This window comes from Nitrincola sp. A-D6 (assembly GCF_000764495.1).
In the GTDB taxonomy this organism is placed as follows: Bacteria; Pseudomonadota; Gammaproteobacteria; order Pseudomonadales; family Balneatricaceae; genus Nitrincola.
The window spans coordinates 1-55143 of record NZ_JRLB01000094.1 but is presented as its reverse complement, the minus strand read 5'-3'; the positions used below and the strand labels follow the sequence as shown (position 1 = coordinate 55143).

At 50.0% G+C, this 55143-nt stretch carries 51 protein-coding genes and 6 pseudogenes; 31 read left to right on the top strand and 26 right to left on the bottom strand.

The window, feature by feature from the left end:
• Positions 1–136 precede the first annotated feature (136 nt).
• From LH51_RS15090 to LH51_RS15080, 3 genes are all read right to left on the bottom strand, one after another.
• Positions 137–709: a Bax inhibitor-1 family protein gene (locus LH51_RS15090; protein WP_200882019.1), complete on the bottom strand. Its 573-nt coding sequence runs from the start codon at positions 707–709 to the stop codon at positions 137–139.
• Between the two features lie 173 nt (positions 710–882).
• Positions 883–1443: an NYN domain-containing protein gene (locus LH51_RS15085; protein WP_036523610.1), complete on the bottom strand. Its 561-nt coding sequence runs from the start codon at positions 1441–1443 to the stop codon at positions 883–885.
• Positions 1444–1478: 35 nt separating this feature from the next.
• Positions 1479–2696 carry an RNA-guided endonuclease InsQ/TnpB family protein gene (locus LH51_RS15080; RefSeq protein ID WP_036523608.1) on the bottom strand — a complete coding sequence of 406 codons (1218 nt, stop codon included), beginning with the start codon at positions 2694–2696 and terminating at the stop codon, positions 1479–1481.
• Positions 2697–2717: 21 nt separating this feature from the next.
• Between LH51_RS15080 and tnpA the strand changes: the two genes are divergently transcribed.
• Positions 2718–3134 (top strand): IS200/IS605 family transposase, encoded by a 417-nt coding sequence (tnpA, locus tag LH51_RS15075; protein WP_036523630.1) that lies wholly within the window; start codon positions 2718–2720, stop codon positions 3132–3134.
• A gap of 47 nt (positions 3135–3181) precedes the next feature.
• Here tnpA and LH51_RS15070 read toward each other — a convergent pair whose 3' ends face one another.
• From LH51_RS15070 to LH51_RS15055, 4 genes are all read right to left on the bottom strand, one after another.
• Entirely contained in the window at positions 3182–3379 is a 198-nt protein-coding gene (locus tag LH51_RS15070; RefSeq protein ID WP_036523606.1) for an NYN domain-containing protein, read from the bottom strand.
• Between the two features lie 23 nt (positions 3380–3402).
• A complete protein-coding gene (locus LH51_RS15065; protein ID WP_036523604.1) occupies positions 3403–4191 on the bottom strand; it encodes a nuclease-related domain-containing protein in 789 nt (262 codons plus the stop codon).
• Positions 4192–4450: 259 nt separating this feature from the next.
• Complete coding sequence (locus LH51_RS15060; protein ID WP_036523602.1) at positions 4451–5866, bottom strand: UvrD-helicase domain-containing protein; 1416 nt, start codon at positions 5864–5866, stop codon at positions 4451–4453.
• Positions 5866–7599 carry an ATP-dependent nuclease gene (locus LH51_RS15055; protein ID WP_036523600.1) on the bottom strand — a complete coding sequence of 578 codons (1734 nt, stop codon included), beginning with the start codon at positions 7597–7599 and terminating at the stop codon, positions 5866–5868. Before LH51_RS15055 ends, LH51_RS15060 begins: the two co-directional genes overlap by 1 nt.
• A gap of 477 nt (positions 7600–8076) precedes the next feature.
• On the opposite strand from LH51_RS15055, the gene LH51_RS23005 reads away from it, so the two are divergent.
• The gene (locus tag LH51_RS23005; RefSeq protein WP_235263770.1) at positions 8077–8226 is read left to right on the top strand and encodes a group II intron maturase-specific domain-containing protein; all 150 of its coding nucleotides are present in this window, start codon (positions 8077–8079) and stop codon (positions 8224–8226) included.
• Positions 8227–8503: 277 nt separating this feature from the next.
• Here the strand turns inward: LH51_RS23005 and LH51_RS15040 are convergent, their stop codons facing one another.
• From LH51_RS15040 to hrpB, 3 genes are all read right to left on the bottom strand, one after another.
• Positions 8504–9448, bottom strand: a complete 945-nt coding sequence (locus LH51_RS15040) for a DUF4238 domain-containing protein (RefSeq protein WP_036523594.1) — start codon at positions 9446–9448, stop codon at positions 8504–8506.
• Positions 9449–9728: 280 nt separating this feature from the next.
• Positions 9729–10811: an ATP-dependent helicase C-terminal domain-containing protein gene (locus LH51_RS23000; protein ID WP_036523590.1), complete on the bottom strand. Its 1083-nt coding sequence runs from the start codon at positions 10809–10811 to the stop codon at positions 9729–9731.
• Entirely contained in the window at positions 10790–12262 is a 1473-nt protein-coding gene (gene hrpB, locus LH51_RS22995) for an ATP-dependent helicase HrpB (RefSeq protein ID WP_052063833.1), read from the bottom strand. The genes LH51_RS23000 and hrpB overlap by 22 nt, the downstream gene beginning before the upstream one ends.
• A gap of 189 nt (positions 12263–12451) precedes the next feature.
• Between hrpB and LH51_RS15020 the strand changes: the two genes are divergently transcribed.
• The 5 genes and pseudogenes from LH51_RS15020 (at position 12452) to LH51_RS15000 (ending at position 18635) form a co-directional block, all read left to right on the top strand.
• A complete protein-coding gene (locus LH51_RS15020; RefSeq protein WP_144244293.1) occupies positions 12452–13831 on the top strand; it encodes a toxin VasX in 1380 nt (459 codons plus the stop codon).
• Positions 13832–14044: 213 nt separating this feature from the next.
• Positions 14045–14461 (top strand): hypothetical protein, encoded by a 417-nt coding sequence (locus LH51_RS15015; RefSeq protein ID WP_036523584.1) that lies wholly within the window; start codon positions 14045–14047, stop codon positions 14459–14461.
• Positions 14428–15276, top strand: a complete 849-nt coding sequence (locus LH51_RS15010) for a hypothetical protein (RefSeq protein WP_036523581.1) — start codon at positions 14428–14430, stop codon at positions 15274–15276. Before LH51_RS15015 ends, LH51_RS15010 begins: the two co-directional genes overlap by 34 nt.
• Positions 15277–15347: 71 nt before the next feature.
• Positions 15348–16250, top strand: coding sequence for a hypothetical protein (locus LH51_RS15005; RefSeq protein ID WP_144244292.1), 903 nt, complete (start codon positions 15348–15350; stop codon positions 16248–16250).
• Positions 16251–16446: 196 nt separating this feature from the next.
• Positions 16447–18635, top strand: a pseudogene (locus LH51_RS15000) (OsmC domain/YcaO domain-containing protein).
• Between the two features lie 41 nt (positions 18636–18676).
• Here LH51_RS15000 and LH51_RS20155 read toward each other — a convergent pair.
• Entirely contained in the window at positions 18677–18835 is a 159-nt protein-coding gene (locus tag LH51_RS20155) for a DUF2256 domain-containing protein (RefSeq protein ID WP_081960844.1), read from the bottom strand.
• Positions 18836–18957: 122 nt separating this feature from the next.
• A complete protein-coding gene (locus LH51_RS14995) occupies positions 18958–19365 on the bottom strand; it encodes a DUF3429 domain-containing protein (protein ID WP_036523576.1) in 408 nt (135 codons plus the stop codon).
• Positions 19366–19507: 142 nt separating this feature from the next.
• Here LH51_RS14995 and LH51_RS14990 point away from each other — a divergent pair, with 142 nt between their 5' ends.
• The 5 genes from LH51_RS14990 (at position 19508) to LH51_RS19475 (ending at position 25917) form a co-directional block, all read left to right on the top strand.
• The gene (locus LH51_RS14990) at positions 19508–20659 is read left to right on the top strand and encodes an ABC transporter ATP-binding protein (RefSeq protein WP_081960843.1); all 1152 of its coding nucleotides are present in this window, start codon (positions 19508–19510) and stop codon (positions 20657–20659) included.
• A gap of 15 nt (positions 20660–20674) precedes the next feature.
• A complete protein-coding gene (locus LH51_RS14985) occupies positions 20675–21643 on the top strand; it encodes an ABC transporter substrate-binding protein (protein WP_036523572.1) in 969 nt (322 codons plus the stop codon).
• A gap of 44 nt (positions 21644–21687) precedes the next feature.
• Positions 21688–22284, top strand: a complete 597-nt coding sequence (locus tag LH51_RS22990; protein WP_235263769.1) for an ABC transporter permease — start codon at positions 21688–21690, stop codon at positions 22282–22284.
• Positions 22209–23321, top strand: a complete 1113-nt coding sequence (locus LH51_RS14980) for an ABC transporter permease (RefSeq protein WP_235263768.1) — start codon at positions 22209–22211, stop codon at positions 23319–23321. Before LH51_RS22990 ends, LH51_RS14980 begins: the two co-directional genes overlap by 76 nt.
• A gap of 187 nt (positions 23322–23508) precedes the next feature.
• Positions 23509–25917: an EAL domain-containing protein gene (locus tag LH51_RS19475; protein ID WP_052063831.1), complete on the top strand. Its 2409-nt coding sequence runs from the start codon at positions 23509–23511 to the stop codon at positions 25915–25917.
• 27 nt (positions 25918–25944) lie between these two features.
• Here the strand turns inward: LH51_RS19475 and LH51_RS20150 are convergent, their stop codons facing one another.
• From LH51_RS20150 to LH51_RS14935, 10 genes and pseudogenes are all read right to left on the bottom strand, one after another.
• Complete coding sequence (locus tag LH51_RS20150) at positions 25945–26130, bottom strand: hypothetical protein (RefSeq protein ID WP_081960842.1); 186 nt, start codon at positions 26128–26130, stop codon at positions 25945–25947.
• Positions 26127–26747: an HAD hydrolase family protein gene (locus tag LH51_RS14970; RefSeq protein WP_081960841.1), complete on the bottom strand. Its 621-nt coding sequence runs from the start codon at positions 26745–26747 to the stop codon at positions 26127–26129. Before LH51_RS14970 ends, LH51_RS20150 begins: the two co-directional genes overlap by 4 nt.
• On the bottom strand, positions 26734–27597 hold the full coding sequence (locus LH51_RS14965) for an endonuclease/exonuclease/phosphatase family protein (protein WP_036523569.1): 864 nt from the start codon (positions 27595–27597) through the stop codon (positions 26734–26736). The genes LH51_RS14970 and LH51_RS14965 overlap by 14 nt, the downstream gene beginning before the upstream one ends.
• Positions 27597–28406 (bottom strand): carbohydrate ABC transporter permease, encoded by an 810-nt coding sequence (locus tag LH51_RS14960; RefSeq protein WP_036523566.1) that lies wholly within the window; start codon positions 28404–28406, stop codon positions 27597–27599. Before LH51_RS14960 ends, LH51_RS14965 begins: the two co-directional genes overlap by 1 nt.
• A 9-nt stretch (positions 28407–28415) precedes the next feature.
• Entirely contained in the window at positions 28416–29288 is an 873-nt protein-coding gene (locus LH51_RS14955) for a carbohydrate ABC transporter permease (protein WP_036523563.1), read from the bottom strand.
• A 74-nt stretch (positions 29289–29362) separates the two neighbouring features.
• Positions 29363–30643 (bottom strand): ABC transporter substrate-binding protein, encoded by a 1281-nt coding sequence (locus tag LH51_RS14950; protein WP_036523560.1) that lies wholly within the window; start codon positions 30641–30643, stop codon positions 29363–29365.
• Positions 30627–30848, bottom strand: a complete 222-nt coding sequence (locus LH51_RS19470; protein WP_160173742.1) for a hypothetical protein — start codon at positions 30846–30848, stop codon at positions 30627–30629. The genes LH51_RS14950 and LH51_RS19470 overlap by 17 nt, the downstream gene beginning before the upstream one ends.
• Complete coding sequence (locus tag LH51_RS14945; protein WP_052063829.1) at positions 30833–31702, bottom strand: ABC transporter ATP-binding protein; 870 nt, start codon at positions 31700–31702, stop codon at positions 30833–30835. The genes LH51_RS19470 and LH51_RS14945 overlap by 16 nt, the downstream gene beginning before the upstream one ends.
• 10 nt (positions 31703–31712) lie before the next feature.
• Positions 31713–32468 (bottom strand): DeoR/GlpR family DNA-binding transcription regulator, encoded by a 756-nt coding sequence (locus LH51_RS14940; RefSeq protein WP_036523558.1) that lies wholly within the window; start codon positions 32466–32468, stop codon positions 31713–31715.
• A 175-nt stretch (positions 32469–32643) separates the two neighbouring features.
• Positions 32644–33728 (bottom strand): annotated as a pseudogene (locus LH51_RS14935) (PA0069 family radical SAM protein).
• Positions 33729–34109: 381 nt separating this feature from the next.
• Between LH51_RS14935 and LH51_RS14930 the strand changes: the two are divergent.
• From LH51_RS14930 to LH51_RS14860, 16 genes and pseudogenes are all read left to right on the top strand, one after another.
• On the top strand, positions 34110–34415 hold the full coding sequence (locus LH51_RS14930) for a phenol hydroxylase subunit (protein ID WP_036523555.1): 306 nt from the start codon (positions 34110–34112) through the stop codon (positions 34413–34415).
• A 33-nt stretch (positions 34416–34448) separates the two neighbouring features.
• On the top strand, positions 34449–35435 hold the full coding sequence (locus LH51_RS14925; RefSeq protein WP_036523551.1) for an aromatic/alkene monooxygenase hydroxylase subunit beta: 987 nt from the start codon (positions 34449–34451) through the stop codon (positions 35433–35435).
• 9 nt (positions 35436–35444) lie between these two features.
• Complete coding sequence (locus tag LH51_RS14920) at positions 35445–35714, top strand: MmoB/DmpM family protein (RefSeq protein ID WP_036523548.1); 270 nt, start codon at positions 35445–35447, stop codon at positions 35712–35714.
• 57 nt (positions 35715–35771) lie between these two features.
• A complete protein-coding gene (locus LH51_RS14915; protein ID WP_036523546.1) occupies positions 35772–37274 on the top strand; it encodes an aromatic/alkene/methane monooxygenase hydroxylase/oxygenase subunit alpha in 1503 nt (500 codons plus the stop codon).
• Positions 37275–37334: 60 nt separating this feature from the next.
• Positions 37335–37697, top strand: coding sequence for a phenol hydroxylase subunit P4 (locus LH51_RS14910; RefSeq protein WP_036523543.1), 363 nt, complete (start codon positions 37335–37337; stop codon positions 37695–37697).
• A 10-nt stretch (positions 37698–37707) separates the two neighbouring features.
• Complete coding sequence (locus LH51_RS14905; protein WP_036523540.1) at positions 37708–38769, top strand: NADH:ubiquinone reductase (Na(+)-transporting) subunit F; 1062 nt, start codon at positions 37708–37710, stop codon at positions 38767–38769.
• Between the two features lie 12 nt (positions 38770–38781).
• The gene (locus LH51_RS14900) at positions 38782–39108 is read left to right on the top strand and encodes a 2Fe-2S iron-sulfur cluster-binding protein (protein WP_052063828.1); all 327 of its coding nucleotides are present in this window, start codon (positions 38782–38784) and stop codon (positions 39106–39108) included.
• A 21-nt stretch (positions 39109–39129) separates the two neighbouring features.
• Positions 39130–39399: a hypothetical protein gene (locus LH51_RS24865; protein ID WP_442934847.1), complete on the top strand. Its 270-nt coding sequence runs from the start codon at positions 39130–39132 to the stop codon at positions 39397–39399.
• The gene (locus LH51_RS14895) at positions 39345–40052 is read left to right on the top strand and encodes a catechol 2,3-dioxygenase (protein WP_442934849.1); all 708 of its coding nucleotides are present in this window, start codon (positions 39345–39347) and stop codon (positions 40050–40052) included. Before LH51_RS24865 ends, LH51_RS14895 begins: the two co-directional genes overlap by 55 nt.
• Positions 40053–40117: 65 nt before the next feature.
• Positions 40118–41575: pseudogene (locus LH51_RS24860) on the top strand (2-hydroxymuconic semialdehyde dehydrogenase).
• A 7-nt stretch (positions 41576–41582) separates the two neighbouring features.
• On the top strand, positions 41583–42368 hold the full coding sequence (gene dmpE, locus LH51_RS14885; RefSeq protein WP_036523536.1) for a 2-oxopent-4-enoate hydratase: 786 nt from the start codon (positions 41583–41585) through the stop codon (positions 42366–42368).
• Positions 42369–42418: 50 nt separating this feature from the next.
• Positions 42419–43328: pseudogene (locus tag LH51_RS14880) on the top strand (acetaldehyde dehydrogenase (acetylating)).
• Positions 43329–43341: 13 nt separating this feature from the next.
• Positions 43342–44369: pseudogene (gene dmpG, locus LH51_RS14875) on the top strand (4-hydroxy-2-oxovalerate aldolase).
• Entirely contained in the window at positions 44369–45160 is a 792-nt protein-coding gene (gene dmpH / locus LH51_RS14870) for a 2-oxo-3-hexenedioate decarboxylase (protein WP_036523534.1), read from the top strand. Before dmpG ends, dmpH begins: the two are co-directional and overlap by 1 nt.
• 85 nt (positions 45161–45245) lie before the next feature.
• Positions 45246–46061, top strand: coding sequence for a SphA family protein (locus LH51_RS14865; protein WP_052063827.1), 816 nt, complete (start codon positions 45246–45248; stop codon positions 46059–46061).
• A gap of 27 nt (positions 46062–46088) precedes the next feature.
• Positions 46089–46280: a 2-hydroxymuconate tautomerase gene (locus LH51_RS14860; protein WP_036523531.1), complete on the top strand. Its 192-nt coding sequence runs from the start codon at positions 46089–46091 to the stop codon at positions 46278–46280.
• Between the two features lie 78 nt (positions 46281–46358).
• On the opposite strand, the gene LH51_RS24855 is transcribed toward LH51_RS14860, so the two are convergent.
• On the bottom strand, positions 46359–46496 hold the full coding sequence (locus LH51_RS24855; RefSeq protein ID WP_442934848.1) for a helix-turn-helix domain-containing protein: 138 nt from the start codon (positions 46494–46496) through the stop codon (positions 46359–46361).
• 201 nt (positions 46497–46697) lie between these two features.
• Positions 46698–47980: pseudogene (locus tag LH51_RS22960) on the bottom strand (sigma 54-interacting transcriptional regulator); the annotation flags it as partial.
• A gap of 240 nt (positions 47981–48220) precedes the next feature.
• On the opposite strand from LH51_RS22960, the gene LH51_RS20640 reads away from it, so the two are divergent.
• Positions 48221–48397: a DUF6435 family protein gene (locus LH51_RS20640; RefSeq protein WP_144244290.1), complete on the top strand. Its 177-nt coding sequence runs from the start codon at positions 48221–48223 to the stop codon at positions 48395–48397.
• 2 nt (positions 48398–48399) lie between these two features.
• Here LH51_RS20640 and LH51_RS14850 read toward each other — a convergent pair whose 3' ends face one another.
• Together LH51_RS14850 and LH51_RS14845 are read right to left on the bottom strand one after the other, a co-directional pair.
• Positions 48400–49716 carry a DASH family cryptochrome gene (locus LH51_RS14850; RefSeq protein ID WP_036523528.1) on the bottom strand — a complete coding sequence of 439 codons (1317 nt, stop codon included), beginning with the start codon at positions 49714–49716 and terminating at the stop codon, positions 48400–48402.
• Between the two features lie 54 nt (positions 49717–49770).
• A complete protein-coding gene (locus LH51_RS14845) occupies positions 49771–50202 on the bottom strand; it encodes a DUF3617 domain-containing protein (protein WP_036523525.1) in 432 nt (143 codons plus the stop codon).
• Positions 50203–50270: 68 nt separating this feature from the next.
• Between LH51_RS14845 and LH51_RS14840 the strand changes: the two genes are divergently transcribed.
• On the top strand, positions 50271–53666 hold the full coding sequence (locus LH51_RS14840; protein ID WP_052063826.1) for a mechanosensitive ion channel domain-containing protein: 3396 nt from the start codon (positions 50271–50273) through the stop codon (positions 53664–53666).
• Entirely contained in the window at positions 53666–55006 is a 1341-nt protein-coding gene (locus LH51_RS14835) for a DNA recombination protein RmuC (protein WP_052063825.1), read from the top strand. Before LH51_RS14840 ends, LH51_RS14835 begins: the two co-directional genes overlap by 1 nt.
• Positions 55007–55143: the final 137 nt, after the last annotated feature.

The window sequence follows — 55143 nt, the reverse complement described above, 5'->3', positions numbered from 1 at the left end:
ATGAGAAAACGACAATCAAAGTTGACGCCGTCCCTTACTTAAGAGTATCAATAAAACACCCGTGTCGCTGCGCTCCGATGGGTGGCAGCTTTGCCTGGTCCGGGTGGCAGGCTTCACGTGGAATGGGTGGCAATCTTCAGCGGTTTACGCATATTTGATTGGCACGCCCCCAGTCATAACCGATATAGCCACAGAAAATTAACACCACGATCCAATCAATAACGCCATGATGAACACCAAAAACAAACCACTCGATAAGCTCAACGACTATGACAAGCAGCAAGGCAATAGTGAGCGCCCCTGATATCGATTGAAAAAAGGCGGGATACAGTGAGCCTAAACACATCATTCCTATCGTCACCAGCCCGGTGATTCGAATGGCTTCGGAGACGAGCGTTGGATCAAACTGGCTCACCACTAAATTTATAATCAAGCCAAAGGGTACAACAACAAAGTTGTAGCCAATAAAGCTCACCAGTGGATTAGTCGATCCATTAAAGAGATAAATGCCAAAAAAGCATGAAGCAAAGAAGCCAATGATAAATATCCACGGCTCTATACTGGCAATAGCCTGAGGGTCAATATTCACAACCATCAGCCAGTTTATAGCGAACCCCCAGCACAGGGTTAAACCTATGGCTAAATTGTAGGCGGTAGGGCTAATGACAGGATCGGTGGTACTCGTTCTGTCGAATACATCTACTTCCATGTTGATTCCTCGCTGTTGTACCTGAAAGGCTGAGCCTGACGGCACCACCGTCGTGTCCTGCTGCAACCTGAACCTGTTTGCTGCCGCACCTATTTGATGCGCTCAGCAGGGCTAACTATAGCCTAGGTACATAGCAAAAATTGTTGATTTAAATCAGTAAGAGAAGGGTTTCGCTAAGCCGTTTTACTCTTACGCGCATCCCTGACCAGGTAAGAATTCCCAGGTCCGCGCTTGAGTTCAAACAGATCGCTAGCCTTGAATAGACTGCTTAGATTCTTAAAGCCATAGTTGCGGGTATCAAATGAGGTTTTATTGGAGATATGTGAACCCACCGGGCCCAGAGCGGCCCAACCGTTATCTTCCTCGGTGGCCTGGATAGCCTGACGCAGTAAGCTGATAAGCTTGGTGTTGGAATTAATGTTTTTCGATTTGGACTGTGATGTACCGTTCTGCTTTTGCTCCTGCTCCTGATCTAAAAACAGAAACTTTGAACAGGCATTCACAAAGGGGGCAGGGGTCTTGCGTTCGCCAAACCCCAGCACAACTTTTCCCTCAGCCAGGGCACGCATCACCATTGGGGTGAAATCACAATCTGATGACACAAAGCACATCACATCAATAATTTTGGTGTACATCACATCCATGGCATCAATCACCAGCGCAATATCTGAGGCGTTTTTACCCTTGGTCAGGTCATACTGCTGCACGGGTTGAATGGCATACTCGTTTGACATCCTCCCCTCCCTAAAGGAAGGCGATTCCTACGGCGCTAAACAAGAGCGAACTCCTGCATAGTCGCTTCGGCGGGTTCCTGCTTCGCAGGACGGCCCGACTGCACCGTTCCTCCACAGGCCAACACGGCATGCCCTGCCGCTAAGATATTGATCGCGCCGACCAGATCGGCGTTTTCCTCGAACCCACATTCGACACAGGCAAAGCGGGCTTGCGTCTGGCGATTCTCTGCTGACACATGACCGCAGCACGGACACGTTCGGCTGGTGTTGCGGGGATTGACCGCCACCACCTGACCGCCGCGCCATACCTGCTTGTACTCCAGTTGTCGACGGAACTCGAACCAGCCTTGATCGAGAATCGACTTGTTGAGTCCCGACTTGGCTTTGACGTTCCGCCCTGGGGTTTCGACGCTTCCCTCTGCTGACTTGGACATGTTCCGCACCTGCAAGTCCTCGATACACACCATCGCGTGGTTTTGGCTGATCGTGGTCGTGGTCTTGTGCAGGTAGTCGCGGCGGATGTTGGCGATGCGGGTATGAAGCTTCTGGACTTTGGCCTTCGCCTTTTTCCAGTTGTTGCTGAACTTCTTCTTGCGCGACATGGCACGCTGACAGCGTGCTAGTCGTTGCTCATACTTCCGAAAGGTATTGAGCGGCTCGATAAAGCTGCCATCGCTCAAGCTGGCGAAGCGGGTGATGCCCACGTCGATACCGATGATCGATGTCGACGGATGCACCGGCTCTGCAATTTCGCGTTCGGTTTGGATCGACACGAACCATTTGCCGCTCGACTGGCTCACGGTGATGTTCTTGACCGTGCCCAGCACGTCCCGACTGTTGCGATAGCGCAGCCAGCCGAGTTTGGGCAGGAACACCCGGCTGTTGCCTTGGTCGAGTTTGAAACCCTGTGGGTAACGGAAACTATCGCTCACGCCCTTTTTCTTGAAACGCGGGAAATCGGCCCTTTTCTCGAAGAAATTTTTGTAGGCGCGCCCCAGATCTTTCAGTGTTTGCTGTAATGGCTGAGAATGGGTTTCCGACAACCATTTTGTTTCTTCGTTTTTCCGCCACTCTGTCAATTGTTTGCACAAACCAGCGTACGACAACTTCTTTTTGCTTTCGGCATAGTGCGCTTGCTGCAACGCCAATGCCTTGTTGTATACAAAGCGGCACGACCCGGCGAAACGGCGCATGTCGCGCTGTTGTTCGCCGTCTGGCATCAGTTCAAATTTAAAGGCTTGAAGTCGTTGCATAACTCAACCATACTCTGGTCTATGAATGATGACAATGATATTAGACACGGCAGACACTGCGTTTTCAAGCTGCACGTTCATCTGGTCTTCGTGACCAAATACCGACGCGGCGTATTCACAAAAGCCATTCTGGAAGATCTTCAAGAAATATTCGCCAGTGTATGCTCGGACTTTGAAACAGAGCTGGTGGAGTTTGATGGCGAGGACGATCACGTTCACTTGCTGGTGAATTATCCGCCTAAAGTGGCAATATCGAAATTGGTTAACAGCCTTAAAGGGGTATCCAGTCTCCTTATCCGGAAAAAGAATTATCCAAGCATCCGCAAGAAACTATGGGGCGGTGCTCTATGGTCCCCCAGCTACTTCGCCGGAAGTTGCGGAGGCGCACCTATCGAGATCATCAGGCAATACATCGAACAACAGCAAACTCCTCATTAACTCGAACACAAAGGACGGCGCTGCCGTCCGCGCTATCCATCCCCGCCCTAAACGATGGGGCTTTTCGCGCAATCCGGTAAAAGATCCTCCCAAGGCTTCAGACTAGGGGCTTTCCAGTTGCCATAAGCTTTCCTGATCGTGACGACACCGTATTTCGCCACTTCGCTGAGAACATCTTCAAACTTATTGGCCGGGGCGTTATCGGCATCGATGAACAAGGCTATTTTCTGTTTTGATTCGTTCATCTTGGAGTGATCTCCTTATCAAATTAAAGCGCTTGGGTAGTGTCGAACTTTACCACTGATCGACATTTCGGAAACGCAGAGCAACCCCAAAATTGTTGACCCGCATTAGCGCCACGCTTGGTTTCCCTGATTATCATGCCAGAACCACAACGAGGACAAGTCTGCTCACTCTCTTTACTGGCAACAATCTCCTGCACATACTTACGATGCTTAAAGTCGGTTACCAGGCCAGGTTTAAGCTTAATGGCATTGAGTGATTTTATAATCTCATCAACTTCAGCGTTTGACATGACGACATCTTTGAACTGATTGATGTAATTAACACAGCCACGCGCATAGGTAACGTTGTCGGGCATCTCCGTTTTGAAGGTGCTATCACCAATAAATACAATTAATGAGTGGATGAACTCAGGATTACAGCCTAAAACAGTCTCCAGCGTTTTGACATGCTTGTAGTTTTGATGCAACGGATTTTGGAACTTGGTAGTGTGCCGGTATATTTTTTGCATCCATTGCTTCTGATGGTCTGAACCAAATATCCAGCCTTTCATATTCTTCGTTTCGACAACAAAGATACCAAATTTAGAGACCACTATATGATCTACTTGAGTTGTACCATCGTCGGTTGGAAGGGTGACATTTTTGATTAGCGTGTATTCGGTTTGTGGCAATGACGCTAAAAGCTTGTTTACCAGGAACTCACCAAAGACACCTTTAAACCAACGGCTTTTTAAAATCGCTACGAGAATTAAAAATGGTAATATGTACCAGATTTGTAAAGCGCTATTGAGTATTGTGTTGGTTATATCCATTTGATTTCCTTATTTAACTAAGCGCTTATAAATTTTGGATTGCTTGTGCCCTAATCATAGGGCTTTGAGTGTCCACTAAGACGGGGGAACTACACCGGCGCAATGATGTGGCTTGTTATACATTTACTGCACCGTCGAATTAAACACAATTGAAAGGCTGCTAAGAATAGCCATAGAAAAAGCAATAAACTTTAGCGGAACAACTTCATTGCACAACTTCGTGTTGCACAGGCTCATATGTGTTAGAAATTTCAACTGATTACGGAACAACATTTTTCTTTGAGAACACTGTCACAGATTTTGCACCACGCGATAAAGCGACATATAGATTCTGTGGAGTCATAACGCCCGCATCCAAAATAAGAGAGTGCTCTGATTCTAAGCCTTTCAACAGCAATGTAGATCCAATAGCTCTTTGCGGAATTCTTCTATCGCCTTGGTGCCGTCTTTGCTCTCGAATAATTTCTGCTGACATCATAATTGTTTTAGAAGGATCACTAATACTTAACGAAACAGCATTCTTTAAGGCAGAGAATGCACCTTTTCTAAAGGTCCTTGTATTAGGGCAAAGCTCAAGAGAACTTAACAAGCTAGCTATTGAGTCCCTACCTCCAGTTTCGATAACCAATTTAACTGCAAGCTCTATCTCTGTAGCTGGTGTGCGATTTCTTCCTGCTAAAATTGTAGGTATACGCTTATTTATGTTTGTTCGTCCAACCCCTGTCATCATTAATGAAACTGAGCTGAGAATTGTATCAGCTAGTTCGCTGCCGTTTAAATTGTCCATATTAGAGGCAATTTCGGTAACATCACCCAGATCTACAGGCTCAACGACATCAATACCTCTCGATGAGCTAGCAAAGCTATGTCTTGATCTAGGATTTCTAGAATCTCCGATAATTAGAAGTGAATCTTCAACGTTATTTTCAGTTCTTATTCGATATTGGACTTGATTTTGAGTTTGAATATTTTTCTGTGCGTTATCAGATAACTCGTTCCAGTGCACATGGGCAGGACAACCTAATAAATCAATAGAGCCTCCATTCAGTAAGGTGTCTCGACAATTTAGTATCCATTGTCCTAACTCGGGGGTTTCCGCATTAATCCATCGCCAAGGAGTATTTAGTTCGGCAATTAAAGGAAATCTTGATTTTACATCTTGATCCCATGAAGGCATAGGCCCACCGAAACTAAATATGCATTGCATCGGGTCGCCAAACACTACTGTAGGTAAAACTTCTGACAATGAACATATCAATTTATGCTGGTCGACATCGCAGTCTTGATACTCATCGACCAACAACCGTGAATATGATGACCTAATTATCTCAAAGATATTTCCCGCACAAATATATTCATTAACTTTTCTCCGTAATTCTGGATAAAAAACTCTCGGGTTCATTGGCGTGCTCTGAATTCCACATGAATTCGGAAACATTTTTGCAACACGTAAAGCCCACCCATCTATAGTAGACACAACAAAATTATTACTAGGAACTCTTAGCCGTTTTAGCCTTTGCTTTAACGCCGCTACTCCCGCTGTTGTATGTGTTAATACCAAATAAGGCTTCACAGTTTCAATATTTAGAGCTTCTGTAATTAAGTGTGTTTTTCCACAACCAGCGGGAGCAACTATCAACCCTATTTCAGAATTTAGAACAGCCTCTAGTGTCACTACTGAGCTCCTTGAGGTCTGGCCCAAGAAAATAAACTATTTATAGGCACCTTAAATACATCGGTGAAGTTTTGATAGTTTGGCATAATAATTGATTGCGCTAATGTTTCAGCTGGCTCGATGTCTTTATACCAAGACTTATTCTTAGCAGCCTTTGACAATATTGCTCTCATAGAATCGTCAAAATTATCAAGACAATCATCTAGATAAAACTCATTATTTGAAAAATTTTGAATGCTCGAATTTATAGAATCACGGCTTTTTCTTGAAATAGCATATTCAATTAACTCTGGTATAACGTCCTGTGGGCAGGAGTTAAATAAGACATCTTCTGTGGCAAAATTATTACCCCATTCAAAGATGCTAATCCCTTGTTCTTGCGCCTCAGTAGTAAACACAGCATGCTCAAGGCTCTTGTCAGAATCTTTGAAGATAGCCGTTGAGTAACCTAGGCTTCTAAAAACCTTGGCGCGCTGAAACATGCTATCGCCCCCTCCATCAGTACAATACGTACCATATGCTTGAATACTCGCGGTATTTTGAGTCTGGCAATAAAGGTCGATACCCTTAACTAAACCAATTTCTGTCTTCCCTTCACAAACTATTACCCCTTTACTAAAGAACGCTTCAGCACACACCCTTAACGTACTTTGTTGTTCATCACCTCCAGTTAACGAAAAAACCAAATGTGAATAATTAGTATTCGGCGGCGGAAATGGGACTGCACCAGCTTTTCTAACTACATGTAATTGGGTAGCTTGCAGCTCTCTTAGAACATATGGTGAATGCGTTGTAATAAAAACCTGTTGATCAGGCTCTTCTGTTTTAGATCCTAGCTCATTTAACAGCCTTGTAATTCTATATGGTTCCAAACCATATTCGGCTTCATCCACAATAAGTATGCTAGACGCACTAGCTGCTTTTTGGAGACCACTAATTAGCAATCGAGCAGAGCCTGTCCCCAATTGCCTTAGCGGTGTGTTGTCATTATTATGTAGACTAATAGCACCATGGGAGAGGGAAACGCTGTTAACATCAAGTAAAGCCTTTAAATCACCTACTGGCACACCTAAGTTATTTGCTACAGTTTTTACCTGCGTTAAAACATTATCGACACCTTCAATTTGATGCTCAGAAAATGCTACGCGAGCACTGCGACTAAGTTGAGCCAATGTTGACGATATATCAAAGCTATCTTCTGATAATTTATTTAAAATAGATCGATTTCCCCAAGCTAAATGTTGATTAGAAGCTAAACCTAATCTAGCTGGAGTTACTAGGTCGCGGTGTTTCCAAGGCAGCCTTCTTTCTGTACCTTCAGCTTGTGCTCTTTCGGAATAGAGTAACCAGTCTGCATCTAAATCTGAACCTACGGTTAATTTTAATGTAAGAACAGCTTCTTCGTTGGCATGCGGTTCATCAGTTATTGTTCCAGACGCTGAATTAAAGCTTCTTAAGAACATACCATAAACATCAATATTTTTGAGTTGATCACTTAAAGCACCAAGGGTGATCCATATTTCTATTGGGCTATCTGTATTAAGCTCAAAAAAATCAGCATCCGTAAATGGATAGGATCGTCTGGCTCCCAAAGCAAGGTCTATAGCATCTAGTATGGTAGATTTACCCGAATCCCCAGGGCCAATCAGACAGTTCAATCCAGGATTAGGAAGCCATTCCAGATCTTTAATTGCTCTAAAATTTTTTATATGGATATGTCGAACTTGTGACAAGATAAAATCCTTCTTACTTTAACGAGCTACGAGAATAGATAAACGTATTATTTCTAACGCTCAAAACAGCGGCGCATTTATGCGTCCGCCTGCTTTTTCTTGTGTACGCCTAGCATGGGCATGAACTTATGAGGTGAAAGTCCTCTGTAGGAAGATCACCGTCTGCCCTGATTTATCAGACAAGTAGACGATAACTACTAGCGAATGGCAAGGGCAAAGTCGAGAGGCTTTGTCTGGAGGAAGCCGCTAGCAAAATTGCGAGCTGAAGAAGACAGCGTGTCCCGCAAGCACATCATATAAGACGTAGGCTGGAGGCGAGTTGGCAGAGCCGGTCGCGTTAAACGCTTTGGGTCCAAGACAACGAAGCCACGTGATCTGACGGCCACCGTAAATTGCCTGATCAAATGGCATCAGAAGTCGCAGCATAAATTCAAGCAACGGATACGGAAGCTCACCAATTGCAACTGGTGTGTCAGCATGCATTACCAGCTTTTTAAGACAAGTCAGTTTATACGTGGCTGGATCAATTACTTTGGAATCGCCAGCTGCTATCAGCTTTGCTGCGATCTGGATCACTGGATACGCAGACGAGTCAGAATGGCCTACTGGCGTCAATGGCGCAAGTGAGTGGGCGGCATTCCGCTACCAAAGTGAGAAACTTAATGAAGCTCGGGGTGCAAGTACAAGCCGCAGTCGCGTGCGGTATCATCAGCAAAGGCCCATGGCGTAGCGCGAAAACACCCGGAATCAATCAAGCGTTATCAAACGAACGACTGAAGAAGGCTGGGCTGGTATCGCTACGTGATGGATGGATCAAACTTCACTATGCTGAATGAAACGCCCTGTGCGGAGCCGCATGCAGGGTGTTGTGGGGACTGGGGGCTAGAAACCCCCGGTTACCCGATTAGGCATTAATTTCTTTGAGTATTCTGTTTCCATTCAGTATTAGCCCTTCTTTACCATAGAACTTGAAAGTACTCTTTGGCGCATATATCTGCTTGTGGAAATTGTGAAGCATGGTTGAATTACATAAAGCCACCAATTCTTCAGTGCCTTCAATTACACCATCACTCTGTTCAAACTCACCCATTAGTGCTATATCCTGAGATATTGGAAAATATACCTGTGTACCTTTTAGACCAAAACCAGGGCTGCTCCGGTAGAAGGGTGGTACGCTATCCGGGTCGATCCAAGATAGGCTGACAGGATTATCACAAGTGATAAATGGACCGGTTTCACTGCTAGATTTGACTAGAACCCAGTTTCTATCGAATAGACAAGGAAGAATGGCCTCTATTTGTACCATTTCCATATGAATATGGTGCTCTCTTGCGACCTCAATCGTATATTCTTTGCTATCGAAAAATGCTTTCGCTTCTTCGTAAGTCACCTCATTTTGATAGCCAGGATCATCCTTTTTCAAGTTGGCCACCTGAGATTCCCACCTGTCTTTTGACTCTAAAGTTAAACCCATAACTCTATCGGCGAGTTGGGCTTGAAACTTCCTCATATGCTCCCGGCGCTCTGGTGAGCGTACAGCTATAAGAGCAATTAGGTTAAGAAGAATATCTTTAGTTTCGCCAGTGAATTCGAGATCTTCACCAAGTTTTTTAAGGACTGATGCTGCTTGCCCCTCAAATTCAGCTAGTGCACTTTCTAGATGATTTTGATCGATTCCATCAATATCAACACGATTAAAGTCTCTCATCCCTCCCACATTTCTAGGAGTTGTCTCAAACGATTTTTTTTGCTTGAGATCAAAGACAGTGAGCTTAGATTTTTTAGCCCTGCCTCTAGTAAAACCTTTCAGATAACACTGAGATAGATAGTGGTGATGTCTTGCGGTCATAGAGTGCCTAACAGTCTGTTAATGAGGTCTTCGACCCATAATATTTATTAGAGGGTATACCTTTATAACTTGGCAGTGGTCAATAGATTTTTATAGTAGATTGATATAAATAGACTTTCCCATATCAACCGCTCAGCATATTCCCCAAATAAGCTATCCAGCCCAACACGGCCCACAAAAAAAGGTAGCAATTCCTTGAAGCGCATCACCAGCCTCCAGCCATCACAAAAAAGAACAAAATTTTTACCCTCAGACACGCTACCGCCCGGCCGGTGCACCATCACAGCTCTACGTTTTCCCTGATTGTCTGTAGGTGATTTAAACAGGACCGCTGCGGCGTTGCAAGGCGGCTTTGGTCAAACGTGTGGCTTCGGCGCTGAGGGGTCTTCGGGCCAGGGGTGTTTGGGGTATCTTCCGCGCATCTCTTTGCGTACCTCGCGTAGGTGTTGCGCCAGAAATGCGGCAGGTCGGCGGTGACTTGCAGTGGGCGGCGTGCGGGGGAGAGCAGGTGTATGAGCAGGGGGACGCGGCCGCGCAGTACGGCGGGTTGTGCTTCATAGCCGAACATTTCTTGCAGTTTTACCGCTAATACCGGTGGCTGCTGGGTGTAGTCGATGGCGATGCGGGAGCCGCTGGGTACGCTCAGGTGGGTCGGCAAGAGCTGGTCTAGCTGTTGCTGTTGTTCCCAACTGAGCAGGCTGCGCAGGGCGGTGCTGGTATCGAGTTTGTCCAGGTCGCGTCGATGGCGGGCGTTGCTTAGAAAAGGTAGTAGCCACTCAGCTAGCCGGGCTAACAGGGCGGTGTCGCTGACATCCGGCCAATCGTCGCCTTCATGCTGATGTGCCAGTGCCATACGGGCTTTCAGGTTCTGGGCGTCTATTGACCAGGGCAGGCTGCTCAGTCCCTGTTGCTGAAGGGTGTCTTGCCAGGCTTGTTGCCATTGTTCTGCCGTTAATTGTGGCAGAGGCTGACTGCTCAGGCGGATGCGACCCAGTTGCTGATGCCGTTGGGCTAAAAACTGGCCGTTGTCCTGCCAGCCTATCTCAGTACGCTCACTGAAGAGTTGCGGTGCCAGTTGTTGCAGTGATTCCAGTGCGCTTGGCGACAAGGCGGCAGCCAAGCGGATATAGGTGCGTTTGCCCATGCTCAAGTCGGCGCAGGCCAGCCATTCGGCCTGGAGTAGATCGGACTGTGGTGTCAGTTCGGCGCCGCGACCATTGCTGAGTAACAGGCCTTCACTCTGTTCCCGGCGGCGGGCGATACGATCCGGAAAGGCCAGTGCCAGCAGCAGCGCAGGCAGATCTTCTGTCGATAGGGTGGCTGGGTCTGTCTGGGTTGTTGTCAGGTGTTGTAGTTTCTGCACAGGCCTTTTGCCAGGGGTTCGATGCGTTGCTGCCAGAGTCCACGCTGTTGTTTGGCGCGTGCGTACAGGCGTAGCAGGTCATCGGTATCGCGTCGGGTGGCTGGCCATTCCTGTAGCAGAGCAACCCAGGTACAGGCAGCCTTGCCTTGCGCCAGGGCGTGTGCCGATAACAAGGCATGCGCCCAGCGTGGTTCGATGCCCAAAGCGGCACAGGCTCGGCCATGTTCGCTGAGGCCGGTCTGATCCGGGGTTAACATGCCCAGTTGTGCCAACAGCTCGCGTGCTTGTTGTAGCGCGGCGGTGGGAGGCGGGGTTAACCAGAACAGCTCTGTCGGCTCGGCACCCCATTGCAGTAACTCCAGCAGCAGCGGGGCGAGGTCGGCATCGAGGATCTCGGCGCGGATATGTGCATCCAGACGCTCATGGGTATGTTGTGGCCACAGGCGGTAACACACGCCGGGAGCCTGACGACCGGCACGGCCACTGCGTTGTGTGGCTGAGGCGCGGGAGATCTGTCGGGTTTGCAGGGCGTTTAAACCGCTGGAGAGATGGAACACACTGCGCCGCTCCAGTCCCGAATCAACAACTATCCGTACCCCATCGATGGTGAGTGAGCTTTCAGCGATATTGGTCGCCAGAATGATTTTGCGCTGCTGTGTAGCCGACGGGGCGAGGGCAGCTTTCTGTTCGGCGTCGTTAAGTTGTCCGTGCAGGGGGAGTAGCTGAATACTGGCTGGCAGGTGTGTCAGTGCCTGCTGCAGCTGATAGATCTCGCGCACACCGGGCAGAAACACCAGCATATCGCCCTCATGCTGCAAGGCCTGATGGACGACACGGGCGCAATGCTCGATGATCGACTGGTTAGCGTTGGCAGCGGGTTGATAATGCATATCCACCGGATAGCTGTGGCCTTCGCTGACCAGCAAGGGCGCATCCAGCGCTGTGGTTAACGCCTGTTCATCCAGCGTGGCTGACATAATCAGCAGGCGCAGATCCGGGCGTAACAGCTGCTGGCATTGATGCGCCAGCGCCAATGCCAGGTCGGCATGCAGGTTGCGTTCATGGAACTCATCAAAAATCACCAGCCCGATACCGCTAAGCTCCGGATCATCCTGCAGCATCCGCGTGAGTACCCCTTCGGTCATCACTTCAATGCGCGTTTGTGCACTCACTCGCGTATCCAGACGGATGCGATAACCCACTCGCTGCCCAACCGCTTCACCCAGTTGCAGCGCCATAAACTGCGCCGCATTCCGTGCCGCAAGACGCCGAGGCTCCAACATCAGAATACGCTGCCCAGCCAGCCAGTCCTCATCCAACAACGCCAGCGGCACCCGCGTAGTCTTACCCGCACCCGGCGCAGCACTCAGCAACACCGCACCCGGCTGCAACAGCGACTGGCGCAGGGCGGGTAGTACATCGTCGATTGGAAGAGGGTTCAAAGCATTCATTCGCACAGCAGCAAAGTTATTCAAAATGGGGTGGTATGATAACACTCATCCATGACTGGACACCTTGACTATATTTTGATTTACTTCTGCCCCAAGGGCATAGACGCAGTTGGCTGCAACCAAGGAACGCCCGGATCTGGTACCTGAACAGATCAACGCTGGCTGCGATTTAACAAGGGACTGTGACATATGTCATCCAATTATATCGTCAGATGCGACCCGCGAAAAATCATACCCATTTACCCTTGTCGTTACGTCATATCAGACGAGCTTTTACTGACTGATTCCAAAGCGCTACCTTCAGCACTGACGCCTCCAACCGGTGTAAATCAAGCTCCCCACCATCAATTAGCGTCTTTGCGTCAGGGTTATGTGTATATCTATGGCTACCTGAGCATTGACGGAAGTAATGTCACGGATAATAAAGCTAATTGGCTGATTTTTCGCTATCAAACCCGTGCTGACGACTGCAACTCGCTCGATGAGTCTACCGCTTGTGCCACCCCCTTTCAGTTTTATAACTATACATGGAAAAATGGCACACCACGCAGTAAGTGGGTTGCCAACCAAATGGAAACAGAGCCATTTGCTTATGTGAATCTTTGTGCGATGGATACCTACATTGCCTACAGTGAAGAACGTTGGCCCGCCTATATGTTTGAGGTGCTGGAGCGAGATGAAGGTTGGCGAAACAAGGTGATGCAACCCTTCGACCTGCATGGTGATGATCCGCATGTGCTGAAGATAGATCAACTGGCTGACTATGTGGAAGATTTCAAAGGCATCAAAACGAAAGATCGTGAAGCTAATATCTTGCGACATACCCCGATCAGCATGTTCAATCTTGAACCCTATGAGAGGATGAAAGAAACTCACCCTGAACGCTATGAGTACGCGCGCATCGTGGCGCTGCAAGACACCCTGGGTGAAGCCAAAGACCTGCTGCGGCTGGCTGAGGTGGTAGAAGCCAATATTCAGGCCTATGAAGCCACCTATCACTACGCCCTTAGCACAGCCAAGGCGATTGCGCCCTATGAGCAGGAGATAGACCAACGCTACCATAACCCGGAATGGGGCTTTGTGAATAAAATCACCCATCTGGGGCGCCAGATTGTCGGTAATGATCCACTTAACCGTTCAGCCGAAGATCAGCGCCATGCGTTTGCCGCGTTTGGTCCTCCAGAGCGTGAAGAATCACAACAGCAACTGATCAGCTTGTGGGCTGCATTGGATGAACGACCACGCTGGCGAGACGAAGTGGAGCTGGCACTACAAGGGGCAGAACAGAATGGCTGTGAAGCCTGTTTCGATTATAGCGCCGGTCAGTTGTACCATTATCTGGCAGGGGTTAAACAATCAGCCGAAGGTGCCAGTTGCGTCAAAAAACAGTTGGAGATACCCGACGACAACACGAGCGAAGAGGCACACTATATCAAACTGCTAGCGGCCTTGGTGACGGCGGCTTCAGTAGTGATCAGTAATCTACAGGATACCCGCGCACTGCATCGTATTGAGCTTATTATTGCTGAGACTGCCAAGGCYGGCCGTGGTCTTAGAGGCAGGGAATAGCCGGATTCAACAACACCACCTGGAAAAGCTAGCCGGTGTAGTCGCTCGTTCAACCAGAATACCCTTGCGAGATCTGGAAGCGACTGCCAGGCAAAACTATGAACGCCTATTGCGGGCAGATCATCCACACATATCACGACAATATTGCAGCATCAAACAGTTTCAACTCAGTCAGCCCATGGCAGGGCAACTTCGATATCACAGCAAACCTCTTTGACTTACTTTAGTTATGAAAAAATAGAAGGCACAGGTGCACACTTAGCTCGAAGTTATGGTGGTCTGGGTTTCTCAGGACTGGGGGTTTTGTTTGGGCTACTCGGTGCACAACAGACGATCAACAAGTGGAACAGCAACGATTTCAATGCCCGTTCCGGTTTAGGGGCACTGGCCAACTTGCCTGCTATACAACTCAGTGCCAGTCTGGTCGGCGTCATGGCCGGTGGTGCTTCGATCTATGCCTCCCCAACCTATGTACAGCTCGGCAGCACCACGTCCCGGTTAGCGCAACGACTACAACTGCACTTGAGCCGTAACTTACCAGGACAAGCTACTGTAGTGGTACCCGAAAAACCCGTGATAGGCGTGTCATCACGCAGATGGCTCAACGTGCGCTGGTGGCCTCGTGGTTAAGTTCTGCCGCACTGGCCGTGACATTGCTGATTTCGTATGGTGAGCTCAAAGAAGGCCGAGCTCGAAACGATTATGCACGGATTGTCGGCCACAGTTTGCAGGGGGTGGGTGGTATATTAATGACCTCTAAGCTGATTGGGAGTGGGTTAGCTTTCACGGGGATGCCCTACCTGGCGACCCTGGGCACCGCGCTATCTGCGGCTGCACTGCCATTGGCTATCATCGGTGGGGTGTTACTGGCAGGTGGTTTGTTTTTTGCTTCGGTGCGTCGTTCGGAAGTAGAGCAGTGGGTGTATGAGGGGTTTTGGGGTGCGAGTAAACGTTATTGGGAGAAAGAAAGGGTATTTTCCCGCATATTGGAAGAGTCCAAAAACTTAATTCAAATAAAGTCTGATAATACAGTAGCGACTATTAATATTCGAGACTTTTATAATCAGGAAATGCGTGCCTTTGAGCAAGTAATCTGGTGTATTCAGGTCAAAAATATTCAGGATGAAGATGGCCGGGTAACGGTAGAGTTTCCGGGGTTAACCACCCTAGATCAACTTGGACAACTATCCATTCGAGTACAAAAAAACTTGCATGGTGTTGATGCCATAATGCTGCAAGGTTCATCCCGATGGCAAACCATATCCAGCCAGTCTGTACGGCGAGAATGGCTCGGACCGGGTTTGGCCTCTCTGGATCTGTCTGCCTATGCTCAGGAGAAAAAGCTGCGTCTGGATATCAGTTATGAACGAATACTCCCTTGGGGCGATACCCAGCGTTTTACTCTGAATGAACCATTGTTGATCGATGCACCCAGTCGGCTTTAAGAAACTACAGGATATTCCCGATGGCACCACCTCCAATTCAACTGATTCCAAGTCCCACTGAAAATCCTGATGTGGTTGAAGCGATCAATCTCTCCATTACTCGGATAGATAAGGATACAATTGAAGTTCCCTCCATGGTAGCGATGGGAATCAATGTCTGGCTTAAAATTATCTTTTTTGCCATCTTTTTTGGTTCTATTTCAGGCTATGATCCAGGCTGGTTTACTAAGGATGGAAGTCCTGGTGTCTATTATCAAGATATTCATCATATGCTGTTTCGAGAGGAATCAATTATTTCTACGTTTGAGTTTTATGAAGATAAAAATAATCCAGGATTCCTCAAAGATGGTACAAATTATCAAGACTTTAAAGCGGAATTATTAGCGCTGCATGGTCGGGGCATTGGTGCAGGGCTGTTCGCTATAGGTTTGTTAGTGGTACCCTGGATTTTATTCAATATCAGCGTTCAAAACCCCGTCCGTTTTGATCGTAAGCGTCGCATCGTGTATACTTGGTCGCGAGGGTGTTTTATGTGCATTCAGTTGCCGGAAAATACAGGTGATCCACTAGCACAGATCCGTGCCCATATCCCACATGCGCCCAAAGTAAAAGACCCTCATAATCCCGATGGAGCTCTGGTGTTTTGGCTACCATTTCCGAAAAAAGAAGCCAATATGCCGATCGGTGTGGGTGCGAACTGTTTTATTGCACGAGCAGCAATCCGCTATCAGGCGCATTATCTGCGGACGTTTATCACCGATTTTATGACCAACCCGGACCCTCAATGGCTGAATCAGCTGGGACCTAAGCGTAAACCCAAGTATGTGCTGTGGATGGATTACTTCTTTTACAACATTGCCCGATTGCAGCTACTGCCACAGTTTGCATTCAAAAAGCGTAAAACAGAAAAGGCGATTGAAGCGTTTATGCAGAATCCACGTACGGACCTATATCCCCAAGACCTGCCTTATTGATGAGGTTCTTGCTGGTTCGTACACTTGAGTGGGTGAGGTGCAGCTACAGTAAGCGTGTCAGCTGCAGTTATGCACACCATCCGAAACCACCCGTCACCACCCAATCACACCCCAACACAAGCCAACTCCGCAAAAAAATGCGATAATGTCGGGTTTCGCCACAAGCCCAGTCTAATCCAAATCCGGTACCCCGTTCATGGAAATCAAAGTTAACTTTCTCGAAAATCTCAGACTTGAAGCCAAGTTTGACGACTTCACCGTCATCACCGACCAGCCGATTCGCTACAAGGGTGATGGTTCGGCGCCCAGTCCGTTCGATTATTTTCTGGCGTCATCGGCCTTTGCGCGGCGTATTTTGTGCGGGTCTATTGTTTGGCGCGCAACATTCCGACTGAGAATATCCGGCTGTCGCAGAACAATATTGTCGATCCCGAGAACCGTTATAACCAGATTTTCAAGATTCAGGTGGAGTTGCCGGAGAGTATTTCGGCTAAGGATCGGGAAGGCATTTTGCGTTCGATTGATCGTTGTACCGTGAAGAAAGTGGTGCAGATGGGGCCAGCGTTCGAGATCGAAACGGTTGAGAGTCTGGATGATGATGCCCAGGCGCTGCTGATGGTGAAGCCGGAAGGGGAGTCCACCACCTATATTCCGGGTAAGGACCTGCCGCTGGAGCAGACCATTGCCAATATGACCGCGATTCTGGCTGATCTGGGGATGAAGATTGAGATCGCTTCCTGGCGCAACATTGTGCCGCATGTCTGGTCGCTGCATATCCGTGATGCGGCTTCGCCGATGTGTTTCACCAATGGTAAAGGGTCAACCAAGGAGAGTGCGCTCTGTTCGGCTCTGGGTGAGTTTATTGAGCGTCTGAACTGCAACTTCTTCTACAACGATCAGTATTTCGGTGAAGAGATCGCCAATAGCGAATTTGTGCACTATCCGAATGAAAAGTGGTTTAAGCCGGGGCCGAATGATGAGCTGCCAGCGGGGATACTGGATGACTACTGTCTGGCTATCTACAACCCGGATGATGATCTGCAAGGCTCTAATCTGATCGATACCAACTCCGGGAATGAGGCGCGGGGGATTTGTGCCTTGCCGTTTGTGCGTCAATCCGATGGTGAGCTGGTGTATTTTCCCTCTAACCTGATTGAAAACCTTTACCTCAGTAACGGTATGAGTGCCGGAAACACCCTGTATGAAGCCCAGGTACAGTGTCTGTCGGAAATCTTTGAGCGTGCGGTAAAGCGCCAGATTATCGAAGAGGAGCTGACACTGCCCGATGTGCCGAAAGCGGTGCTGGCGAAGTATCCGGGAATCGTTGAAGGTATTGAAGCGCTGGAAGCGCAAGGCTTTCCGGTGCTGGTAAAGGATGCCTCGCTGGGTGGTCAGTTCCCAGTTGCTTGCGTCACGCTGATGAATCCGCGTACCGGTGGGGTGTTTGCTTCCTTTGGTGCCCACCCCAGTTTAGAAGTCGCGCTGGAGCGCAGCTTGACCGAGTTGCTGCAAGGGCGCAGTCTTGAAGGCTTGAATGATCTGCAGCCGCCGACATTCAGTAGCCTGGCGGTGACCGAGCCGAACAACTTTGTCGAACACTTTATCGATTCCTCTGGGGTGATCTCCTGGCGCTTTTTCAGTGAGCGCGCGGATTATGACTTCTGTGAATGGGATTTCTCCGGCAGCAATGCGCAAGAGGCCGAGTGCTTATTCAATATCCTTAAAGACCTGGATAAAGACGTGTACATGGCGGTGTACGACGACCTGGGCGCGCCGGTCTGCCGTATTCTGGTGCCCGGTTATTCCGAAGTCTACCCAGTGGATGACCTGATTTGGGATAACACCAACAAGGCGCTGGATTTCCGTGAAGACATTCTCAACCTGCATGCGCTGGATGATGAGCAGTTGGCTGACTTGTTCGACCGCCTGGAAGACAGTGAGCTGGATAACTACACGGACATTATCACCCTGATCGGTATTGAGTTTGATGAAAACACCGCCTGGGGACAGTTAACCATTCTGGAGCTGAAGCTGCTGATCAATCTGGCGTTACAGCAGCACGAAGAAGCACTGGAGCGGGTAGAACACTTCCTGCAGTACAACACCAACACCGTTGAACGCGGCCTGTTTTACCGCGCCGTGAATGCGGTATTGGAAATCACCCTGGATGATGAACTGTCGGTGGACGACTTCCTGCCGAATCTTCAGCGGATGTTTGGTCAGGAAACCATGGACGCCGTTGTTGGCTCGGTGAAGGGCCAGGTGCGTTTCTATGGCCTGACACCCACCAACTCGCAACTGGAAGGCCTGGACAAGCATCTGCGCCTGATTGAGAGCTACAAAAAACTGCATGCGGCTCGTAAAAAAGCACAAAACAGTGCCTGAAAAGGGGTGGCACAACTGATTGTGGCAGGTTGCCCGCAACGCTAGTTGTCAGTGCGTGTAGCCTCTCTTTTGCGTTTGCTACCACAGGCATGACTGCAGTATTTGACCGATTCCCAGTTGGCTTGCCATTTCTTGCGCCAACTGAACGGACGTTGGCATGTTGCACAGATTTTTTCTGGTAAGTGCAGCTTTTTATGCATGTCTGGCAACCTGTGTACTTAATAGTTGGGGAACGGCCGCTTTAACCAGACAATGTCGATAACGTCCACTGAGCAACCATCTGAAAAATAAAACACAGAGCAGTCCCGTTTTAGAGAACCAGTTAGATTAACACGATGATATGTGCCAGACAGACGATAACCGTCAGTTGCCAGCGCAAACTGGAATAACCAGACGGATAGCGTTGATCTATGCCGTAGAGCGACTCAGTCAACCTGAGGGTGAGAAACAGACCTGCCTGAATCATGATTGCCAGATGTGGCAGTAATGCCAGGCTGATGAAGCTGATAACCGGAAAACTGACCGCTATAAGTGCAAAATGAGCGGGTTTATCCGTATTAAATAACACTGGCCAGAGCACACCCGCCATAAAGCCAAGAATCAGACAACTGTACAGCATAAACAGATTGTGGCTTACATCGAAAGCGATAAGGTCTGGCCGATGTGTTGCAATGGCAAGGGCTACGAAGGGAATAACACCCGCATAGCCCAGTGTTCTGATCAGTGGCATAACGAGTCCTTGGCTGAGTCGTTAATTTAAAGATAACGATATCTAAAAGATTCTACGTATGGGACATGCAGATGGATTATCTGCTCACTCAGGTCATATTTCGGTCATATAGCTTTAACAATTGTTCATTACTATTTTGTAAATGAAACTAACCAACGCATGTGCCCAGACCCCGTCGATTGCTGCATCGATTACACCCGCACTTCATGTAGAACATCTGAGTAAGGTGTTCAATGATATGACGGCGTTATCCAGTATCGATTTTTCATTAAAAAAGGGTGAGATCCTTGCCTTGCTGGGACCTTCAGGCTGTGGCAAAACTACTCTGCTGCGCTGTATCGCCGGGCTTTTGGAGCCCAGTTCCGGGCGTATTCTCATTGATGGTGAGGTTGTTGTAGATGAGCGCTGCAGTGCCGTGCCGGAAAAACGTCGCCTGGGCATGGTGTTTCAGGATTATGCGCTCTGGCCACATATGACGGTTGCTGAAAATATTGCCTTTCCATTAAGTATGCGAGGCATGCCTAAGAGTGAACGCCGAGAAAAGGTGGCTTGGGCGTTGCAGGTGGTTGGGTTAGAGCATTTGGCCGATCGATCACCCGATACTTTGTCCGGAGGTCAGCAGCAGCGGATCGCCCTGGCCCGTGCGATCGTTGCGAAACCTCGTTTACTGTTAATGGATGAACCGCTGTCTAATTTGGATCAGGGGTTGCGTGACAGTCTGGCGATTGAAATTCGTGCTTTGATCAAACAGTTAAATCTAACCGCTGTGTTCGTTACTCATGATCAGCATGAGGCGTTTGCTATGGCTGATCAGGTGGCCATCTTGCAACAGGGGCGGCTGCAGCAGTTTGATACCGCCGAAGTGTTGTATCGGACACCGGCAACTCCATCTGTCGCTGAATTTCTGGATGCCGGGGTGTTGTTGAAGGGCACTCTGACTGAGCAGGGGCTGGATGTTGAAAAAGGTTTGTTTGTGAACCTGCCTTTTCATGCATCGAGTGGTTATCAGGGCGAGGTGACTTTATTAATGCCTCGCGCAAGTTTATCTGTGAATTCGCACTCAGGCGTAGAGCTCCAACACGCTGCTATTATTTTTACCGGTGAGCACTATCAGTTGTCAGGATTGATGGGAGGTAAAATACCGATTCGTTTGCAATCATCGCAACGTCCCGAGATCAGTCAGTCAATCTACCTGAACTATGAAGGTGATTGGTTACATGCCTGGGACGCAGATGACAAGCCGATTACGCTCATGCGCCACACAGATAAAAAATGCCAATTTAACCTCACATAACATAGGAATCTTCTCATGCGATTTATAACACTGGTTACAGCTACCGTTTTTTCGGTTGCTGTGGGTAGCCTGCAGGCGTCTCCATTAACGGTTTACTCAGCGGGTCCTGGTAATCTTATCGATCAATTGGCTCAGGACTTTACCGAGCTGACTGGCACGCAGGTAAATGTGTTTCAGAGCACAACAGGGCAGGTGATGGCGCGTTTGGAATCTGAGCGTGCGAATCCTTTGGCTGATGTCGTGATTTCGGCATCCTGGAGTTCGGCTGTAGCGCTGAAAGCGCGTGGTGATTTGTTGGAGTATGTTCCAGCAAATGCAGATAAAGTTCCTGATTTTTTACAAGATACCCACTACATCGCTCAGGGTGTGTCGGCGTTGGCCATGGTCTGGAATCGTAACAGCTCAACACCTATACCAGGTGATTGGTCGGATCTGCTGGATTCAGCTTATGAAAATGAAGTCACTATGCCTGATCCGGCTCAATCTGGAGCCGCGTTTCAATTGCTGACCGGGTTGCTGGCTTCGGCTGGTGAAGAGCCAACCTGGGAGTTGATGCGTGGTTTGCAGGATAATGGCATGATTGTTCCCGGTCCAAATGCGCGCGCATTGAACCCGGTTCTTCAGGGTGCCAAGTCGGTTGTGTTTGGGGCCGTTGATTACATAGCCTTAGGACAGCAGGCGAATGGGGAGTCCATCGAGGTGGTTTTTCCAAGCTCAGGTACGGTTATAGCGCCACGGCCCATGATGATCATGGCATCAACTCAGCAGCCAGACCTGGCTAAAGCGTTTTTAGATTATGTGCTGTCTGAAGCAGGCCAGCAACGTGTGGCCGAGGTCTATTTGATGCCGGCACGTGGCGATATTTCAGCTTTGAGACCGACAATCTCAGAATTGAACCTGATTCAGTATGATGAAGACGCTTACAAAGCCCGCCGTGCAGATATTCTGAAAAACTTCAGTGATATTTTTGCATCCGGACAATAAGCTACTTTATGTTTCTACCGAGAATTAATGCCGCGCAGTCAGGGATGCTGGTTACGACCAGCATCCTGTTGTTGCTTGTCGGTATGCCGCTTGCTTACGTATTCCTGCAGGCTATATTTCCCGATATCGCTTTGGGAAGTTTCAGTCAGCCCTTCTCATTGTTCTTACCCACTCTACATGATCCTGAGTTGTTAAAACTGATCTGGAATACCCTTAAGCTGGCGATAGCCGTCGTAGTTGGCACGGCATTGATTGCGGTTCCTTTGGGTGCTCTGCGTGCCTTGACCAAGGTGCCGGGGGCGGCCCTTTGGGATGTTGTGTTTTTGATCCCCTTCTTGATTCCACCCTATATTGCATCATTGGCCTGGATGATGACGCTGCAAAATCGTGGCTATTTACAGCAACTGTTGGGCTTTTCAGCTGATGGGTTTCTATTCTCTTTCTGGGGCATAGTATTTGTCATGATTCTGAATGTGTTCCCGGTAGTGTATTTTGCTGTATCCAGAACCTTGATGGTTGTGGGTGGGCGTTTTGCAGATGTTGGCCGCATCTGTGGCGCAGGGCCTTGGTCCGCCTTTTTTCGTTTGACTCTATATCGATACCGGGTATTGCAGCCAGTTTATTGTTGGTGTTTGTACTGACTATTGAAGAGTTTGGTACGCCGGCAACCTTGGGAGCTCAGGCAGGTTTTCATGTTTTAGTTACGGGAATACATGAACGCTTTTCAGATTGGCCAATTGATATTCCTGGCGCGTCGATTCTGTCGATGATACTGGTGATGATCGCCGTTTGCGGTTTCTACCTGCAACACTGGTTGGTAACTCGTCGCTCCTATGTGTCTATGACAGGAAAACCAGTGGTTACAACGCCAATACCCCTGGGGCGTCATAAACTATGGGTCACCTGTTTTTTTGCTTTAGTCGGTAGTGTTTCAGTTGTCATACCCATACTAGCCGTGCTGGTCACATCGTTTATGTCAACGCTCTCTGGTGGGCTTAGTCTGGATAATGTGTCTTTACGCCATTTTCAGGCATTGCTGGATAATAGCGGTGGTGCAATGGATGCGTTACTCACTAGTCTAACTTTGGCAACCAGTGCGGCGTTATTGACGGGCGCTTTAGGTGCCTTGGTGGGCTATCTGGTTGTGCGTTCCAAGGTTAAGGGTAAGAGCTTTTTGGATTTTCTTTCACTTCTACCTAATGCCATGCCCGGCATCGTGGTGGCAGTGGGCTTGATACTGGCCTGGAATCAGAGCCACTGGCCGATCACTGTATATAATACCAGCGCAATGCTGGTGCTGGCGTATACCTGTTTATTACTTCCCTATCCAGTACGCTATGTCAGCGCCGCGTTCAGGCAGATGAGTGAAAATCTGGAAGCGGCCGCTCGCGTATTCGGTGCCAGCTTTTCAGTCGCGTTTATCCGCATATTGCTGCCAGCGATGGCACCTAGTCTGATTGTGTCGATGCTGTTGGTATTCGCCATTGCATCCAGAGAATTAGTTGCATCGCTGATGATCGCACCAGCCGGTGTTACCACAGTATCCACCTTCGTCTTCGGTCAGTTTGAACAGGGATCGCCAGGCATCGGCATGGCCATGAGCATCGTGGCAATCTTTTCGACAACGCTGCTGTTATTGGTTTTGACACTGTTCAGCAGAAAGCACTTAGCCGATTAAGGAAAAAAGGGTACTGATCCCTTTTTGTCGCTGGATTTTTCCATAAATCAATCGATCGTTTTAATTTTTTGAGCAGTGTGTGGTGCTTGATTCTGTGTGGTGGATATAAAACCTTTTTTTGTCTTAGGTTATTGGATAGACTTGAGATCCATGCGGACGCAGTATCAGTCATCACTGGAGCTTCTCGTTGTTATTTAAACAGTTATTGCGCTTAACTCTGATTCTTATCTATACACTGTTAATCGTTCCTGGCAGTTTCGCTTCGGTTACGGTTGATGGACCGAAGTTTGAGCAGGTGTTTAATGAGTCTGGAGTAGCCATGCTGTTGATCGAACCGGAGAATGGGCAGATCGTTGAGGCGAACCCAGCGGCCGTCCGGTTTTATGGTTATCCTCTGGATGTGTTACAGCAGATGACCATCCAGCAAATCAATACCTTCACTCCTGAACAAGTGGCTCAGGAACTTGCAGCAGTAGAAGCAGCACAGCGTAATTACCTGATTTTCAGACACCGGCTGGCAAATGGTGATCTTCGTACCGTTGAAGTGTACTCCCGGCCCTACCGATTCAATAATCAGAGCCTGCTGCTCTCTATCATCAATGACATTACTCCCGGACGGCATGTGGCTGAGGATCTGTGGCACTACCAGGAACAGCTGGAAACAATGGTGGATGCTCAGGTTCAGGAAATTCAACGCAACCGTTCACGTTTGTACTGGATATTGGTGGGTGCTCTGCTGACACAGGCGTTGGTGATTGTATTGCTGATCATCAATATTCAGCGTAAACGTCAGCTGCAACGGCAGCAAAAGCAGACCAACCTGGCATTGACCGCGATGGCCACCACCTTTGCTCCTTTGTCTGGCGATGATTTTTATCAGGCCGTTTGCCAATATTTAGCCGATACTTTGGATGTCGATTATTTCTTTGTAGCGGCGTTGACGTCTGATCAACAGCGTGCCCAGGTATTGGCAGGCTGGGCTGATGGTGCGCCGATTGTGCCATTTTCTTATGCGCTTAAGGGAACACCCTGTGAGGATGTGTGTGATAAAAACAGGATGATTCGAGTTGAAGGAATTCAGCAAGCCTATCCGAATGACTCGCTACTCGTTGACCTACAGGTTCAAGCATATATTGGCTGTGTGCTGATGGATAAATGTCAGCAACCCTTGGGGTTGTTGGTGGCATTAAGCCGTAAACCCATGAAAAACGCTCAGTCTATAGATACTCTGATGCAACTTTATGTTGATCGTATCAGTGCCGAAATGCAACGCAGCCGAGTGGAAAAGCAATTGACACAGATGGCGCATTTCGATCCGCTGACCAATCTGTCTAACCGTACACTCTTGGCTGAGTACTTGAGCCATGCTATGGCCCAGGCTGTCCTGCATGAACAGATACTGGCGATTCTGTTCATCGATCTGGATGGTTTTAAAATGGTGAATGATAGTTATAGCCATGCCGTCGGTGACCAGGTGCTGGTGAGTCTTGCCGCACGCATGAAAAAGATTATCCGTGATGAAGATGCCTTGGCACGCCTCGGGGGCGATGAATTTGTTGCCGTAATGCAACACCTGCACCAACCCAATGACTGTCTTCCATTCCTGAATCGCTTGCTGAAGGTGATTGCAGAACCCGTGACAGTTACAGGCATTGAGTTCAATATCACCGCGAGTATTGGTGTGGTGTTCTATCCGCAGCATGAATCTATAGAAGCTGATCAGTTATTACGTCAGGCAGATCAGGCGATGTATCAGGCCAAGCAGGCAGGTAAAAACCGCTACCATCTGTTTGACATAGAACGTGATCGCGCACAGCGAGATCAGCATGAAGGATTACTGCGGGTGCGTCAGGCACTAGAGGCTGGTGAATTGGAGTTGTATTACCAGCCCAAGGTCAATATGCGCAGCCGTGAAGTGGTGGGTGCCGAAGCGCTGATCCGCTGGAACCATCCGGAGCGCGGCGTTTTACCACCGGCGGAGTTTCTGTCACTGATCGAAAATCATCCACTGGCGATCGATGTCGGGCATTGGGTACTAGTGACAGCTTTGGACCAGGTTTTGCAGTGGCGTGAACTGGGAATCCACCTGCCAGTCAGCGTCAATATTGATGCGATTCATTTGCAGTGCCCCAATTTTGTTGAGCAGTTGGAATTGGCTTTAAGGCAAAGGCCTGGAATTAAACCCTATGATCTGCAATTAGAAATTCTTGAAACCACAGCGCTGGATGATGTGGCACAGGTCTCTGATATTATGCTGGCCTGCCAGAAGTTGGGTGTCGGCTTTGCACTGGATGATTTTGGTACGGGTTATTCATCACTCACTTATCTGAAACGTTTGCCTGCGGAACTACTTAAAATCGACCGCAGCTTTGTACTCGATATGTTAGAAGATCCAGAGGACTTGGCCATTCTGGATGGGGTGATTCGATTGGCTGGCGCGTTTCAACGACAGGTGATCGCCGAAGGCGTGGAAACCCAGGCTCATTGCGATGAACTGCTGAAGCTCGGTTGTGAACTGGGGCAGGGCTATGCCATCGCACGCCCTATGCCTGCAAGCAAAATACCTGAGTGGCTAGACCGCTGGCAACAACACTAAGTGGCTCAGAAAAAAGAGGTCACCTTTTTACCTTAGCAGGCGTTGGGCGACTTCGTTGAAGCCGAATCCGCCTTCCTGTTGGGTGATGTACTTCGGCAGGGTGGGTAGTGTTGCCAGGCAGTGGCGGATATTGGCGACGCCGAAGGTGAGGGTGAACTGGTCAAACATGGCGGCGTCATTGGCTGAGTCACCGATAAAAGCCGTTTTGCTCAACCAGTGTTCAGTTGGTTCTCCCTGAGCTTCCAGCCAGGCAAGGGCGGTGGAGGCTTTGTCATAGTTGCCGCGCCAGGCGTTGATATGAATAGAACTGATACGCGCATGCAAACCTGCGGCTTCCAGAGCCTGTCTAAGTTGTTCAACTTCATCGGGTGTATTGTGATGCTGCTGGCGAATGTCCAGGCAATATCGGTTTCACGATAGGCCTGATCGGCGGTGGCTCTGGCAAAGGGATAACGCTTTAGCAGTTGTTGCTGAATCTCGCACAGTTGCTGGAATTGCCGGGTACGCAGAGGTTCTGCCAGGCGGTAGTGGGTCTCGATCTGACCCTGGGCATTTTTCTGCATCCAGAAGGCACCGTTCTCACCAATAACGGCTGTAACCGGCCAGGTACGCACCATACAGTCACACCAGCCAGCGCAAGCACCTGTTACCGGAATGACCTGAATCCCCGCAGCAGCGAGTTGTTCCAGTGCCAGTAAGGTTTGGCTGGGTAACTTGCCTTGCCAGGTCAGGGTGTCATCAACATCGGTAAACAGGTAGCGAACCTCGTGCTGCAATGTATCGGGCAAAGGCAGTACGGATAGAGATTCAGCAAGGTTAAGGTGTGTCATGAACAGGTGGCTCCAAAGTCACTATCAGGGGTTGATGGTCAGAGAGTTGGGTAACGGTATCGACTTCCAGCGAACTGGGTGTCAGCTGCTTTAGCCAGACAAAATCGCGGCAGTGTGGGCCTTCTGGCCACTGCACTGAATCATGGATGCCGCAGGTGGGCGTGTGTGGCTGTTGTGGATGACAAAGCTGAAAGGCATCCTGCCAGCCTTGTTGCTCCAGCAAGGCATGCTGGTCACTGCGACTGTCCAGATTGAGATCACCACAGAGTAGCGTGGATTGGGTGTTATGGGGTTGGCTGTAGATACCTGTACCCGGTTGTGCAGGTGCAGTCACCTGTTGTTGCCAGGCATGACCGCAGGCATTAAGGTAGTACAGCTGCGCCAGGCGCTCGTCAGCATCATGATAGGCCAGATGGGTGTTCAGAATACGTATCGGGCCGTGCCAGTCGATCAGGGTTTCAACAGCGCAACGCGGTGTTTGCCAGGTATCAGCTGCATAGTGACTGCCGCGCATCGGCAGGCAATGGATGCGTTGATCCAACACCGGCCCTTTGACCAACGTCAGGTTACCAAACTCTCGCCGTTGGCTTGGTGTTGCACCAGGCCAACTCAGGGTCGCGCCCCAGATCGGTGTGTAATCACTGAAAGCTTTACAGAGTGCTGCCAGTTGGTCGGGCTGAGAGGCACTGACATACTCATCAAAATAGCGCGCTACCTCCTGCAGACAGATCACCTCCAACTGACCCATGCTTTTAATATGCTGAATAATCCGATCCAGGGCTACCAGTCCATCGCAGCCTCGACCACTTTGAATATTCCAGGTGAGTAAACGTAAGCTTGAATCAGTCATTATTTGAGTCCTGCGTGCATAAAGGATTGCAGAAAACGCCGTTGGAAGATCAGAAAGACAATCAGTAATGGGCCAACCGCTATCAGTGTACCGGCACAGACCACCGGCCAATCCACCCCGGATTCTGGCGCACCGAAGATTGCCATGCCGACAGTTAAGGGGCGGCTGTTTTCGGTGTTGGTCACCACCAACGGCCAGAGGAAGTTGTTCCAGTGATGGCTGACCGAGACCAGACCATAAGCCAGGTAGGTGGGTTTAGCCAGAGGGACATAAACCTTCCACAGCACACCCAGCCAGGAGCAGCCCTCCAGTCGGGCGGCATCTTCGAGTTCTTGAGGGACTGTTCGGAAGGTCTGTCGTAGCAGAAAAATCCCGAAAGCACTGGCCATGTAAGGCAGACCGACACCGATCCAGGTATCAATCAACTCCAGCTTGGCGAGGGTGCGGTAGTTTTCCACTATTAAAATTTCCGGCACAATCATCAGTTGCAGCAGCACCAGCGCAAACACCACCCCACGCCCTTTAAACGTCATCCGGGCCAGTGCATAGCCTGCCAGGGTGCAGAGGATCAATTGAAAGGTCAGGATCAGACCGGTGATGATCAGGGTGTTGAGCATATAGCGCATAAACGGGGCTTGCTGCCAGGCGGTGACAAAATGCTCCAGTGTCAGCGGTGCGAACAGGTCAAACCGGGTGGCATATTCGGCTGGATGAAATGCCGCCCAGAAGGCATAGAGCAGTGGGAAAATCCATAAAATGCCCAGTGTCCAGGCCATCGTAAAGGATAGAGTTCGAGTCAGCTTTGGCATATACAACTCTCAGCGGTAGTGAACACGACGTTCGATCAATAAAAACTGTATCAGTGCCAACAGGATAAGCAGCAATAACAGCACCAATGTCAGCGCAGCGGCGTAGTTGCTATCGAAGAAACTGAAGGCGTTCTCATAGATGTAGTAGAGCATTAAATTGGTGGCGTTATTCGGTCCACCTTTGGTGAGAATGAACAGATGATCGACCAGCTTGAACGCATTCAATATTGCATTGACCAGAACGAACAGTGTAGTTGGCATCAGTAGCGGCAGGGTGATGCGCCGAAACACATACCAAGGGCTGGCATTTTCCAGGGCAGCTGCGGCATAGATATCCTTGTTCAGACTTTGCAGGGCCGCCAGATAAAAAATCATGAAAAAACCGGCTTCCTTCCAGATGGTCATCAGCATCAGGCTTGATAGCGCCCAGTTGGGATCGCCAAGCCAGTTAATGCCGGATAGGCCCAGTCCGTTGAGCAGTTTATTGAACAGGCCAATTTCAGGGGTGTAAAAGAACAGCCAGATATTGGCAACGGCGATCATCGGTAGCATGGTTGGGGTGAAATACGCCAGACGCAGTGCACTGCGCCCGCTGATTTTACTGTTGACCCAGAGTGCCATGCCCAGTGCCAGGGCAATCGACGTTGGTACGGTACCGACGGCATACCAGAGGTTGTTGGATAAGGTTTTCCAGAAGATCGCATCATCCAGCAGCATGCGGTAATTTTCCAGACCCGCAAACTCGGATGAGCGCTGCCCCCGAGCTGGGAAAAACAGCGAATGCCACAGGGTCATCAATGCTGGAATATGGGTGAATGCCAACAGCATCAGCAGAGCTGGCAGTAACATCAGCCAGGCATAGAGTTGGTTGAGACGGTTCATCAGTTAGCCTTGATAAGACAGCTCAGAAAAACGGCAGCGTCTGTTAACAACGCTGCCAGGTTCAGTGGCGTGGATCAGTAGCGACTCAGAATACGTTGTGCCTGATTCTGGGCTGAGTCCAGTGCTTCCTGTGCATTTTGCTGTCCAGTCAAGACTGATTGAATCGCGTCATCCAGCAGTTTGCGCACACGTCCGGATTCATGCGTCGACAGCTCAGCGGTGGCATAGTCCAGTTGATCGCGTGCTACGGCGGCTGGAGGGAAGTCCTGCACATACTGCTGCAGCGCGTCGGTTTCATAGGACGCTGGACTAACACCCATATACCCGGTGGCGATACTCCAGTGTGCTGCCTGTTCCGGCGCTGTCATGAAACGAACCAGTTGTAATGCGGCACGACGCTCTTCATCCGAAGCATCTTTGAACAGGTAAAAGTTACCACCGCCGGTGGGGGAGCCGAAACGCTTGTTGGCCGGTAGCATGGCTACTCCAAAATCAAACTCAGCGCTGTCTTTAACGGCCGTCAGGTTGCCGGTTGAGTGCCACATAATGGCGGTTTTCTGTTCCAGAAAGTTCTGCCGCAATGTACCCCAATCAATCATGCCTTGTGGCATCACGGCGTATTTGCCACTCAGATCCTGCCAGTAGGTCAGTGCTTCAACGACACCCGGGTTGTTAAAGTAGGTTTCATTACCTTCACTGTTCATCAGCACTTCATCGTTTTGCATCGCCAGCGCACCGAACATCCAGTAGGGGTAGCCGGTCGATGGAATCATCGCACCCCAACGTTGGACTTCACCGTTGCTGTCTTTTTTAACCAACTGCTGGCCCATTTCTACCAGTTCATTCCAGCTTTGCGGTGGCTGTTCCGGATCAAGACCGGCATCGCGAAAAGCGTCTTTGTTGTAGTACATCACGATGGTGGAGCGCTGGAAGGGAATCCCCCAGACCTGATCATCGACCACGCCGTTTTCCATCAGTGTAGGGTAAAAGCTCTGCAGCCATTCGAGCTCTTCGTCGTTTTCCACTACGGCATCAAAAGGGACGATGGCGTCCATTCCCATCAGTTCATGCACATCGATTGAAAACAGTACGGACAGTTGCGCCGGTTGACCACTGTTCAGTGCTGCCAGTGCTTTCACACGAGTATCATTGTAATTACCGGCATAAATAGCATTAACTTTGATATCAGGATGTTGCTGCTCAAAATCACTGATCATGCCATCGACCACATCCGTCAGAGGTCCACCGACTGAAACAGGGTAATACATGGTTAATTCAGTTTGTGCCTGAGCGGCTGTAGCGATAGCCAGTGAGGTTAGCCCCATGGCTAGCATACGTTTAGTGCTGCGTAACATGCTGTAACTCCTTATGGTTTGGCGTCGTTGATTGCAGATCGGTTTGGTGTGTGGTGGGTGTGTTCAGGCCAGCGTCTTGCAGGCGCTGACCGCTTTTGGCGCAAAAATTGTGTTGATGATCTATTGGCCACTGCAGGCATAAGCGCTGCTGAACAGGCAGTAGTTGATGGCCCGGCAGGCGCAGTTTGATCACTTGCATAGCCATTGAGGGCAAAGCCGCATCGATGATGGTGTCGGCACATGGTAGTCGCAGCGGATCACCTCGGCGGTGATACCAGTTTCTGTCTGTTGAATATGCTCTGGACGTACACCAATGAGTTGGGAGCCCTGCTCCAGCAGATTCATCGGTGGATTGCCGATAAAGCGAGCAGAAAACGTGGTTTCCGGGATGTGGTAGAGTTGATTAGGTGTACCACACTGGGCGATCTCACCTTGATTCAACAGAATAATACGATCCGCCATACTCATGGCTTCAACCTGATCATGGGTGACATACAGCACTGTCATACCCAGGCGCTGTTGCAGTGCTCGTAGTTCGGCACGCATCTCATTACGCAGCTTGGCATCCAGATTCGACAGGGGCTCATCCATCAGGCATAAAGGCGCTTCGGCAATGATCGCCCGCGCCAGCGCAACACGCTGACACTGACCTCCGGATAGCTGCGAGGGTTTTTTGGCCAGTTGATCGCCAAGATTTACCAGTTCTGCTACTTGCTTTAAGCGCTGATCACGTTCGTGCGCACCGACACCTCGTGCTTTCAGACCAAAAACTATATTTTCAGCCACACACAGGTGAGGAAAGAGAGCATAAGACTGAAACACCATCGCCAGTTGGCGTTTTCCAGGGGGCAGGTGGGTGATATCGACACCATTGAGTTTGATGCTGCCGGATGACGGCTGTTCAAGGCCGGCAATCATTTTCAGCGTAGTCGATTTCCCGCAACCAGAAGGGCCCAACAGGGCAACAAACTCACCCTGGGCTATTTCAAAACTGATGTCTTTTACCGCAAGGGTACCTTCCCACTGCTTGCGAAGTTGACAGACTTCTAACTGGCTCATGGATAACTCCTCAATGGCATATCTCAACACTGGCGGCTTCACACAGGGTAGTGATGGGGTCCGTGATCTGGTCGGTGACAAACAGGTCTACATCAGACAGGGTGCCGGTTCGAACAGGGGCTTTGCGCAGATGCTTGCTGGAGTCAGCGACCAGAATGCGTCGGTCGCTGTTCTCAATAATGGCGCGTGACAGGTAAGACTCCTCGGGCGAAAAATCCATCAGATCGCCCTGTGGGCCCAGACCACCTATACCAAAAATGCCGAAGTTGACCTGAAAACGACGCAGAAAACGGGTGGCATCTTCACCCATTAAATCCTGATCCGATGGACGGATGCGCCCACCGGTTAGCAGGGTTTCAATATTAGGGTTGTGGCACAGCGTCATCGCCGCGTTGAGGTTGTTGGTAATCACCTGCAGGCCAGGATGGTCCAGCAATGCCAGCGCCACCTGTTGTGGTGTGGTGCCGATGCCGATGAAAATTGTCGCACCTTCCGGCAGTAAATCCGCCACCTTACGACCAATGCTGCGTTTAGCTTCAAGGTTGATCACCTGGCGGCTCTGGAAGGATAGGTTGCGATTATGAAACGGCAGCCTGATACCCCCATGTACCCGCTGCACCAGCCCCTGATCACTCAACTCATTCAGATCCTTACGGATTGTCTGCACTGAAACATTGAAAGAATCAGTCAGCTCCTGGCTGGAAAGTTGCCCGCCTGCCTGCTTCAACCAGGCCAGAATTTTTGTTTGACGCTCAGATAACAGCATTGAATACCTTCGAACGAACTTAAATTGCTTTTCGCTTCTGTTAAAAAAGTGAATGTAAGTTTCGAACGAGAGTGTATGCCGGAAATATTTCACCCTGGTGACGTAAATATGATGAGTTTATGAAACCAGATAAAAAGGGGGCCGATTAAAAAAGGGTACTGACACTTTTTCTGCTTTAGTAGAACAAATCGCCCTGCAGGGACGGAGGCCGAAAGTCGCGGGTGTTCAGGCCTTGTTCGGTGTTGCCTTGCAGGCCCAGGCGGTGGCTGGCCTTGGTGAAACGTTGAGCAATCAGCTCGGCAAAAATACCTTCGCCACGAAAGCGTTTGCCAAATTCGGCATGGTTGGTTTGGCCGCCGCGACATTGGCGCATCAGGCTCATGACTTTGTTGGCGCGATCAGGGTAATGGCTTCCAGCCAGGACTCAAACAGTGGGGCGACCTCCAGTGGCAGGCGCAGCAGCATCCAGTTGGCGGTTCTTGCACCTGCCTCGTTGGCGGCTTCTAATATATGTTCGATTTCATGATCGGTTAATCCCGGAATAATCGGCGACACCAGGGTGCCCACGGGAATGCCAGCGGCACTGAGTTCACGAATGGCTCTCAGACGTGCCTGGGGGGAGGCAGCACGCGGCTCCAGGGTACGTTTCAACTGCATATCCAGACTGGTCAGGCTGATAAATACCCGGACCAGCCGATGCTTGGCCATCTCGGTTAACAGATCCAGATCCCTTAAAACCAGCATGCTTTTGGTCACCAGCGTAACCGGGTGGCGGGCTTCAAGTAATAGCTCCAGCAGGCGGCGTGTGGTTTGGTATTTGGCTTCAATCGGCTGGTAGCAATCGGTATTGCCCGACAGGTTGATAGGGCGGCACACATAACCTGGCTTACACAATTCCTCGCGCAGGGTTTCGACCAGCCCGCTGCGTGCAATCAGTTTGGTTTCAAAATCCAGTCCGGGTGACAGATCCCAATAAGCATGTGAGGGGCGGGCGTAGCAATACACACAGCCGTGTTCGCAACCCCGATAGGGGTTGATGGAGCGGTCAAACGGCAGGTCGGGAGATGTGTTCCACGACAGCGCCGTCTTGCAGGGCTCATCACGTATTTCTGTGGCCAGGCTTTGCTGCGTACCTTCCTGCCACCAGCCATCATCCACCGTTTCGCTGATTCTGGGGGCAAAGCGGTTATCCGGATTGTAGGTGGCTCCACGCCCTCTACGCGCAACGGCAGTAGCAGATGATTTGTCAAAAGACGCCATAGGTGCGCTCCAGTATTAATACTGTATATAAACACAGTATAAGTTACCTTCCAGGTTTTTCAAAGCGCTTGATCATAAAAAGTACTGAGCCCTTTTGAGTCCCCTTTTTGGTTACTGATCCCTTTTTGATTAAATGATGAAGTGAGGGTTTTCGCTTGATGATTTGATCAACCCGATCTGCTCAACGCTATTGACTCGATATGATTGAGTCTGTCTTCTCATCTTTAAAACTCATAAGTTGAATATAATTATTTCAATAAAAACAATTGATTAAATTTATTCTCTAGGTTTCTGTTCTGCATTTTTCTTTCCTGGCACAGCCCTTGCTCTTACCTGACTGACAATGACGCCATAACAACATAAAAAGTCAGAGGTTGCGCAATGCCAGATTTGCAACTCCATACCAATACTACGTCAAAAGCGCGTTCAAGCTTTGAGCGTCTGACCAAATATATCCGTGTGCGCAGTGATGCTGGAGCACGTTTTGTCGAATTTGACTTTGCGATTGGAGATCCCTCTCTGTTCGTTGAGTTGATTATGCCGCCTGGTGCGTTCGAAGCCTTCTGCAAAAACAACCATGTCATTCATATGACCGATGAGCAGATGGCTGAAGTGGATGCCGAGCTTCAGAAATGGCGCTATGGCGAAGACACCCTGATGTCCAGGAACCATAACCGATCCGCTTAATAACAATAACGTTTAACCTATGGGTACTGTCTGATGACAATAGAAATCAAAACCTCCACGCTGGAGCCAATCCGCCATACCTTTGCGAATATTGAACGTCGCTTTGGTGATAAGCCCGCTTCCCGCTATCAGGAAGCGACCTATGACCTGCAGGCTGAAACCAACTTTCATTACCGCCCCTTGTGGCAGCCGGAATACGAGCTGAACGATAAGCGTCGTACCCGTATCGTGATGGAAGACTGGTATGCCCTGAAAGACCCCCGCCAGTTTTACTACGGCACGTATGTGCAGCAGCGCGCCAAGTTGCAGGAAGCGGCTGAAAGCAGTTATGCCTTTTTTGAAAAGCGCAATCTGGCAGAGCATTTCTCCGAAGAAGTTAAAGAGATTCTGATCAGTTACCTGATCCCGCTTCGCCATGTCGAAAACACCGCCAACCTGAACAATATGTATGGCTGTGCATTTGGTTACGGCACCGCCATCACCCAGGCGCTGCTGTACAACGCCATGGACCGTCTGGGTATTGCCCAGTATTTGTCACGTATCGGCCTGATGTTGGATGGCAACACCGGTGATGTGCTGATCGAATCAAAGCAGCACTGGATGCAAAACCCGCTGTGGCAGGGGATGCGTGCATTGTGCGAAGAGATGACCACGGTTGAAGACTGGTTTGAGGTGGTGATCGCGCAAAACCTGATTGTCGATACGCTGGTGTTCAATCTGTTCTATGAGCAGCTGGATGAGAAGTTAAGTGGTATGGGTGGCCGTGATGTCGCCATGCTGACTGAGTTTATGTTGGCCTCGAATAAAGATGTATCGCGCTGGTTCGACAGTGTGCTCAAAACTGTGGCATCCGAGTCGGAAGAAAACCGTGCGCTGCTTGAAGAGTGGACAGGCCAGTGGCGCAAGAAGGTTCTGGAGGCACTGAGTCCTGTGGTGTCGGCTTTGCTGGATGAGGCAGCGCTGAGTAAAGCGGATGATCTATTGGAAAAACGTTTGCAAAAAGCCGGCATCTGCCGCTAAGGAGCTTCCATGTCAAAAGTATATATCGCCCTGCAGGACAATGATGACTCCCGCTACATTGTTGAAGCTATTGAGGAAGACAATCCGGACGCAACCGTTAATCACATGCCGGCGATGATCCGCATCGAAAACGAGAACAGCCTGGTAATCAAGCGTGCCACGGTTGAAGAAAAGATGGGACGTGACTGGGATGTACAGGAACTGCATCTGAATCTGATTACGCTCGGCGGCAATGTTGACGAAGACGATGAGCAACTCAGGCTGAGCTGGAACGCCTGATCCGGAAATATGAGTCCGGAACAAACCGTCCGGAATTAAAATAATAAGGTACTCAAAATGGCTGCTAAAAAACTAAATTTAAAAGATAAATACCGTTTGCTAACCCGTGATCTGGACTGGGAATATTCCTATTCAGATCGTAAGGAAGCTTTTCCCTACGAAGAATTTGAAGGGATTAAAATCACTGACTGGTCCAAATGGGAAGACCCGTTTCGTCTGACCATGGATTCCTACTGGAAGTACCAGGCTGAAAAAGAGAAAAAACTTTACGCTATTTTCGACGCTTTTTCGCAGAACAATGGCCACCTGAATGTGACCGATGAGCGTTACGTTAATGCGATCAAAATCTTCCTGACCGGCGTGTCACCGCTTGAATACCAGGCGTATCAGGGCTATGCCCATGTCGGGCGTCAATTTGGCGGGGCCGGTGCGCGCGTGGCTTGTCAGATGCAGTCTATTGATGAACTGCGTCATGTGCAGACCCAGATTCATGCCATGAGTCATTACAACAAGTACTTTGACGGCTTCCAGGATTGGTCGCATATGCATGACCGGGTCTGGTATCTGTCGGTACCCAAATCCTTCTTTGATGATGCGCGCTCAGCCGGACCGTTTGAGTTCCTGATTGCGATCAGTTTCAGCTTTGAATATGTGCTGACCAACCTGCTGTTTGTACCCTTTATGTCGGGCGCAGCACACAACGGTGATATGGCCACCTGTACGTTTGGTTTCTCCGCTCAGTCTGATGAAGCGCGTCATATGACGCTTGGACTGGAAATCATCAAGTTCCTGCTGGAACAGCATGAAGACAATGTGCCCATCGTACAGAAATGGATCGACAAGTGGTTCTGGCGCGGCACGCGTCTGCTGACCATTGTGGCGATGATGATGGATTACATGCTGCCGAATAAAGTCATGTCCTGGAAAGAAGCCTGGGAAGTCTACTTTGAAGAAGCCGGTGGTGCGCTGTTTAAAGATCTGGCGCGCTATGGCATCCGCATGCCCAAGTTTGTCGAAACCACCGAAAAAGAGAAAGAGCATATTTCTCATCAGGCCTGGTGGATCTTCTATACCCACGGTCATGCCGCTGGTTTCCATACCTGGATTCCGAGTGATGAAGAGCTGGACTGGTTGAGCGAAAAGTACCCGGATACCTTCGACAAGTACTACCGTCCGCGTTGGGAGTTGGCCAAGAAAATGGAGGCCGAAGGCAAGCGCTTCTATACCAAGGCTCTGCCGCAACTCTGTACTACCTGTCAGATCCCGATGGGCTTCACTGAAATGGATGATCCGACCCAGATTGCCTATCGCTCCAGTGATTTTGAAGGTGAGAAATACCACTTCTGTTCCGATGGCTGTAAGCACATTTTCGACGAGGAACCGGAAAAATATGTGCAGTCCTGGTTGCCTGTGCATCAGATCTATCAGGGCAATTGCGGCGGTGCCAGTGTTGAAGAGGTACTGCGTGATTACTACCAGCTGAACATGGGGGCCGACAACATGGATATCAAAGGCTCACCGGATCAAAAACGCTGGAAGGAATGGAAAGGCGTTGCCTGATCACCTCTGAATAATAACAACAGGAGCCATCCCGGATGGCTCCAGAAGCAGGATATCACTATGTCAGTTACAGCTATTACGCCGGACTACAAGGTTCCGGCACTGGATAGATTTGAAAATTTTCACGGCAATCAGATTGTGTATGTGGGTTGGGATCATCACCTGATGTTCTGTTCCGCCTTTGCCTATGCGCTGCCACCCACCACAACCTTTGCCGAGCTTCGCGATCAGATCATGCCGGAAGCCTTTGGTGAGCATGAAGAGTTTACCCAGGTGAACTGGAACACCGCGACCTGGTTGCTGGATGACCAGCCGTTTAAACCCGCGCTGGATAAAAGTTTGCAGGAGCAGGGCATCGGGCATAAGTCCGTACTGCGGTTTCAGACTCCGGAACTTACAGGGTTTCAGGGTAAAGGCGTTTGAGGAGATTGTCATGACCTATGCAGTGACCGTAGAACCCACGGGTGATGTGATTGAAGTGGAAGAGGGGCAGACCATTCTGGATGCCGCACTGCGTCAGGGTGTCTGGTTGCCCTTTGCCTGCGGTCATGGCACCTGTGCCACTTGTAAGGTGCAGGTGGTGGAAGGTGATGTCGAGATTGGCAATGCCTCACCCTTCGCACTGATGGATGTTGAGCGCGACGAAGGCAAGGTGCTGGCCTGTTGCGCCATCCCCGAGTCGGACCTGGTGATAGAAGCCGATGTCGATGTGGACCCTGACTTTGCCGGTTATCCGGTAGAAGATTTCAACGCGACCGTTGTCAGCATCCAGGATCTGTCGCCCAGCATTAAAGAGATACGTGTGGCGTTGGACCGCCCCATGACCTTTCAGGCGGGTCAGTATGTGAACCTGAATCTGCCAGGCGTGGAAGGGAGTCGGGCTTTCTCGATTGCCAACCCGCCATCGGATGATCGTCATATTGAGCTGCATGTGCGTCTGGTACCGGGTGGTGCAGCAACGACCTGGTTACACGAATCGTTGCAGCCGGGTGATGAGCTGGATCTGTCCGGTCCTTATGGGCAGTTTTTTGTGCGCAAATCGGACGCCAAGGATGTGATTTTTATTGCGGGTGGATCGGGATTATCTAGTCCGCAATCGATGATTCTGGACCTGCTGGAGCAGGGCGACACACGGCAGATCTACCTGTTTCAGGGCGCGCGCAATCTCAGTGAGCTGTATAACCGCGAACGTCTCGAAGCGCTGACCCGGACCCATGCCAATTTCCACTATATCCCGGCACTGAATGAGCCGACAGAAGCGGATGGCTGGACGGGGTTTGCCGGCTTTGTGCATGAAGCGGCTAAAGACTTTTTCGACGGGCGTTTTAATGGCCACAAAGCCTACCTCTGCGGACCGCCGCCAATGATTGATGCCGCCATCAGCACGCTGATGCTGGGGCGGGTATTTGAAGCGGATATCCATATGGAGAAATTTCTCACGGCGGCTGATGGTGCCAGCGCCGAAACACGCTCGGCCTTGTTCAAGCGCATCTGAACCGGAGTTGCAATGATGAATTATCAGATTCTGGTAACCAATCGTGAGCAAACCTTTGTTGTTAAACAAGGTGAGTTGCTACTCCAGGCCATGGAAAAGGCCTGTCAGCAGGCGATTAATGTGGGCTGTCGTGGCGGTGGCTGCGGTCTGTGCAAAGTGAAAATACTGCAGGGGCGTTATCAGACGAAACGCATGAGTAAAGCGCATATCAGTGCAGCAGAACAGGCATCGGGGTTTGCCCTGGCCTGCCGGGTATTCCCGGAAAGTGATCTGGTGATTGAGTCAGATCACTTCGAGGATCAATCAAAACAAACAATACAAGTAAGCGTTGTTAAATAAAAAATATAAGAGGAAACCATCATGAAAAAAGGTGTAATGCGTCCAGGTCATGTACAGATTCGCGTACTGGATCTTGAAGAAGCCCGTAAACACTATGTGGATCTGCTGGGTCTGATCGAAATGGATTCAGATGAGCAGGGCCGTATCTACTTAAAAGCCTGGACTGAGGTGGATAAGTACTCAGTTATATTGAAAGAGTCGGATGAGCCGGGCATGGATTTTATGGCTTCAAATGCCTGGATGAGTCGGTACTGGATCGTCTTGCCGATGAAATCCGTGCCTTTGGCCTGAGTGTCACTGAACTGCCCGCTGGTGAGTTGAAAGACTGTGGTCGGCGCATGCAGTTTGTTGCACCGACGGGGCATACCTTTGAGCTCTACGCTACCAAAGAGCAAACCGGTAAGTGGGGTGTCTCTAACGTTAACCCCGAAGCCTGGCCGCGTGATCTCAAGGGTATGAAAGCGACCCGTTTTGATCATTGCCTGCTGTACGGTGATGATCTGGAAGGCAACCTCATCCTGTTCAGGGATGTGCTGGGCTTCGATCTGGCTGAGCAGGTCGTCGACCCGGATAACAACCGTGTCGCTCTGTTCCTGACCGTATCCATGAAAGCGCATGATGTCGCCTTCATCAAACATCCGGAAAAGAACAAGTTCCATCATGCCTCTTTCTACCTGGATACCTGGCAGGATGTATTGCAAGCCGCGGATCTGATCTCCATGACCGATACCTCTATCGATATCGGACCAACCCGTCATGGCCTGACGCACGGTCAGACCATCTACTTCTTTGACCCATCGGGTAACCGTAATGAAGTCTTTGCCGGTGGTGACTATCACTACCCTGATCACGAACCGGTCACCTGGCAAGCCGACAGTCTTGGTAAAGCCATTTTCTACCATGATCGTCAACTGAACGAGCGTTTCCTGACCGTGGTGACCTGATAAAGCCGGTGCCGGTCATCAGGTTGATCGGCACTTTTTAACCTGCCCGTGAATGAGAGCAAGCTATGAACGAATTTAAACACTTTATCAATGGCGAATTTATTGCCTCTGCCAGTGGTAAAACTTTTGAAAATCGCTGCCCGGTAGACAACAGCCTGATCGGTGCCGTTTATGAAGCGGGCCGGGACGAGGTGGACGCGGCGGTTAAAGCAGCCAAAGCTGCGCTGCAAGGGCCATGGGGGGAATGACCCAAGCTGAGCGTATCACGCTGCTGAACAAAGTGGCTGATCGTATTAATGAACGTTCCTATGAGTTTCTGGCGGCCGAATGCCGCGATACCGGCAAGCCTTACAGCATCGCCAGCCATATCGATATTCCGCGTGGTGCCGCCAACTTTAAAGCCTTTTCAGAAACCCTGGCGAATCATCCCACCGAAGCGTTTCGCATGGATACACCCGATGGCGAAGGGGCTATCAATCTGGGGCATCGCTCTCCCAAAGGGTGGTGGCTGTGATCAGCCCCTGGAACCTGCCGCTGTTGCTGATGACCTTTAAGGTTGGGCCAGCTCTGGCGTGTGGTAATTGCGTTGTGGTGAAACCCTCTGAAGAAACCCCGGCGACAGCCACGCTGTTGGGTGAGGTAATGAATGAGTGTGGTGTGCCGGCTGGTGTTTACAACGTTGTGCATGGCTTTGGCCCTGACTCTGCTGGTGAATTTCTGACTACGCACCCGCTGGTGAATGCCATTACCTTTACCGGCGAAACCCGCACAGGCGAGGCGATCATGAAAGCGGCCGCCGTAGGCCTGCGTAATATTTCCATGGAGCTGGGGGGAAAAACCCGGCGCTTGTGTTTGCCGATTGTGATCTGGACAAAGCCGTGGAAGGCACCATGCGCTCGGCTTTTGTTAACTGTGGTCAGGTCTGCCTGGGTACCGAGCGTGTCTATGTAGAGCGGCCTATCTACGAAGCCTTTCTGGCACGCATGAAAGAAGCCGTTGCCCAGCTCAAGTTGGGTCGCCCAGAAGATTCACAGGCTAACTTTGGTCCGCTGGTGAGTCTCGCGCACCGTGACAAGGTGAAGTACTACTACGATTTAGCCGTTCAGGAAGGTGCCACAGTCGAAATCGGTGGCGGCATTCCGGATATGGGTGCTGAGTTGAATGACGGTGCCTGGATCGAACCCACCATCTGGACGGGGCTGGCTGATGATGCTCGTGTGATTCGTGAAGAGATCTTTGGCCCGTGTTGTCACATCCGTCCTTTCGATACGGAAGAAGAAGCGATCAGCCTGGCCAATGACACTGAATACGGTCTTGCCGCCGCTATCTGGACAGGTAACTCATCGCGTGCCGTGCGTGTAGCCGAGCAGGTGGAAGCCGGTCTGGTGTGGGTAAATAGCTGGTTCCTGCGTGATCTGCGCACCGCTTTTGGCGGCGCCAAGCAATCCGGAATTGGCCGTGAAGGCGGGGTACATGGTCTGGAGTTTTATACCGAACTGAAAAATATCTGTATCAAGTTGTGAGAATTATATGAAACGTGAACTGATTCAACAGTGTGGTGACGCGCTGTATCAAGCGATGCAAAGCAAAATACCCATGCGCCCACTAACAGAACAATACCCTGACATCAGCATTGATGATGCCTACCACATCTCCTTGCGCATGCTGGAGCAGCGTTTGGCTGCGGGTGAGCGGGTGATAGGTAAAAAGATCGGCGTCACCTCGAAAGCAGTGCAAAACATGCTCAATGTACATCAGCCGGATTTCGGCTACCTGACGGACAAAATGGCCTATAGCCAGGGTGAAGAGATGCCCATCAGTCAGCTGTTGATGCAACCCAAAGCCGAAGGAGAGATTGCCTTTATCCTTAAAAAAGACCTGATGGGACCGGGTATTACCAATGCTGATGTCCTGGCCGCTACCGAATGCGTTATGCCCTGTTTTGAAGTGGTGGATTCACGCATTGACAACTGGCAGATCAAAATCCAGGACACGGTAGCAGATAACGCTTCCTGCGGTTTATTTGTGCTGGGGGATCGTGCGGTGGACCCGCGTAAAGTCGATCTGGCGACCTGTGGCATGGTGGTGGAAAAAAACGGTTCTGTCATCTCTACCGGCGCCGGTGCAGCGGCCCTGGGCAGTCCGGTTAATTGTGTGGTTTGGCTGGCGAATACGCTGGGGGCTTTTGGTATCGGCCTGAAAGCCGGTGAGGTGATCCTGTCCGGATCGCTGGTGCCACTTGAGCCGGTTGTAGCCGGAGATTATATGCGCGTCAGTATTGGTGGAATAGGCAATGCCTCGGTGCGCTTTGTTTAGCCAGTCAGAATAACAGCCAGAACAATAAACTCAGGATTGGAACAGTTCTTATGTCAAAAAAACTTAAAGCGGTCATTATTGGCCCCGGCAACATCGGCACCGACTTGCTGATGAAAATGCAACGCTCTGAATGGATAGAGCCTGTGTGGATGGTGGGTATCGATCCTCAATCTGAAGGCTGATACGGGCCAAGGCGATGGGGATTAAAACCTGTGCTACAGGTGTTGATGGCCTGTTACCCCATGTGCTTGAGGATGATATTCGTGTCGCCTTTGATGCGACCTCGGCGTATGTACATGCCGAAAACAGCCGCAAGCTGAATGCGCTGGGGGTGATTATGATCGACCTGACGCCTGCAGCCATCGGTCCTTATTGCGTGCCGCCGGTCAACCTGGCTGATCACGCCAAAAACCTGGAAATGAACGTCAATATGGTCACCTGTGGTGGTCAAGCCACTATTCCCATGGTGGCAGCGGTTTCCCGCGTGCAGCCGGTGGCCTATGGCGAAATTGTAGCGACGGTTTCTTCGCACTCAGTGGGCCCGGGTACACGTCAGAATATCGATGAATTCACTCGCACGACGGCCGCCGCCGTGGAGAAGGTCGGGGGCGCAAAACAGGGCAAGGCAATCATCATTATTAACCCGGCCGAACCCCCGCTGATGATGCGCGACACCATCCACTGCCTGACCGAAGACACACCCGATCAGGCCGCAATTACCGAATCCGTTCATGCCATGGTCAAGGAGGTACAAAAATATGTACCGGGTTACCGTCTGGTCAACGGTCCGGTATTCGATGGCAACCGCGTGTCGGTATTTATGGAAGTGGAGGCCTGGGTGACTTCCTGCCCAAATACGCCGGCAACCTCGACATCATGACAGCCGCTGGCCTGCGGACTGCCGAGATGTTCGCAGAAGAGGCCGCTAACGGCAGTATTACCTTACCAGTACGCGGCTAACAGGAGCAAAATCATGAATTTAAATAATAAAGTTGTCACGTTACACGATATGAGTCTGCGCGATGGTATGCATGCCAAGCGCCACCAAATCAGTCTGGAGCAGATGGTGACTATTGCCTCCGCGATGGATGCAGCCGGTATGCCTCTGATCGAAGTGACCCATGGTGATGGCCTGGGTGGTGCGTCATTAAACTACGGTTTTCCCGCCCACAGCGATGAGGCATACCTGAACGCCGTGGTGCCGAAAATGAAAAACGCCAAAATTTCAGCACTGCTGCTGCCAGGGATCGGCACTGTTGATCACCTGAAAATGGCCAAAGACTGTGGTGTCAGTACCATTCGTGTCGCCACCCATTGTACTGAAGCGGATGTCTCTGAACAGCATATCGGTATGGCCGCCAAGATGGGTATGGATACGGTCGGATTCTTAATGATGGCGCATATGATCAGTGCCGAAAAGGTGCTGGAACAGGCGCGGCTGATGGTTGGCTACGGCGCCAACTGCATCTATTGCACTGACTCGGCAGGCTACATGCTGCCGGATGAGGTTTCAGAGAAAATTGCGCTGCTGCGGGCTGAGCTGCCCAGCAGCATCGAGATAGCTTTCACGGCCACCATAACATGGGCATGGCCATCGCCAACTCCCTGGCAGCCATAGAAGCTGGCGCCACACGTATCGATGGTTCGGTAGCCGGGCTGGGTGCGGGTGCCGGGAATACACCGCTGGAAGTGCTGGTTGCAGTACTGGAGCGTATGGGTGCTAAAACCGCTATCGATCTTTATAAAATCATGGATGTGGCTGAGGACCTGGTGGTACCGATGATGGACCAGCCGATCCGGGTTGACCGTGATTCACTGACACTCGGTTACGCCGGTGTGTACAGCTCATTTTTGCTGTTTGCCCAGCGTGCTGAAAAGAAATACGGCATTCAGGCGCGAGACATTCTGGTGGAACTCGGCCGTCGCGGCACGGTGGGCGGACAGGAAGACATGATTGAAGACCTGGCACTGACCATGTCAAAACAGAAGGGGTTAATCTGATGGGTAATCTAACACGCACGGAAATTGAACAACTGGCAACCTATTGTGAAGACGCTGAGCTTAAGGCTTATGAAATCACCAAGGTGACTGATCAGTATCCGCACATGACCTATGAAGATGCCTTTGATGTGCAGTGGGAAGTGCGCAAGCGCAAAGAAGCGCGGGGCCACAAAATTGTGGGTATGAAAATGGGTCTGACCTCCTGGGCAAAAATGGCCCAGATGGGCGTAGAGCAGCCCTGTTATGGCTACCTGGCCGACTATTTCAGTGTGCCTGAAGGGGGTGAGATCAAGATGGATGAATTGATCCATCCAAAGATTGAAGCCGAAATAGCCTTTGTCACTAAAGCCCCGCTGAAAGGCCCGGGTGTACATATCGGTGATGTGATGCGGGCGACAGACTTTATTATCCCGGCGGTGGAAGTGATTGACTCCCGCTACAAGGATTTCAAGTTTGATCTCAAAAGCGTTATCGCGGACAACTCCAGTTCAACGCGTTTTATCACCGGTGGTCGCATGGCGCGTCTGGAAGATGTGGACGTGACGACGCTGGGGGTGGTGATGGAGATTAACGGCGAGGTGGTGGCAACCGGTGCAGGCGCTGCTGTGCTCGGTCATCCGGCGGCTTCGGTAGCGATGCTGGCGAATATGCTCGGTGAGCGGGGTGAAGAGATTCCCGCCGGGACCTTCATTATGACTGGGGGTATCACTGCGGCTGTGACGGTTAACCGGGGTGACTCTATCAATATTCGCTATCAGGATCTGGGAACGATATCGGCTAAATTTATATAACAATTTCAATGTAGTTAATCATTAATATTAAAGTTAATTATTAACTAATGTTTAAGCAAAAATAACTCTAAAAAAGGTAGTCGCTATGTCTATGAAAAAAATGTTGTCACTGGCCGCGCTGATGTCCCTGACGCCACTTGCACTGCAAGCGGGTCAGTATGTTCCCGGGATTGAAGGGGTTAAATCAGCGGTAGTGCCACCTCCTGGTGTTTACTACCGTGGCTATGCGGTGCACTACGATGCCAATAATTCCGATGGTCTGCCACATGATAGTAGTGTGACAGTGGATGCGCTGGCGCATCGTTTTATCTGGGTCACCGAAACCGAAGTGCTGGGAGGGAACCTGGGGTTTGAAGCCATACTGCCGATGGTCAGAACCGACCTGGATATTGGTAATGGCCTGGTGCGTGACAAGCAAACCGGACTGGGTGATCTGTTTGTCGGCTCTTTGATCGGTTGGCATGGTGAACGTTGGGATGCCGTCGCGGCAGCAGGTATCTGGAATGCCTCCGCCAAAAGTGGCCAGCCCGCTGATCCTGGGTTTGGTTATACTGAAGTGATGCTGACTCTGGGCGGTAATGTCTATCTTAATGAAGCCAAGGATGTGTCTTTGTCCCTGCTGTCCCGGTACGAGATTGCCGACAAAAGCTCAGTAAACGATGAGCTGGTAGTGGAGTGGGGGCTGGGCAAGAGCTACGGCCTGATGGACCTGGGGCTGGTAGGATACAGTCGTTGGGATGTTGATGGCGGTGAAGCCGAAACGCATGCTGCCGGATTGTCTGCTGGCTATTTTTGGCCACAGATTATGATGGGTGTCGATGCGGGTGTGTATAAAGAGCATAGTGTTAAAGAGGGTTTTGAAGGCACGAAGTTCCGCATAGCGCTTACCAAAGTCTTTTGATCGGAAGTTTACGCTTGGGAGGTTAATATGCCGATTGCTCAGCTTTATATAATGGAAGGGCGCAGTGATGCGCAAAAAGAGCGCTTAATCGAAGAGGTTACCGCAGCGATGGTACGTTCACTGGATGCCCCCGAGCAGGTGGTCAGAGTGATGATTACCGAAATGCCTAAGCAGCATTTTGGTATTGGTGGACAGTCTGCCAAAAAACTCGGACGTTAAGGCTTAGCTTCAGGCGTTCACACCGCTAAACCCTGCTGACCGTTTGTTCCCCTTGCGGTCAGCAGTTTTATTTTTTCCTTACTTCTTGTCAGTCTCGCCTTTAGCGTCTTCATCCTGGCGTTTTAACCGGTAGGCCAGAGCAGGACGGCTTAAGCCTAACAAGCGTGCAGCCGCTGAAATATTACCCTCTGCCTTTTCAGTCGCCTTGTTAATCAAGGCTGCTTCCAGGTCACCGATGCTGATCTCATTGTACAGAATCTGATCGGTCAGGGAGGCCAGCAGCAGCTCATTGGGCTTGTGGTTTTCCAACTGGCCCGATGTCTGGTTCAACCTGCGGGTCTTGGGATCAACGGAGGGGGTTTGACTCCAGCCGACATTAAACAGGTTTTGTTCTGTGATCGAACTGCTTTCATCGGTCAGAATAATGCCACGTTCAATAGCATTTTCCAGCTCACGAATATTCCCCGGCCAGTCATAGTCATGCAGTGCTGCCATGGCCCGGTCAGTAAACCCCAGGGTGACCTTGCGGTACTGCTTTTCGTAGCGTTTACGAAAATGCTCTGCCAGCAAGGCAATATCATTTTGACGCTCGCGCAACGCAGGAATCACCACCATATAAGCATTGATGCGGTAGAAGAGATCGGCACGAAAACGTCCGGACTTTACCGCTGCCGACAGGTCTTCATTGGTGGCGGCGACGATGCGAACATCGATAGAGCGGGTACGTTCATCACCGACACGCTCCAGCTCACCTTCCTGAATTACCCTTAGCAGAGCGGCTTGAGCCCTGGGTGATAGCTCAATGACCTCATCGAGAAAAATGGTGCCGCCATCGGCACGCTCGAAGCGGCCTTTGCGTGATTGTGTAGCGCCGGTATAGGCGCCTTTTTCCACCCCGAAGAGTTCCGATTCGATCAGTTCAGGGGGATGGCGGCACAGTTTACCGCCACAAAGGGGCCATCTTTACGGGTACTCATACTGTGTACGCGTCGTGCCAGCACTTCTTTGCCGGTACCGGTTTCACCGATTAACAGCATGGTGACATCGGCATTGGCGCCGCGGTCAATCATTTCCAGTGCACTGGTAAAGGGCGGTGCTTCACCCAGGGCTTTGGGCACATCTTCCGGGTAGCCGAGAGTCTGTTCAAGATCTGCAATGCGGGATTGCAGTTCGTAAAGCTCATCAATTAATGGTGCTTCACGGAAGAAATGGCTAAAGGCTTCATGATCAGGCCATTCAGTAGCGACTTTACCGATGATGCGGCATTGATGATCACCCTGACCACGGCATTCGACCTCTCTGAACTGGATATCCAGGCCGGTAAAATGGCTGGAGTAAGCACAGGCATAGCCTAACAACATCCAGCAAGCGGGTTCATTCAGCTGGCCCAGGCTCATCCGGCAGATTTCTACTTCAAACGAATCAATCCACTCAAATTCAGCATAGAAGTGCTTCTTTTTGGGATCGTATTCGAGCACCAGTGGAATCACTTTGACCATGCCGCGCAGGCAATGCAGCTGCGGGCCGGTGAGAAAGGCCTGATCGGGGGTGGCATCGGGGTTGAGTTTACGTGCCAGTTCAGCATCACGCATGCCGGAGTAGTAGCCAAGGCGCATAAAAAAGCCCTTGCCACGCTCCATGCCCATGGAAGTGATAATCTCTTTTCTGAAACTGGAAAGCGCACCCAGACCCATAAGCACCGTACGCTGTTCAGCCAGCCAGATTTTGCCTTCCTCAGGCTTAAATTGCAGCTTATCCAGCAGATACTTCAGATCCGGAAATTGCAGATGAGCGTCAGACACAGTACACCTAAAATTTTGTATTTATTATAACTGTATAGCTTAACCGAACTGGCTGATGAAGTGTATATCGCAAGGCCTCTGAACCAAATTCAGTGATAGCCGTATAAACACGCATAATCAATTTTAAAGGGGCTTAACATGTTTGGTTTTTTGACCGGTGGGAACAAGCAAAAGAAACTACAAAAGGCTTATGAAGCCAAACTGGGCGAGGCGATGCAGGCCCAGCGTAATGGCGATATCAGGGGTTACTCCGCCTTATCTGAGCAGGCAGATGCACTCTTGAAAGAGATAGAAACACTGAAACAATCAAACTGAGATTAATGCCGCATGATGGGCCAGTCGGCGGCATCAACAACATCCAGGTATTCTGATTTACTTGCACCCTGCCAGCGTTCTATAAAAATACCTTCCGGGTCGTATTCGGCAGTTTGTTTTTGCAGGTTAAAGTGACGTTTGCCTCTGGGGTCCGCACCTACCCCTGCGAGGTACTGCCAATTCCCCCAGTTGCTGGCCACATCATAGTCAATGAGCTGTTGTTCAAAGTAGGCGGCGCCATAACGCCAGTCTAGTTGTAACTCATTAACCAGGCAGCTGGCAGCAATCTGACGTCCTCGGTTGGACATGAATCCGGTTGTATTTAGTTGCTTCATGCAGGCATTTACCAGGGGGAAGGGCGTATTTCCTTCACACCAGGCACGAAAACGTTGTGGGTAAAAGCTGGTAAGGGGGTTACGGGTTTGTATTCCACGGTAGTGAAATAGCGCTCGTCCATGTTTCAGCGCATACAATTGAAAATACTCTCGCCACAGTAGCTCGAAATAGATCCAGTAGGTAGACTCATTTGCTCCGTGCTGACTTTCGTAAGAGCGCAATTGCTGGATAATACGCTTGGCCGACAGGCTTCCCTGGGCCAGCCAAGCAGAAAATTTAGTAGAGTGTTGCCAGCCGTCCAGTGCATTGCGATAGACCTTGTATTGACCTGGCCACTGACTATGAAAATATTCGTTCAGCTGTTGCTGTGCTGCAGCTTCACCGCCTTGAAATTCACTCGTTTTAGAAATCACTGTTGGCAAATTATTTGGCCAAGCTGCTTGTATGGCCGGGCAGGGCGGTAGTGCTGTGATCGGTGCAAGGGGTTGATCTATTTTTAGATGCGCAACCTGCTTTCTAAAGGCCGAGAAATTTTCTGGTAAATGCTCCAAATCAAAAGGAAGCTGATCCAGTTCAAACAGCCGATGGGTGTTAAACAAATTAAAGCTGACCGCCGGGAACTGCTGCTGCAGCGTTTTCCAATCTTGGCGCTCGTACCAACCAACCTGCTCAGATGCAACAACCTGGGTTACCTTATATTCTTGAATAAATTTGCTCAGAGCACTGACGGGTTGTTCAAATCGTAGAATCAACTGTTGTCCCAAAGATGCCAACTGTACTTGCAGATTCGACAGGCCCTGGTAAAGGAAGCGCCATCGATTATCGCTCATGCCATTCAAGCTATAACGGTTTGCTGCAAACTCATTCGGACTTAGAGCATAAACAATTATCAGTCGGTCGCAGTTTACTGCAGCATGGTGCAGGGCCAGGTTATCAACGAGACGAAGATCTTGAGTAAGCCAATATAGATGCGTTGCGAGCACAGATGGAATCCCTCAAAAAATGGGGGTAGTAAAAAAGGGGTACTGTTCCCTTTTTTAGCACTCGCCAACACGTTCAGCTTTGGTAGTTACTTTCATGTTCATGGCGCCCATAGGGCTGTCCATTTTACCTGTCATCTGGCCTTCCATACGCTCACCCATAAACGTCATTTGACCTTCCATCGTATAAGTCATGCCCTGTTCTGAGCAGGTCATGGCGTAGTGCATATTGTCGCGGGAAATATCCATACGGCTGATACTGCAACTTTGTGGTGCTTCCAATAAATCAGCACCCTGATCAATATCATCTTGGGTGATGCATTCCTGCTGAGTTTCTGTTTGTCCTGGGATCTGGATAGGCCCATCGATAGACATGGTGTTGGTATGAGACCAGAGACCAGGAGTCAGGTTGGGTGTTTCAGCTGACGCTGAGGCCGAAATAATACATAAACCTGCCAGCATGGCTGGCATTAATAGACGAAAGCGCATCTTACTATCTCCTTGTGTTCGGGGTGTTTGCTATACTCTGCCAACACTCTATTACCAGGCTCTATACTATGCAAGAAACCCAAGGTTCTTATTTTCACTCTCTCCTGGTTACAGCTATTTTTGGGATGATGTTACTCCTGTCTCCTGCATTGTTTGCCAATACAACCGCTGGCAGTACTGTGTTGGGTGTCTCGGAATTCCTGCGAAATTTGACCAGCGAAATGGAGCAGATCAAAGAAGAGATGGAGCGTGTTGATGATGAGGCCGTGAGTGTCTGGTTTGACAGTTCCTTAAAGGAAGAAGCTGAAGCCGCTTTGGAAACTGAGCCAGTTGTTACCGATGCGGCTCATGAACGTTGGCAACAGGTTGTTGAAAATGAGCGTCTGGCTGCTGAGCGCTTATCGGGTGCTCAGGTACGTCTAAAAGAGATACAAGCTTATGCAGATCGCGTGGATAGCATGGTCCAACGTCTGGAGTCCGCCAGACAAAGCCTGGAGAATCAGGATGCAGACGAGCATAGTTTGTCACAAATAGAAACTGATATTGCTTCCTTGCACAGCCGTCAGCAGCAGTTACAGTTGGAGCTAGATCAACAACGCAGTGCTTTACAACGTATTCAGGAACAGTCGATAAGTCAGACAGAAACATTGGAAGACTTAATGCAGCAAACACCGCCTGAACCAGTAGCGATACCTGTCGATGCCGAAAATCATCGTTTGAAGCTGGCCATTGAGGCCTTACAAGCATCGGCTGTTCGACGTCATGAAGCCCGGCTGATTTCCGCACGTCTGGATCAGGCTATTTTGCAGCCGCGTATACGTCTTTTGCGCTTGGAAATTCAGGCTGGTGAGCTCGAACTGGGGTTGATTGCCGATAATCTGCTGTGGTTGGAAGGTGAATTCAATAACCGCTCAACACAAGAGCTCAGACAACTCAATTCCGACTTGCTGCGCCTGGTCGAGCGGGAGCCAGAGCTGGCACAGCAATACCAGAATGAAGTGCAGAATATTCGCTCGCGTATTGATAGTGTTGCACAACACTATGAAGATCTGAAAACTCTGCAGCAACAACGAGATATGTATGATCAGATGCATAATGATCTGTCCCACTCACTCAGCGCGGTGGAAGAGCGCTTGGAAGTCAGTGGGCTGACCGAAGTGGTGGGCACCCAGTTTTTGGATGAAAGAAAACGCCTGGCTGATTATGGAAACCCACGTGTTACCTTACAGGTTCTTGAGCGCCAACTGGCACAATCTCGTTTGCGCAGCATCAGTTTGCGAGATGATCTGCGACGCCTGCAGCAACTTCCGGAACTTGCTGCTGTGGGCAACCGCGGGTTACAAGAGTTGGTACGCATCGGTTCTGAACTGTTAAATCTGCAGATTCAGTCGGAAGAGCAATTGACCGAGCAGTTACGCCAGAACGAATATCGGCTGCGCCAGAATGCCGAACTGATAGATTCGTTGAGCCAAATCCTGAGTGAAACTTTGCTCTGGTGGCCAAGTCATAGCCCTGTCAGTGTTTCCTGGCTGCAGCGTACTGGTGATGCTTTTGTTGCCCTCGTTGATCCTTCTGCCTGGCGAGGTGTTACACACAGTATTTGGCTGGCGACACTCGGGTCACCAATTATCAGTCTGTTCGTGCTGATGCTAGTAGGTGGCGTGTATCTGATCGGTCGCAAAACCGACTATCAGCTGAAACAAATTGCTGAGCAAACGACACATAAATACTCTGATAATATTGGCCTGACCTATAAAGCCATGGGCTGGAGTTTGGTCAGGGTATTGCCAGTTCCTTTACTGCTTTACGCTTTTGCACTGCAACTGACGCGGGAAGAGCTTACGCCAGGCACTGAAATTCTTTCCAGTGTGATGTCAACGGCCGCAGGTTGGTGGCTGGCAGGCCATCTGTTTGTAATATTCACCCGTGAATCAGGAGTTGGACCGACGCATTTTGAGTGGAATGCCAGATTGCTCTCACGTGTTCGGTTTAACCTGATCTGGTTTTTACCAGTACAGCTGATCCTGATTATTATGTTAGCGCTGGCTTATGGGCATCCGGATGAGCGTGTATACGATGTATTCGGACGATTGGGTTTGTTACTGGTGACGGCTCTGAATGGTTTGATTGCATGGCGCATACTGGCACCGGCACCTGACGATCAGGGTGTGTTTTTTCAGAGTTTCAAGCGGCGTATTCTGAGGCTGTTTTTCGTATTTTTATCCGTGGCAACCTTGGTGTTGACCCTGGCGGGATATCTGCTGACAGTGGGCGAGCTGTTACCACGCTTTGTCGATACCCTGGTGGTATCCAGCTTGGTGCTGTTGCTCTACTCTCTAGCGGTGCGTGCGATGATATTAAGTGAAACGCGTTTACGCATTCGCCGTATGAAAGAGCAGCGCGCGCGGGCTGCTCTGGAAAATATGTCGGGTGAAGTTGAAGGTGTGATTGAACTGCCAGAACCGCATTTGAGTATTGAAGACATAGGCCAGCAGACGCAGACTCTGTTAAAAACCTCTGTGTTTACCGGTTTGCTGATTGCACTGTTTATTGTCTGGGCTGATGTGCTGCCAGCCTTGAACTGGTTGGATAATGTCACACTTTGGTCACGCACTATTGCTGTAGGTGAAACTGAAGTTATTTCTCGTGTGAGTCTGCAGGACTTTCTGCTTGCCCTGTTGCTTGCTGGCTTCTTCATCATGGCAACACGTAATCTGCCAGGATTGATCGAGATACTTTTGTCACGTAGCCGTCTGGTGGATGAAGTACACAGCTATACCGTGACTACCCTGGTGCGATATGCCCTTGCCGTGATTGCCGTGGTTACAATTTTCTCTTTAATGGGATTGCGCTGGAGTGAATTGCAGTGGCTGGTGGCGGCGTTGACCCTGGGTTTGGGTTTTGGTCTGCAAGAGGTGGTTGCAAACTTTGTTTCCGGTCTGATTATGTTATTCGAACGTCCGGTCAGAATAGGGGATACTATAACCATTGGTGAATACAGTGGTACAGTCGCTCGAATTCGTACACGGGCGACTACCATTATTGACTGGGATAACCGCGAAATTGTGGTGCCCAACAAGAATTTCATCACTGAACGGCTGATCAACTGGACCCTGTCAGATAACATTACGCGTATCGTGATCCCCGTAGGTGTTAGCTACGACTCTGATCCTGAACAGGTGATGGAAATTCTGTATAGTATTGCCCGTGCTCATCCTTTGTCATTGAAAGATCCGGAACCAAATGTGTATTTCCTTAGTTTTGCTGACAGTGCACTGAGTTTTGAGCTGCGTGTTTATGTCAGCCAGATGAGTGATCGTTTAGTCACCACGAGTGAGCTACATATCCAGATATTGAAAGCCTTCCGCAAGGAACGTATTGAAATTTCTTTCCCGCAAATGGATCTGCATATACGTGATATGCCGGAGCGCATGCTGGCCAAACCCAATGGAGGATCAGATTAATGGAGGCAATTCACCCATTGGTTTGGGTGTCATCGGGATCGATTATATTCTTATCCGTCTTGTTGTTGTGGCTGAGCAGGCACAGTAAACAGGTGATGCAACAACATTTGCAGCAGCAACTGCTCCGTGAACAGGTTGAAAGACAGGCTGTTCAGGAGCAACTGGATAAAGCAGATCTCGAATTAGATGGACTGAAACTGGAGTTAATCCGCGTGCGTGAGCAGAATGCACGCTTAACCACACAGATGGAGGAGCGCCAACGCTTTCATGCTGAGCAATTGGCGCTGTTACAGAACAATCGTGAACAACTTAAACAGGAGTTTGAGTCACTGGCGAATGAAGTGTTGGAACGGAAAGGTGAAAGCTTCCGTAAACTCAGTCAGCAGGGCATACAACAACTGCTAAATCCCTTGCATCAGGACATGAAGGGGTTCCGCGAAAAAGTTGAGTCGATCCATACAGAAGACCTGAAACAACGTAGTGAACTAAAAACTGAATTGATTCATCTACAACAATTGAATCAGGCAATAACCGGGCAAGCTGAAAAATTGACCAACGCACTGCAGGGTCAGAAAAAGGTGCAGGGCAATTGGGGCGAGCTGATTCTGGAGAATGTGCTCGATAGTGCCGGATTGCGTGCAGGTAAAGATTACCGCCGTGAAGTGAGTTTTAACACCGAAGATGGACGCCGCCGGCCCGATGTGGTGATCTATCTGCCTGAAGACAAACACCTGGTTATTGACGCCAAAACATCCCTGGCGGCTTATACCCGCTATGTGAATGCAGAAGCAGATGCTGAGCGTCAGTTGGCTTTAAGTGAACATGCCGCTGCTGTCAGTGCGCGTATCCAGGAACTGTCAGATAAGCGTTATTACCAATTACCTGGCTTGAATACACCCGAGATTGTAGTGATGTTTATTCCGGTGGAGTCTGCTTACGTCGAGGCGTTGCGTTTTGACCAGAGTCTGTACCAGCGTGCAATAGAAAATAATGTACTGGTGGCAACACCGACAACTTTACTGACCAGCCTGAATATCGTGCGACAACTCTGGCGCTTTGAAGACCAGAGTCGACATACCGCCGAATTGGCTCGCCGAGCTGAGCGTTTCTATAACAAGCTGCGTATTTTTCTGGATAGTATGCAGGGGATAGGCGTGCAGCTGGATAAGGCTAAAGAAACCTATGATAAGGCCTTCTCGCAGCTCTATTCTGGCCGTGGAAACCTGATACGCCAGGCTGCTGAGTTTAAAGAACTAGGGGTGTCGGTGCAGCAGGAGCTGGATGCCGAGTTGGTGGATAAAGCGCGTTTGGAATTGGGATGTGAAAAGGAAGAGGGATAATCCTGTAGGAGCCGGCTCTGCGGGCGATTATTCGCTCGGAGACCGAGCTCCTACAGGTGGGATTATCCAATAAGGGTGGAATTATCCAATATTGTAGGAGCCCGCTCTGCGGGCGAAAGGGTAGTCGTTTGTAGGAA

Excerpts from the sequence above, each read along its gene's own strand:
- LH51_RS15090 (WP_200882019.1), bottom strand. The coding sequence starts at position 709 with ATGGAAGTAGATGTATTCGACAGAACGAGTACCACCGATCCTGTCATT.
- LH51_RS15085 (WP_036523610.1), bottom strand. The coding sequence starts at position 1,443 with ATGTCAAACGAGTATGCCATTCAACCCGTGCAGCAGTATGACCTGACC.
- LH51_RS15080 (WP_036523608.1), bottom strand. The coding sequence starts at position 2,696 with ATGCAACGACTTCAAGCCTTTAAATTTGAACTGATGCCAGACGGCGAA.
- tnpA (WP_036523630.1), top strand. The coding sequence starts at position 2,718 with ATGAATGATGACAATGATATTAGACACGGCAGACACTGCGTTTTCAAG.
- LH51_RS15070 (WP_036523606.1), bottom strand. The coding sequence starts at position 3,379 with ATGAACGAATCAAAACAGAAAATAGCCTTGTTCATCGATGCCGATAAC.
- LH51_RS15065 (WP_036523604.1), bottom strand. The coding sequence starts at position 4,191 with ATGGATATAACCAACACAATACTCAATAGCGCTTTACAAATCTGGTAC.
- LH51_RS23005 (WP_235263770.1), top strand. The coding sequence starts at position 8,077 with ATGCATTACCAGCTTTTTAAGACAAGTCAGTTTATACGTGGCTGGATC.
- LH51_RS15040 (WP_036523594.1), bottom strand. The coding sequence starts at position 9,448 with ATGACCGCAAGACATCACCACTATCTATCTCAGTGTTATCTGAAAGGT.
- hrpB (WP_052063833.1), bottom strand. The coding sequence starts at position 12,262 with ATGAATGCTTTGAACCCTCTTCCAATCGACGATGTACTACCCGCCCTG.
- LH51_RS15010 (WP_036523581.1), top strand. The coding sequence starts at position 14,428 with ATGGCTCAACGTGCGCTGGTGGCCTCGTGGTTAAGTTCTGCCGCACTG.
- LH51_RS20155 (WP_081960844.1), bottom strand. The coding sequence starts at position 18,835 with ATGCATAAAAAGCTGCACTTACCAGAAAAAATCTGTGCAACATGCCAA.
- LH51_RS14995 (WP_036523576.1), bottom strand. The coding sequence starts at position 19,365 with ATGCCACTGATCAGAACACTGGGCTATGCGGGTGTTATTCCCTTCGTA.
- LH51_RS14990 (WP_081960843.1), top strand. The coding sequence starts at position 19,508 with ATGAAACTAACCAACGCATGTGCCCAGACCCCGTCGATTGCTGCATCG.
- LH51_RS14985 (WP_036523572.1), top strand. The coding sequence starts at position 20,675 with ATGCGATTTATAACACTGGTTACAGCTACCGTTTTTTCGGTTGCTGTG.
- LH51_RS22990 (WP_235263769.1), top strand. The coding sequence starts at position 21,688 with ATGCTGGTTACGACCAGCATCCTGTTGTTGCTTGTCGGTATGCCGCTT.
- LH51_RS14970 (WP_081960841.1), bottom strand. The coding sequence starts at position 26,747 with ATGACACACCTTAACCTTGCTGAATCTCTATCCGTACTGCCTTTGCCC.
- LH51_RS14965 (WP_036523569.1), bottom strand. The coding sequence starts at position 27,597 with ATGACTGATTCAAGCTTACGTTTACTCACCTGGAATATTCAAAGTGGT.
- LH51_RS14960 (WP_036523566.1), bottom strand. The coding sequence starts at position 28,406 with ATGCCAAAGCTGACTCGAACTCTATCCTTTACGATGGCCTGGACACTG.
- LH51_RS14955 (WP_036523563.1), bottom strand. The coding sequence starts at position 29,288 with ATGAACCGTCTCAACCAACTCTATGCCTGGCTGATGTTACTGCCAGCT.
- LH51_RS14950 (WP_036523560.1), bottom strand. The coding sequence starts at position 30,643 with ATGTTACGCAGCACTAAACGTATGCTAGCCATGGGGCTAACCTCACTG.
- LH51_RS19470 (WP_160173742.1), bottom strand. The coding sequence starts at position 30,848 with ATGGCTATGCAAGTGATCAAACTGCGCCTGCCGGGCCATCAACTACTG.
- LH51_RS14945 (WP_052063829.1), bottom strand. The coding sequence starts at position 31,702 with ATGAGCCAGTTAGAAGTCTGTCAACTTCGCAAGCAGTGGGAAGGTACC.
- LH51_RS14940 (WP_036523558.1), bottom strand. The coding sequence starts at position 32,468 with ATGCTGTTATCTGAGCGTCAAACAAAAATTCTGGCCTGGTTGAAGCAG.
- LH51_RS14930 (WP_036523555.1), top strand. The coding sequence starts at position 34,110 with ATGCCAGATTTGCAACTCCATACCAATACTACGTCAAAAGCGCGTTCA.
- LH51_RS14925 (WP_036523551.1), top strand. The coding sequence starts at position 34,449 with ATGACAATAGAAATCAAAACCTCCACGCTGGAGCCAATCCGCCATACC.
- LH51_RS14920 (WP_036523548.1), top strand. The coding sequence starts at position 35,445 with ATGTCAAAAGTATATATCGCCCTGCAGGACAATGATGACTCCCGCTAC.
- LH51_RS14915 (WP_036523546.1), top strand. The coding sequence starts at position 35,772 with ATGGCTGCTAAAAAACTAAATTTAAAAGATAAATACCGTTTGCTAACC.
- LH51_RS14910 (WP_036523543.1), top strand. The coding sequence starts at position 37,335 with ATGTCAGTTACAGCTATTACGCCGGACTACAAGGTTCCGGCACTGGAT.
- LH51_RS14905 (WP_036523540.1), top strand. The coding sequence starts at position 37,708 with ATGACCTATGCAGTGACCGTAGAACCCACGGGTGATGTGATTGAAGTG.
- LH51_RS14900 (WP_052063828.1), top strand. The coding sequence starts at position 38,782 with ATGATGAATTATCAGATTCTGGTAACCAATCGTGAGCAAACCTTTGTT.
- LH51_RS24865 (WP_442934847.1), top strand. The coding sequence starts at position 39,130 with ATGAAAAAAGGTGTAATGCGTCCAGGTCATGTACAGATTCGCGTACTG.
- dmpE (WP_036523536.1), top strand. The coding sequence starts at position 41,583 with ATGAAACGTGAACTGATTCAACAGTGTGGTGACGCGCTGTATCAAGCG.
- dmpH (WP_036523534.1), top strand. The coding sequence starts at position 44,369 with ATGGGTAATCTAACACGCACGGAAATTGAACAACTGGCAACCTATTGT.
- LH51_RS14865 (WP_052063827.1), top strand. The coding sequence starts at position 45,246 with ATGTCTATGAAAAAAATGTTGTCACTGGCCGCGCTGATGTCCCTGACG.
- LH51_RS14860 (WP_036523531.1), top strand. The coding sequence starts at position 46,089 with ATGCCGATTGCTCAGCTTTATATAATGGAAGGGCGCAGTGATGCGCAA.
- LH51_RS20640 (WP_144244290.1), top strand. The coding sequence starts at position 48,221 with ATGTTTGGTTTTTTGACCGGTGGGAACAAGCAAAAGAAACTACAAAAG.
- LH51_RS14845 (WP_036523525.1), bottom strand. The coding sequence starts at position 50,202 with ATGCGCTTTCGTCTATTAATGCCAGCCATGCTGGCAGGTTTATGTATT.
- LH51_RS14840 (WP_052063826.1), top strand. The coding sequence starts at position 50,271 with ATGCAAGAAACCCAAGGTTCTTATTTTCACTCTCTCCTGGTTACAGCT.
- LH51_RS14835 (WP_052063825.1), top strand. The coding sequence starts at position 53,666 with ATGGAGGCAATTCACCCATTGGTTTGGGTGTCATCGGGATCGATTATA.